This is a genomic window from Imperialibacter sp. EC-SDR9 (assembly GCF_902498805.1).
Taxonomy (GTDB): Bacteria; Bacteroidota; Bacteroidia; order Cytophagales; family Cyclobacteriaceae; genus Imperialibacter.
In genome coordinates, this window is the sequence record NZ_LR701602.1 from 1 (window position 1) to 57,671 (window position 57,671).

At 45.7% G+C, this 57,671-nt stretch carries 52 protein-coding genes, 1 pseudogene and 1 riboswitch (1 of these 54 running past the window's edge); of the genes and pseudogenes, 34 read left to right on the top strand and 19 right to left on the bottom strand.

Features of this window, described 5'->3' with window-relative positions; genetic code table 11:
• Positions 1-139 precede the first annotated feature (139 nt).
• Positions 140-388 (top strand): annotated as a pseudogene (locus tag GC130_RS21500) (gliding motility-associated C-terminal domain-containing protein); the annotation flags it as partial.
• A 12-nt stretch (positions 389-400) separates the two neighbouring features.
• Here GC130_RS21500 and GC130_RS21505 read toward each other — a convergent pair.
• Positions 401-955, bottom strand: a complete 555-nt coding sequence (locus tag GC130_RS21505; RefSeq protein ID WP_152000425.1) for a DUF4287 domain-containing protein — start codon at positions 953-955, stop codon at positions 401-403.
• 318 nt (positions 956-1,273) lie between these two features.
• On the opposite strand from GC130_RS21505, the gene GC130_RS21510 reads away from it, so the two are divergent.
• The 21 genes from GC130_RS21510 (at position 1,274) to GC130_RS21610 (ending at position 23,317) form a co-directional block, all read left to right on the top strand.
• Positions 1,274-1,603: a hypothetical protein gene (locus GC130_RS21510; RefSeq protein ID WP_152000426.1), complete on the top strand. Its 330-nt coding sequence runs from the start codon at positions 1,274-1,276 to the stop codon at positions 1,601-1,603.
• A 101-nt stretch (positions 1,604-1,704) separates the two neighbouring features.
• On the top strand, positions 1,705-2,193 hold the full coding sequence (locus tag GC130_RS21515) for a hypothetical protein (RefSeq protein WP_152000427.1): 489 nt from the start codon (positions 1,705-1,707) through the stop codon (positions 2,191-2,193).
• A gap of 276 nt (positions 2,194-2,469) precedes the next feature.
• Positions 2,470-3,171 carry a (d)CMP kinase gene (gene cmk / locus GC130_RS21520; RefSeq protein ID WP_152000428.1) on the top strand — a complete coding sequence of 234 codons (702 nt, stop codon included), beginning with the start codon at positions 2,470-2,472 and terminating at the stop codon, positions 3,169-3,171.
• Positions 3,172-3,230: 59 nt separating this feature from the next.
• Positions 3,231-4,130 (top strand): 4-hydroxy-3-methylbut-2-enyl diphosphate reductase, encoded by a 900-nt coding sequence (locus tag GC130_RS21525; protein ID WP_152000482.1) that lies wholly within the window; start codon positions 3,231-3,233, stop codon positions 4,128-4,130.
• A gap of 136 nt (positions 4,131-4,266) precedes the next feature.
• A complete protein-coding gene (locus GC130_RS21530; RefSeq protein ID WP_152000429.1) occupies positions 4,267-5,625 on the top strand; it encodes a Na(+)-translocating NADH-quinone reductase subunit A in 1,359 nt (452 codons plus the stop codon).
• A gap of 8 nt (positions 5,626-5,633) precedes the next feature.
• Positions 5,634-6,830: an NADH:ubiquinone reductase (Na(+)-transporting) subunit B gene (locus GC130_RS21535; protein ID WP_152000430.1), complete on the top strand. Its 1,197-nt coding sequence runs from the start codon at positions 5,634-5,636 to the stop codon at positions 6,828-6,830.
• 28 nt (positions 6,831-6,858) lie between these two features.
• Complete coding sequence (gene nqrC, locus GC130_RS21540; RefSeq protein ID WP_236582982.1) at positions 6,859-7,578, top strand: NADH:ubiquinone reductase (Na(+)-transporting) subunit C; 720 nt, start codon at positions 6,859-6,861, stop codon at positions 7,576-7,578.
• 36 nt (positions 7,579-7,614) lie between these two features.
• Positions 7,615-8,277 carry an NADH:ubiquinone reductase (Na(+)-transporting) subunit D gene (locus GC130_RS21545; protein ID WP_152000432.1) on the top strand — a complete coding sequence of 221 codons (663 nt, stop codon included), beginning with the start codon at positions 7,615-7,617 and terminating at the stop codon, positions 8,275-8,277.
• A 4-nt stretch (positions 8,278-8,281) separates the two neighbouring features.
• Complete coding sequence (gene nqrE, locus GC130_RS21550; protein WP_152000433.1) at positions 8,282-8,893, top strand: NADH:ubiquinone reductase (Na(+)-transporting) subunit E; 612 nt, start codon at positions 8,282-8,284, stop codon at positions 8,891-8,893.
• A 76-nt stretch (positions 8,894-8,969) separates the two neighbouring features.
• Entirely contained in the window at positions 8,970-9,554 is a 585-nt protein-coding gene (locus tag GC130_RS21555) for a DUF502 domain-containing protein (RefSeq protein ID WP_152000434.1), read from the top strand.
• 227 nt (positions 9,555-9,781) lie between these two features.
• Complete coding sequence (locus GC130_RS21560) at positions 9,782-10,447, top strand: GNAT family N-acetyltransferase (RefSeq protein WP_152000435.1); 666 nt, start codon at positions 9,782-9,784, stop codon at positions 10,445-10,447.
• Between the two features lie 35 nt (positions 10,448-10,482).
• Positions 10,483-11,676 carry an argininosuccinate synthase gene (gene argG / locus GC130_RS21565; RefSeq protein WP_152000436.1) on the top strand — a complete coding sequence of 398 codons (1,194 nt, stop codon included), beginning with the start codon at positions 10,483-10,485 and terminating at the stop codon, positions 11,674-11,676.
• Positions 11,663-12,649 carry an N-acetyl-gamma-glutamyl-phosphate reductase gene (gene argC, locus GC130_RS21570; RefSeq protein WP_152000437.1) on the top strand — a complete coding sequence of 329 codons (987 nt, stop codon included), beginning with the start codon at positions 11,663-11,665 and terminating at the stop codon, positions 12,647-12,649. Before argG ends, argC begins: the two co-directional genes overlap by 14 nt.
• A gap of 71 nt (positions 12,650-12,720) precedes the next feature.
• Positions 12,721-13,671 (top strand): N-acetylornithine carbamoyltransferase, encoded by a 951-nt coding sequence (locus GC130_RS21575; RefSeq protein ID WP_152000438.1) that lies wholly within the window; start codon positions 12,721-12,723, stop codon positions 13,669-13,671.
• 449 nt (positions 13,672-14,120) lie between these two features.
• The gene (locus tag GC130_RS21580; protein ID WP_226940569.1) at positions 14,121-17,273 is read left to right on the top strand and encodes a SusC/RagA family TonB-linked outer membrane protein; all 3,153 of its coding nucleotides are present in this window, start codon (positions 14,121-14,123) and stop codon (positions 17,271-17,273) included.
• 11 nt (positions 17,274-17,284) lie between these two features.
• A complete protein-coding gene (locus tag GC130_RS21585) occupies positions 17,285-18,748 on the top strand; it encodes a SusD/RagB family nutrient-binding outer membrane lipoprotein (protein WP_152000439.1) in 1,464 nt (487 codons plus the stop codon).
• Between the two features lie 44 nt (positions 18,749-18,792).
• Complete coding sequence (locus GC130_RS21590; RefSeq protein ID WP_152000440.1) at positions 18,793-19,155, top strand: hypothetical protein; 363 nt, start codon at positions 18,793-18,795, stop codon at positions 19,153-19,155.
• Positions 19,156-19,302: 147 nt separating this feature from the next.
• Positions 19,303-20,085 carry an acetylglutamate kinase gene (argB, locus tag GC130_RS21595; protein WP_152000441.1) on the top strand — a complete coding sequence of 261 codons (783 nt, stop codon included), beginning with the start codon at positions 19,303-19,305 and terminating at the stop codon, positions 20,083-20,085.
• A 5-nt stretch (positions 20,086-20,090) separates the two neighbouring features.
• Entirely contained in the window at positions 20,091-21,170 is a 1,080-nt protein-coding gene (locus GC130_RS21600; protein ID WP_152000442.1) for a M20 family metallo-hydrolase, read from the top strand.
• A 21-nt stretch (positions 21,171-21,191) separates the two neighbouring features.
• The gene (gene argH, locus GC130_RS21605; RefSeq protein WP_152000443.1) at positions 21,192-22,529 is read left to right on the top strand and encodes an argininosuccinate lyase; all 1,338 of its coding nucleotides are present in this window, start codon (positions 21,192-21,194) and stop codon (positions 22,527-22,529) included.
• A gap of 86 nt (positions 22,530-22,615) precedes the next feature.
• Positions 22,616-23,317, top strand: coding sequence for a head GIN domain-containing protein (locus GC130_RS21610; RefSeq protein WP_152000444.1), 702 nt, complete (start codon positions 22,616-22,618; stop codon positions 23,315-23,317).
• A gap of 18 nt (positions 23,318-23,335) precedes the next feature.
• Here the strand turns inward: GC130_RS21610 and GC130_RS21615 are convergent, their stop codons facing one another.
• The 7 genes from GC130_RS21615 to GC130_RS21645 form a co-directional block, all read right to left on the bottom strand.
• Positions 23,336-23,905, bottom strand: coding sequence for a YdeI family protein (locus GC130_RS21615; RefSeq protein ID WP_152000445.1), 570 nt, complete (start codon positions 23,903-23,905; stop codon positions 23,336-23,338).
• 94 nt (positions 23,906-23,999) lie between these two features.
• Positions 24,000-24,407 (bottom strand): DUF6855 family protein, encoded by a 408-nt coding sequence (locus GC130_RS21620; RefSeq protein WP_152000446.1) that lies wholly within the window; start codon positions 24,405-24,407, stop codon positions 24,000-24,002.
• 6 nt (positions 24,408-24,413) lie between these two features.
• Positions 24,414-24,914 carry an SRPBCC domain-containing protein gene (locus tag GC130_RS21625; protein WP_201568393.1) on the bottom strand — a complete coding sequence of 167 codons (501 nt, stop codon included), beginning with the start codon at positions 24,912-24,914 and terminating at the stop codon, positions 24,414-24,416.
• Positions 24,915-24,997: 83 nt separating this feature from the next.
• Positions 24,998-25,798 (bottom strand): RNA polymerase sigma factor, encoded by an 801-nt coding sequence (locus GC130_RS21630; protein ID WP_152000447.1) that lies wholly within the window; start codon positions 25,796-25,798, stop codon positions 24,998-25,000.
• A 195-nt stretch (positions 25,799-25,993) separates the two neighbouring features.
• Entirely contained in the window at positions 25,994-26,446 is a 453-nt protein-coding gene (locus tag GC130_RS21635) for a cold-shock protein (RefSeq protein WP_152000448.1), read from the bottom strand.
• Positions 26,447-26,659: 213 nt separating this feature from the next.
• Positions 26,660-29,251 (bottom strand): ABC transporter permease, encoded by a 2,592-nt coding sequence (locus tag GC130_RS21640; protein WP_152000449.1) that lies wholly within the window; start codon positions 29,249-29,251, stop codon positions 26,660-26,662.
• Positions 29,244-29,576: a PadR family transcriptional regulator gene (locus tag GC130_RS21645; RefSeq protein WP_152000450.1), complete on the bottom strand. Its 333-nt coding sequence runs from the start codon at positions 29,574-29,576 to the stop codon at positions 29,244-29,246. The genes GC130_RS21640 and GC130_RS21645 overlap by 8 nt, the downstream gene beginning before the upstream one ends.
• 164 nt (positions 29,577-29,740) lie before the next feature.
• On the opposite strand from GC130_RS21645, the gene GC130_RS21650 reads away from it, so the two are divergent.
• Positions 29,741-31,072: an amidohydrolase family protein gene (locus GC130_RS21650; protein WP_152000451.1), complete on the top strand. Its 1,332-nt coding sequence runs from the start codon at positions 29,741-29,743 to the stop codon at positions 31,070-31,072.
• Between the two features lie 2 nt (positions 31,073-31,074).
• Here the strand turns inward: GC130_RS21650 and GC130_RS21655 are convergent, their stop codons facing one another.
• Positions 31,075-31,467 carry a response regulator gene (locus tag GC130_RS21655; RefSeq protein WP_152000452.1) on the bottom strand — a complete coding sequence of 131 codons (393 nt, stop codon included), beginning with the start codon at positions 31,465-31,467 and terminating at the stop codon, positions 31,075-31,077.
• An 11-nt stretch (positions 31,468-31,478) separates the two neighbouring features.
• Positions 31,479-32,585 carry an ATP-binding protein gene (locus tag GC130_RS21660; protein WP_152000453.1) on the bottom strand — a complete coding sequence of 369 codons (1,107 nt, stop codon included), beginning with the start codon at positions 32,583-32,585 and terminating at the stop codon, positions 31,479-31,481.
• Between the two features lie 332 nt (positions 32,586-32,917).
• On the opposite strand from GC130_RS21660, the gene GC130_RS21665 reads away from it, so the two are divergent.
• The 4 genes from GC130_RS21665 to GC130_RS21680 all read left to right on the top strand — a co-directional run bounded on the left by GC130_RS21665 (position 32,918) and on the right by GC130_RS21680 (position 37,789).
• Positions 32,918-33,973 carry a sugar phosphate isomerase/epimerase gene (locus GC130_RS21665; protein ID WP_152000454.1) on the top strand — a complete coding sequence of 352 codons (1,056 nt, stop codon included), beginning with the start codon at positions 32,918-32,920 and terminating at the stop codon, positions 33,971-33,973.
• A gap of 153 nt (positions 33,974-34,126) precedes the next feature.
• Positions 34,127-35,026, top strand: coding sequence for a sugar phosphate isomerase/epimerase (locus GC130_RS21670; RefSeq protein ID WP_152000455.1), 900 nt, complete (start codon positions 34,127-34,129; stop codon positions 35,024-35,026).
• Positions 35,023-37,407: a TonB-dependent receptor gene (locus tag GC130_RS21675; protein WP_193217944.1), complete on the top strand. Its 2,385-nt coding sequence runs from the start codon at positions 35,023-35,025 to the stop codon at positions 37,405-37,407. The genes GC130_RS21670 and GC130_RS21675 overlap by 4 nt, the downstream gene beginning before the upstream one ends.
• 1 nt (position 37,408) lies before the next feature.
• Entirely contained in the window at positions 37,409-37,789 is a 381-nt protein-coding gene (locus GC130_RS21680; RefSeq protein WP_152000457.1) for a transmembrane 220 family protein, read from the top strand.
• 10 nt (positions 37,790-37,799) lie between these two features.
• Here GC130_RS21680 and GC130_RS21685 read toward each other — a convergent pair whose 3' ends face one another.
• The 4 genes from GC130_RS21685 to GC130_RS21700 all read right to left on the bottom strand — a co-directional run bounded on the left by GC130_RS21685 (position 37,800) and on the right by GC130_RS21700 (position 42,275).
• On the bottom strand, positions 37,800-38,708 hold the full coding sequence (locus GC130_RS21685; RefSeq protein WP_152000458.1) for a phosphatase: 909 nt from the start codon (positions 38,706-38,708) through the stop codon (positions 37,800-37,802).
• A 42-nt stretch (positions 38,709-38,750) separates the two neighbouring features.
• Positions 38,751-39,353: a response regulator transcription factor gene (locus tag GC130_RS21690; protein WP_193217945.1), complete on the bottom strand. Its 603-nt coding sequence runs from the start codon at positions 39,351-39,353 to the stop codon at positions 38,751-38,753.
• Complete coding sequence (locus GC130_RS21695) at positions 39,304-39,993, bottom strand: hypothetical protein (protein ID WP_152000460.1); 690 nt, start codon at positions 39,991-39,993, stop codon at positions 39,304-39,306. The genes GC130_RS21690 and GC130_RS21695 overlap by 50 nt, the downstream gene beginning before the upstream one ends.
• A gap of 65 nt (positions 39,994-40,058) precedes the next feature.
• Positions 40,059-42,275 (bottom strand): tetratricopeptide repeat protein, encoded by a 2,217-nt coding sequence (locus tag GC130_RS21700; protein ID WP_152000461.1) that lies wholly within the window; start codon positions 42,273-42,275, stop codon positions 40,059-40,061.
• A 70-nt stretch (positions 42,276-42,345) separates the two neighbouring features.
• A riboswitch (SAM riboswitch) is annotated at positions 42,346-42,477 on the top strand.
• A 103-nt stretch (positions 42,478-42,580) separates the two neighbouring features.
• On the opposite strand from GC130_RS21700, the gene GC130_RS21705 reads away from it, so the two are divergent.
• From GC130_RS21705 to GC130_RS21720, 4 genes are all read left to right on the top strand, one after another.
• Positions 42,581-43,591, top strand: a complete 1,011-nt coding sequence (locus tag GC130_RS21705; RefSeq protein ID WP_152000462.1) for a homocysteine S-methyltransferase family protein — start codon at positions 42,581-42,583, stop codon at positions 43,589-43,591.
• Positions 43,592-43,680: 89 nt separating this feature from the next.
• Positions 43,681-46,383, top strand: a complete 2,703-nt coding sequence (gene metH, locus GC130_RS21710; protein WP_226940570.1) for a methionine synthase — start codon at positions 43,681-43,683, stop codon at positions 46,381-46,383.
• Between the two features lie 45 nt (positions 46,384-46,428).
• A complete protein-coding gene (gene metF, locus GC130_RS21715; RefSeq protein WP_152000464.1) occupies positions 46,429-47,379 on the top strand; it encodes a methylenetetrahydrofolate reductase [NAD(P)H] in 951 nt (316 codons plus the stop codon).
• A gap of 82 nt (positions 47,380-47,461) precedes the next feature.
• Positions 47,462-48,313 (top strand): hydroxymethylglutaryl-CoA lyase, encoded by an 852-nt coding sequence (locus tag GC130_RS21720; protein ID WP_152000465.1) that lies wholly within the window; start codon positions 47,462-47,464, stop codon positions 48,311-48,313.
• Positions 48,314-48,315: 2 nt separating this feature from the next.
• On the opposite strand, the gene GC130_RS29290 is transcribed toward GC130_RS21720, so the two are convergent.
• The 5 genes from GC130_RS29290 to GC130_RS21745 form a co-directional block, all read right to left on the bottom strand.
• On the bottom strand, positions 48,316-49,383 hold the full coding sequence (locus tag GC130_RS29290; protein WP_152000466.1) for a DnaJ domain-containing protein: 1,068 nt from the start codon (positions 49,381-49,383) through the stop codon (positions 48,316-48,318).
• 1 nt (position 49,384) lies between these two features.
• On the bottom strand, positions 49,385-50,488 hold the full coding sequence (gene dprA, locus GC130_RS21730; protein ID WP_152000467.1) for a DNA-processing protein DprA: 1,104 nt from the start codon (positions 50,486-50,488) through the stop codon (positions 49,385-49,387).
• Positions 50,485-50,832 (bottom strand): MerR family transcriptional regulator, encoded by a 348-nt coding sequence (locus GC130_RS21735; RefSeq protein ID WP_152000468.1) that lies wholly within the window; start codon positions 50,830-50,832, stop codon positions 50,485-50,487. Before GC130_RS21735 ends, dprA begins: the two co-directional genes overlap by 4 nt.
• A 1-nt stretch (position 50,833) precedes the next feature.
• Positions 50,834-52,030, bottom strand: coding sequence for a CapA family protein (locus tag GC130_RS21740; RefSeq protein WP_152000469.1), 1,197 nt, complete (start codon positions 52,028-52,030; stop codon positions 50,834-50,836).
• 139 nt (positions 52,031-52,169) lie between these two features.
• A complete protein-coding gene (locus tag GC130_RS21745; protein WP_152000470.1) occupies positions 52,170-53,147 on the bottom strand; it encodes a M23 family metallopeptidase in 978 nt (325 codons plus the stop codon).
• Positions 53,148-53,380: 233 nt separating this feature from the next.
• Here GC130_RS21745 and alaS point away from each other — a divergent pair, with 233 nt between their 5' ends.
• The 3 genes in view from alaS to GC130_RS21760 are tightly spaced (at most 28 nt apart) and all read left to right on the top strand, a layout consistent with a single transcriptional unit that may run on beyond the window.
• A complete protein-coding gene (gene alaS, locus GC130_RS21750) occupies positions 53,381-56,023 on the top strand; it encodes an alanine--tRNA ligase (protein ID WP_152000471.1) in 2,643 nt (880 codons plus the stop codon).
• Between the two features lie 14 nt (positions 56,024-56,037).
• Complete coding sequence (gene gatB, locus GC130_RS21755; RefSeq protein ID WP_152000472.1) at positions 56,038-57,492, top strand: Asp-tRNA(Asn)/Glu-tRNA(Gln) amidotransferase subunit GatB; 1,455 nt, start codon at positions 56,038-56,040, stop codon at positions 57,490-57,492.
• A 28-nt stretch (positions 57,493-57,520) separates the two neighbouring features.
• Positions 57,521-57,671, top strand: partial view of a peroxiredoxin gene (locus GC130_RS21760; RefSeq protein ID WP_152000473.1) — the 5' portion only. 959 nt of this gene lie beyond the right edge of the window; 151 of the gene's 1,110 nt are visible here — the first part of the coding sequence; it begins with the start codon at positions 57,521-57,523; the stop codon falls past the right edge of the window.

Genomic DNA, 57,671 nt, shown 5'->3' on the forward strand with positions numbered 1-57,671 from the left:
TGTCAGATAGAACCATGTGCTTTGCTTGTATATCTTTGAATGTCAGATACTTAAATATAAACAAGCGCACTGGTTTTATCTATTTTTCCTCCCCAATATTTCAACGTTTTATTAATCGAACTCAGGTTACAATGTTTTTACACCCAATAACGACGGACTCAATGAATGCTTTATCATTAATGGCGTGGAACTTTACGCACAAAGTTTGTTGACTGTTGTGGATCGATCCGGTCATGAAGTTTTCAGCAAGATTGGCTATAAAAACGATTGGGATGGCACCCGAAACGGACAACCTCTGCCAACTGGTGTTTACTACTATGTGCTCGAACTGAATGAACCAAGAGTCGCTTTGGAAAGGGTTAATGGTGATGTCAGCATTATGCGATAGCGCAGGTGTTCTTCAGCCAGCTTGCTCGTAGGCTTCTTTCAACCATCCTATAGTTTCAGCGGAGATTTCTCCGGCAGACTCAAGTTTGATTTTGTGCGAACACATGGAATTAGCCGAGGTGATTTTTTCTAAAACGCTACCAGATTCTGCTCCTTTCAAGTTGATCCCAATTTCGAAGCGGGTTTTAGTAGCGGGTGTGAGCATAGCAAACTGCTTTTTGCGCCGCAGGCTCACGTAGGCCTTTTTCGGCGCTATTTCCACATCGGCGCCAAATTTCTTTATTTCCACCATCAGCTGATCGTAAATGGGCTTTAAAGCCTCTTTACCTTTATATTGTTCTGTAACCAGGTCGGCGAGGTTGGCTACTGAGCCCGCATCGGATCCTTTCGCCTTGTGAGCCACCAAATTGGCGTACCCGTGTGTGAGGCCGTACGTTTCCTTCAAAAGCTTGATTATTTCACCATGTTTCGAAAGTTCGCTGCTTTTTACTAGTGCTATCCATTCATCCAGCGACTTTCCGGAGTTTTTCTCCAGGTTGTCGATCATAGTTTGCGCTGCCTGATCCATTGATCTTTCCGGTTTGATACACTTCGAATATAAGAAGGCTGAATAAAAGATGGTAAACCCGACAACCGAAGCCGCAAAAATGCCACCTCAAACCTAATATTTGGTAGTTTGACCTTTTCAAAGTCATCAACTGCGAGTGTCAAGACCGACCTTAAGCCATACAAGATAGCCGTTTGTCAATCTTTCAGGGGGCTCTTATAATTTTCCTGGGTCGCTCTATTTGTGCTGTATTAAATTACGTATCTTCGGCTTGACGAAATATTCTTTGGCGTTCACAACACAATACCGTTGATCTTCGTTAACGTATACAATTCGACAATGAAGTTGACAAGGACACTATTTGTTGTTACGCTTTGCTTCTGGGGGCTGTTGTCCGTCAGTGGCTTGTCGTTGCCTCAGCACGGAGGCACCAGAGGCGACAATACCGACCATCTTAAAAGCCATATTCTCCATTCTTTCGATCTGCAAAGTGTACTGGCTGGAGAAGAAGTTGAAGATGATATCAGATCCAAAAATCATCTCTCTCACGCAGTTGGTCTCGTTGGAAGCTTTGTTAGAGTTGGCGAATCAGAGTCGCTCAAAAATCAGAAAAGTCCACCTCCCGCAAATGCCTTAAAGGTATTTTCTCTTTACCACCAATTCTTTTAAAATAACTTTTTGAAGCCGGCTCCGGTTTGACCCCGTTCCCCAACATTGGTGCCCGGGAAGATAGTTTTTTTACATCCGATCATTCTCAAAAAGTTATTAAAATGAAGACAATAGAAATATTGGTCGCTTTGGCCATTTTGCTCCCAATCGTGCTGTTCTATGTAAAGAAAAAGCTTAGCTCAAAAAGAACCCCGCCTGATTATTTAAAAAAGATAAGCCAGGAAAACGAGTTGGACATCACAGATTTCGAGGATTTGCCAGGGAAATTTTTGGTGATGGACACGCTCCACAGAAAACTCCTTTTCAGCAGGTATGCCAGCTCCAAAGCGCAGTCGTTGGTGATTGACCTCAGCCGGATACTTAGTTGCCGGATGGAAAAGGAAGTGATTGTTACCTCCGGCCATGCCCACATCGAAAAAATAGGCCTGGTGTTCAAGCACAAGTTTCACAAAGGTGAAGAAGATATTCACATTCCTCTTTATGATAGCCATAAGGATGGAATGGACGAGGCTTTTCACTACTATGAAATAGCCAAAGGGTGGGTGAAAAGAGTAGAGCAAGGTCTTGACAGGCAAGTGCAAGTCAATTGAGTGATAGGTTAACGTACACCCTTTCGGACATTTCGAAAGGGTGTATTTCTAGCTAGCTTTTTATCGTTAGCTGATCTATGATTACCTTTAAATCATGAAAAATTTCCACCGCTCAATACCAGGACTTGCGGCTATATTATTGATTTTTGCATCAGCAGTTCTTTTTGAAGGTTGCAGGGCTTCCCAGTTTAAAACGCAGAAAGCCCGCACAATTAAAAAAGGAAAACCCATACCTTGCCCGCTCAAGGACTGCTAATATTCAATAACTGATATTTGATGCAAAAAATAGTAATTGCTATCGATGGTTACTCGGGTTGCGGAAAAAGCACAACAGCACGAGCCGTTGCTGGTCTTTTGGGTTACATCTACATAGATACAGGTGCCATGTACAGATCGGTTACTTTGTATTTTATTGACAACCATGTTTCGCTTACTGACCCCAGGGCAGTTTCGAAGGCACTTGAACAAATTGATATAACATTTCATTACAATGCTACCAAGAAGGTAAATGAGGTGTATTTGAATGGGTTGAACGTGGAAAAAGAAATACGGGGAATGGACGTATCACAAAAGGTAAGCGATGTAAGTGCCATTAAGGAAGTAAGGCATGCTTTGGTAGCCCAGCAAAGAAAAATGGGCAAGAGCAAAGGGGTAGTGATGGATGGCAGGGATATTGGTACGGTGGTATTTCCTGATGCAGACCTTAAAATATTTATGACAGCCGACCTGTATGTGCGTGCTGAGAGGCGTCAGAAGGAGTTATTGGGCAAAGGCCAGCTTGTGGAGTTGGAGGAAGTGATTGAAAACCTGCGATCCCGAGACGAAATAGACACCTCCAGAAAAGAGAGTCCCTTAAAGAAGGCAGCAAATGCTATTGAAATTGACACCACACATATTACCTTTGAGGAACAAATAGAGCTCATTACCAACCTGGCCACGAGCAAATTAATTTCCGGAGTTGATCGAAACAAGAACTAAAAGCTTGTTTCAAAATTTTGAAATCGATCAACGAAGCAAGTAGGGCAGGAAAAAGCGTTATGAACATTACTATCGACAAAAATTCTGGGTATTGTTTCGGAGTTGAATTTGCCATTAAAATGGCAGAGGATGAAATGGAAGACAATGGCCAGTTATATTGCCTGGGCGACATCGTTCACAACGACATGGAAGTCAGGCGGCTTTACCAGAAAGGGCTCCGGATTATCAGTCGGGACGACCTAAAAAACCTCCGCAATACAAGGGTACTAATAAGAGCACATGGCGAGCCGCCAGAAACTTATCAATTGGCTCTTGAAAACAATATAGAACTGATTGATGCCTCTTGTCCCGTTGTGCTTAAACTCCAGAACAGAGTGAAACACGCCTACGACAGTATGAAAAAGGTAGAGGGCCAGATTGTCATTTATGGCAAAGAAGGTCATGCCGAAGTAATAGGGCTTGCCGGACAAACAAAGGAGGAGGCCGTCATTGTTATGACAGACGAGGACCTGGATAAGCTCGACTATTCGAGGCCAATCACCCTCTTTAGTCAAACTACCAAGTCAACGAAGGGCTTCTATCATATCAAAGCGCTCATAGAAGAGCGCATTCGTGAAAACAAGGGTGAGTTGCGGATTCAGGACTTCGATGCCAACGATAGCATTTGCCGTCAGGTGTCTAACAGAGAGCCTCAAATGAGGAAGTTTTCGGAGGATCAGGATGTGGTGCTGTTTGTTGCCGGAAAAAAGAGTTCAAATGGACGGGCATTGTACGAAGTATGCCTTTCTATCAATCCAAGAAGTTATTTCATTGAGAGCGAAGAGGAGCTGGATTTGAACTGGCTTGCCGACGCTGAAAATATAGGTATTTGTGGGGCTACGTCCACTCCCATGTGGTTAATGGAGAGGGTAGCAGAATTCATTAGGGAAAAAAGTCCTAGTGAACCAACAATTGCTTAAATGTGCTGTTTATGTAAGTGAAAATGAGGGTGGTAAAAAACCTTCGAACGAATAATTTCACTTACCTTTTAGTTGAGTTAAATTTTATTAATTTTGCCACGTTTTAAAGGATTTCGGTCTATTTTACCTATTGAAAATGTCTAAATTCGTAAAGCTCAAAAAAGGGTTTAATATCAATCTCGCAGGCAAGGCCGAGGAAAAAATTGGTGAAATTCAACAACCTGAGACTTTCGCAGTCAAACCAACCGACTTTCAGAGAATTACTCGCCCCAAACTACTGGTCGAAGAAGGAGCCAGTGTGAAGGCTGGTACACCCCTGTTTTTCGACAGACTTCAGGAAAACGTAATGTACACTTCGCCTGTTAGCGGGGAGGTAGTTGAAATTAAGCGGGGTGAGAAAAGAAAGCTTCTTGAGATCAAGATCCTTGCAGACAAGAAAATAACACACGAGCAGTTTACCAAGTTCACGGTATCCGAAATGAGCTCTCTTACAAAGGAAACAGCTACGGAGCTCCTGACTAAGAGTGGTGTATGGCCAAATATTATTCAGCGCCCCTTCGGAAGTATAGCCGACCCAACTGCCACACCGAAGGCGATATTTATTTCAGCATTTGATACCAACCCCCTTTCTCCTAACTATGGTATCTTATTTAAGGGGCAGGATCAATTCTTTCAGGCTGGTATAGATGTTCTTAAGAAATTCACGCCAGGCGTTGTACATGTTAATACCAATGCCGACGCTGAAGTGCTCCCCATGTTTGCGCATGTGAAAGGTGCCGAAGTCAATAAGTTTTCCGGGCCGAACCCTGCTGGCAATGTAGGCGTTCAAATCCACCACCTTGATCCAATTAATAAAGGAGACCTTGTTTGGACTGTTTCGCCTTTTGGTGTTATCCAGATAGGGAAGTTGTTCCTTGAAGGTATATACGATGCTTCTAAAGTGATAGCAGTTTGTGGTTCTGAGGTGAGCAATCCACAGTACTACAGCACATACTCCGGAGCCAATGTAGGCAGGTTCCTAGAAGGTAATCTTAAATCGGATCACGTTAGGGTGATTTCAGGGAATGTGCTTTCAGGCGAAGCTGTTGGTAAAGATGGTTTCCTTGGGTATTATGCAAACCAGGTAACAGTTATCCCGGAAGGAGATAAGGAGGAATTTTTGGGTTGGATACTGCCAACTTTCAATAAGCTGAGCTTTCAAAGAGCATTTGGTCTGTTTGCCAATACAAAAAGAGAGTTTGTATTAGATACAAATACACATGGTGAGCAACGTTCATTCGTTCAGTCTGGCAACCTCGAAAAGGTGCTCCCAATGGATATTTATGTTACCTACCTCATGAAAGCTATTTTGGCTGAGGATTATGACGACATGGAAGCTTTGGGTATTTACGAGGTTATCGAAGAAGACTTGGCACTTTGCGAATTCGTCGATGTTTCGAAAAACGATATCCAGAAAATACTAAGACAAGGACTTGACTTAATTCAATATAGCTAATCGTATTTATGAAGTTCTTACAAGATTTCTTCGATAAACTAAAGCCTTTTGTAGAGAAAGGTGGGAAGTATGAAAAGTATCATACGCTTTATGAAGGCCACAGAACTATTGTGTTTGCCCCGGATTTAACTACCGGAAAGAAAGGTTCCCAGGTAAAAGATGCGGTGGATCTGAAGCGCATGATGTTTACCGTTATCATCGCTATGATTCCGTGCTTGCTGTTTGGCATGTGGAATGTTGGTCATCAGCATTTTCTGGCAACAGGGGTTGAAGCTGAACTAATTGATAAAATATTGATTGGAGCATTGAAAGTGGTTCCTATCATCATTGTTTCTTATGCCGTAGGCCTCGGTGTTGAATTTGTTTTCTGTGTGATCAGGCAGCATCCTGTAAGTGAAGGGTTCCTGGTAACGGGCTTGCTGATACCGCTTGTGATGCCAGCCACCATTCCTCTTTGGCAGGTGGCATTGGCTACTGTGTTTGCGGTAGTTATAGGAAAGGAAGCCTTTGGGGGCACAGGGATGAACATACTTAACGTAGCGCTTGTAGCCAGGGCGTTCCTTTATTTCGCCTATCCAACTGCTATTAGCGGCGAGGTTTGGACATATCTTGGTGACGCTGCGCCAGTAGCAGCCTACTCGGGTGCCACACCTTTGGCAATTGCAGCCAGCACTGTGGGTAACCCTGGGGCTACCCCGGTTGTGGATTTGCTCAACGACTCATGGTCAGCAGGTATTTATGATTTCTGGAATATGTTCCTGGGTATAATGCCAGGCTCAATAGGTGAAACGTCTACTTTGATGTGCCTGATCGGTGCGGCCATTTTGGTTCTGACCGGAGTAGGTAGCTGGAAGATAATTGTGGCGGTTTTTGCTGGTGCTTACTCAATGGGACTTATCTTCAATCTCGTTGGTCTTAATGAGTTTATGTTGATGCCGGCACAGTACCACTGGGTAATTGGAGGCCTGGCTTTTGGTGCCGTATTCATGGCTACGGATCCTGTTACAGCTTCTCAAACTGAAACTGGCAAATGGATTTATGGATTCCTGATAGGATTATTGACAGTGTTGATCCGTGTGTTTAACCCGGCATATCCGGAGGGAATCATGTTGGCGATACTTCTTATGAATGTATTTGCTCCACTTATCGATTATTACGTAGTACAAGCAAACAAAAAACGGAGGCTACAACGTGCGACAGTCTAACGCTTATGTTCTTTTATTTTCGGGAGTGATGACCATCATACTTGGTGGCGCTTTATCACTTGCCTCGGTTGGCCTTAAGCCAGCCCAAACCAAACAGATTGAGCTTGATACCAAGAAGAAAATCCTGGGTGCGGTGATGGATATTTCTAACCTCAAGACAGGAGAGGAAGTATTGGCACTGTATGACAAGCGATTTAAGTCTGTGGTTGTAGATATCAACGGTAATCCGGTTGAGAAGGACGCTAAAGGCAATCCTTTGATCGCTGAAAAGATCGATATTCAGAAGAACCACAAAGTGGACAAGGAAGTGAGAAACTATCCTGTCTTCATGTTTCTTGATGAAAACGATCCATCAAAGGTGGCTGCTTACGTTTTCCCTATGTTTGGCAGCGGTCTTTGGGACTGGATTTCGGGTTATATGGCTCTGGATGGCGATCTGAATACAATCAAAGGAGTAGCATTTGACCATAAGTCGGAAACACCGGGCCTTGGCGCCAGAATTACTACGCCGGAGATTCAGGGACGCTACGTTGGAAAGGAAATATTTGAAAATGGTGATTTGGTATCTGTTACTATGGTGAAGGGAGAAAGTGGCAAGCCACAGGATGCTCACCATGTAGATGGAATGTCGGGTGCAACACTTACTGGAAAAGGGGTGAATGCAATGCTCGAAAATTACCTTTCGTCTTACACTGCATTTATTAAAAAGCAAAAGTCAGCTAGCGGGCAATCTGCAATGGCTTTTTGATTAGAAGAGATTAATAAACACTAAAATCAGTTTGCGATGAGCACTGAAACGCTAGAAAAACCAGTAGTTAAAGAAGCGGAACCTTTATTCTCGAAAAGACGGAAGAAGTTTGTTACCGATCCGCTGAACGACGATAACCCGGTTACTGTTCAGGTGTTGGGTATTTGCTCGGCATTGGCAGTAACGGTGAAAATGCAGCCTACCCTTGTGATGGCGATTGCCGTTACACTGGTAATTGTTTTTTCTAACCTTCTTATTTCGCTTATGCGTACCCTTATCCCCAACAGGGTGCGTATCATCGTGCAACTAGCAGTAGTGGCAACGCTTGTGACATTGGTAAGTGAGGTGCTAAAAGCCTATGCTTTCGATATGTATAAGGTTTTGGGAGCTTACGTTGGATTGATCATCACCAATTGCATAGTAATGGGTCGCCTTGAGGCCTTTGCCCTGGCTAACAAGCCTTATGATTCAATGCTTGACGGTTTGGGTAGTGGCTTGGGTTATTCATGGATTATCCTTGCGGTGGCTTTCTTTAGAGAGCTTTTTGGATCGGCTTCTATATTTGACTTCAAAGTATTTGCCGCCATGGGACTTGACTTTCCGACCAACGGATTGATGGTTGACCCAATCGGAGCATTTATGATACTTGGGTTGATCATTTGGGTACAGAGAACTAAAAACGGTTACGTAGAACACTAAGAACATGGAAGCATTAAACATATTCATTAAGAGTGCATTTATCGATAATATGATATTTGCCTATTTTCTTGGCATGTGTTCATTCCTGGCCGTTTCCAAAAAAGTGAGCACGGCAATTGGTTTGGGTGCTGCAGTAATTTTCGTTTTGGGTATTACCGTGCCGATCAACTGGGTAATGCAGACTTTCATACTGAACGAAGGGGCGCTTAGCTGGCTTGGGGCTAGTTTCGAAACGATAGACCTAAGCTTCCTTACCTTTATCATGTTTATTGCCATCATTGCGGCCATCGTGCAGCTGGTGGAAATGATCATTGAAAAGGCTTCTCCGGCACTTTATGGCTCTCTGGGTATATTCCTTCCCCTGATCGCTGTAAACTGTGCCATTTTAGGTGCTTCTCTTTTCATGATTCAGAGAGACTACACCATCGTGGAGGCAACAGCCTACGGTCTTGGTTCAGGGGTGGGTTGGATGCTCGCCATTGTAGCGCTGGCCGCAGTTCGGGAAAAGCTGAAATATTCTCATGTGCCAGATGGACTTAAAGGCCTTGGCCTTACTATGCTGATTACTGGATTGATGGGAATAGCATTTAAGTCATTTATAGGCATAGCTATTTGATTGCAGCAAAAACAATAACAAAACTTCGATATCAAAGAGGGCTTTGCATTAACTTGCAAAGCCTTTTTTATTGCATATGAGTAGAGTAGTAAGTTATTTCTTAAAGGGATTGGTGTTTGTGGTGCCCCTGGCGCTCACTGTGTATGTGAGTGTGGGAGTAGTGCGATGGCTTGATGGGTTGATTCCAATCGACATTCCAGGCTTGGGTATCCTGGCGATCCTGGCGGGCACGCTCATGATCGGTTACCTGGCTACCTATTTTATCACCAAACCCTTTTTTGAGTATTTTGAAAAGATTCTGAAAAGACTGCCGCTGGTCAATATGATCTATTCGTCGTTTAACGACCTGATGACAGCTTTTGTAGGCGATAAGAGGAAGTTTGATAAAGCTGTAGTGGTCAATATGGATGCACACGGCATACTTCAAAGGATTGGTTTTATAACTAATGAGGATCTCAAAGCAATCAACTTGCCAGGGAAGGTGGCTGTGTATTTTCCCATATCTTACAGCATTGCAGGCGACTTGTATATTGTGGACAGGGCGAATATCACACCACTTGATATTCCTGCTATGGAGATCATGACATTTCTTGTGTCAGGAGGAATGACTGACTCTTTCGGGAAATACAAGAAGAAATTTCGGGATGCCACCAAAAAATGAAACAATTGCTTGTATTGATTCGTTGAGCGACATACATTTGTCCCCATAATTACAAAACAGTTGTTTACAATACTTACATATTGTCCCTCAGTAAACAATTTTAGGCCAAGCACTCCGAGGCCATAGGCCTTGCTATACCCCAGTGGTACCTACGTGGTATCCTCTTCTCCCCCCAGTCTGTTTTTTTCTTTTTTCACAAAACTATTAACCGTAGGGTTTTTTGTCCAATGACACAATTTTCTGTCAGGGTAGCTACAGCTGCCGACGTTCCGTTTGTTGAAACAATCTGCCAGCAGATCGAGGAAAGCGCTCTAAAAAGAGGTACGGGTATCGCCAAACGTTCTCCCGAGTACATAGCTAAAAAGATGTTGGAAAATAAAGCAATTGTGGCCTTTACCAAGAGTGGAGACTGGGCTGGCTTTTGCTATATCGAAACCTGGAGCCATGGCAAGTTTGCTGCCAACTCCGGCCTCATCGTTCATCCGGATTTCCGCAAGGAGGGACTCGCCAAAAGAATCAAAGAAAAGGCGTTCGATCATTCACGTAAAATGTTCCCGAATGCGAAGCTGTTTGGCTTAACCACCAGCTTGCCAGTGATGAAGATCAACTCCGATCTTGGCTACGAGCCAGTAGTCTATTCAGAGCTTACCGAAGACGAAGATTTTTGGAAGGGCTGTGCGAGCTGCGTGAATTACAGCATTCTGATGAGTAAGAACAGAACCAACTGTATTTGCACCGCTATGCTTTTCGACCCAAAAGAACAGTCTGAGAAAAGGTGGAATTTCATTAAGAAGTCAAAGGTTTATGAGCGGTTGGTAAGGCTCAAGCGGGCAGCTTTTCTTAAATTCACGGGCAAGAAAGCTGCTGAGCAGGTGAGCTTGCAGAGAGCTTAGAAAATCATCGGGTAGCATCGTACAAAATATTACTAATGAAGAAGAAAGTCTTATTGGCCTATAGTGGAGGGCTTGATACCTCCTATTGTTTGATCTATTTGCAGTCGTTGGGTTACGAGGTGCACACTGCTCTGGCTGACACAGGTGGGTTTACCAAAGAGGAATTGGATGTGCTGGCAACAAAGGCCAACAAACTTGGTGCGGCCAGCCACCAGGTGCTCAATATTGTGGAGGAGTACTATCAGGAGGGTATCAGGTTTCTGCTGTATGGCAACGTACTGAAAAACCAGGCTTACCCACTGTCTGTGAGTGCTGAGCGTGTTTTCCAGGCCAGGGCCATTGCCAGGCTGGCTAATCAGCTGAATGTGGATGCGATTGCCCATGGTTCTACCGGTGCCGGCAACGACCAGGTTCGCTTCGACCTTGTTTTTCAGGCGCTTTGCCCAGGCAAAGAGATAATAGCACCCATTAGAGAGAAAAAGCTTAGTAGGGAGGAAGAAATCCAATTCCTGAAAAACCACAAGGTAGAGATGAACTTTGATAAGGCCCTTTACTCAGTAAATCAGGGGCTTTGGGGTACGTCGGTAGGAGGAAAGGAAACGCTTGGCTCTAACGGCTTTTTGCCCGAGGAAGCTTTCCCCAGTAAGGTTACTGAGTCGGCGTCAAAGTCCATTGTCATTGAATTTGAGAAAGGACAGCCAGTTGGATTGGATGGAAAGAAAATGAAGTCCGTGGAAGTTATTAAGGCGCTCAATGCGCTGGGCGGCAGTTATGGCATAGGAAGAGATATCCACGTGGGCGATACAATACTGGGCATCAAGGGAAGAGTTGGTTTTGAAGCGCCGGCACCTGCCCTTCTCATCAAAGCCCATCAGGGACTTGAAAAGCATGTGCTGAGTAAATTTCAGCTTCAGATCAAGGAGCAGCAGTCGCTGTGGTACGGGCAGTTGATGCATGAAGGGCTTTGGCTGGATCCGGCTTGCCGCAATTTGGAGGCCTTTCTGGAAAGCTCTCAGGCAAGGGTGACGGGTAAGGTCTTCGTGGTGCTGGCTCCCTATCGCTTTCAGGTGTATGGTATCGAGTCGAAGTTTGACTTGATGAACAATCTGTTTGGTAAGTACGGAGAAATGAACAGCCTTTGGTCGGCAGACGATGCGAAGGGCTTCGCCAAGATATTTGGAGTGCAACAAATGATCATTCAAAAAGTAGGGGAGCATGCCGGAGAGTAAAGAATTGAAGATAACTGTAGGCATATGGGGTGCGGCGGGCTATACTGCCGGGGAGCTTGTTCGGATACTCCTTAATCATCCCAAAGTGGCGCTGAGCCATTTGGTGAGTGAAAGTCAGGCTGGGTCACCTATTACCAGTACTCACACCGATTTACTTGGAGAGACCGATCTGGTGTTTGCTGAGAAGTTTGATACCTGGCCTGATGTCATTTTCTTGTGCAAGGGCCACGGCGCTTCGGTAGGTTTTCTAAAAGAGCAGGCCATCCCCGAGTCAACCAAGGTGATAGACCTCAGTCATGACTTCCGGTTATCGTCCAATCCTTTGGGTTTTGTGTATGGGCTTCCCGAACTCAATGCCGATAAGGTGAAGAAAGCAAGACTGATTGCCAATCCAGGCTGTTTTGCTACAGCAATGGAGTTGGCGTTGCTGCCGGCTGCTTCTGCTGGTTTGCTGAAAAGTGAAATACATATTTCCGGCATCACAGGGTCTACAGGAGCAGGCCAGTCGCTTAGCCCGACCAGCCATTTCACATGGAGAGAAGGTAACATGTCTGCCTACAAAGTGATGGAGCACCAGCACCTGGCTGAAGTGGCTGAAACACTTTCTTTCGCTTCGCTGGCAGAGGTTCCACCCATCAATTTTATTCCTTACCGGGGCAACTACACCAGAGGGATTATCACCACGGCTTATTTCGACTATGCTGGTGATGAGGCAAAACTTGTAAAGCAGTACACTGATTTTTACAAGAAAACGCCCTTCACACATGTCTCCTCTGTGAATCCCGATTTGAAGATGGTAGTAAACACCAACAAGTGTGTGGTTTACCCAAAAAAGGTGGGCAACAAAGCGGTGGTTATTTCTATTATCGATAACCTCTTGAAAGGTGCGTCGGGTCAGGCGGTTCAAAACATGAATCTTGCTATGGGTTGGGAGGAGAGGACGGGCCTCCAGTTGAAGGGAGTGGCTTTCTAGCAAAATAAAAAGCCTTGCAACTTCCCAAAAGTTTGCAAACTTTCGTGACTCATAGTAAACCTACCTAAGCAATGAACAATTTCTTATCCTTAGACGACGTAAGTGACCCGATGGCTTTTGCGAGAGAAGCTATTGAATTGAAGAAGAATCCATTGGCAGACATGCACCTTGGAAGAGGAAAAATGCTGGGAATGGTTTTTTTTAACTCCAGTCTGAGGACAAGAATGAGCGTGCAAAAGGCCGCTTTTAATCTTGGTATACAAACTATGGTGCTCAACGTGGGGGGCGACTTGTGGACACTTGAGACCCAGGATGGGGCCGTTATGAACGGAAAGGCTGCTGAGCATATCAAGGAAGCTGTGCCGGTAATGGCCAATTATTGTGATATACTTGCCGTTAGGTGCTTTCCGGGGCTAGAGAACAGAGATATTGATTCTGAAGAAAAAATTTTGACCGCCTTCGCCACTAAGTCGGGAAAGCCGGTAGTTAATATGGAGTCGGCTACGCTGCACCCCCTGCAATCACTGGCTGACTTGATAACTATACTGGAGCATCAACCAAAGCCGAGGCCAAAGGTCGTGCTTTCGTGGGCGCCTCACATCAAACCACTTCCCCATTGTGTTTCCAATTCGTTTTCTCAATGGATGAATAAAGCTGATGTGGAGTTTGTGATTACCCACCCAAAAGGGCTTGAGCTTGGAACGAAATATACCAAAGGTGCGGTAATAGAGCATGACCAAAAGAAGGCATTTGAAGGGGCAGATTTTATTTATGCTAAGAATTGGTCATCATATAACGACTACGGCAAATTTATGGACGCTCCGGAATGGATCATAGATGCCGAGAAGATGGCGTGGACAAATCAAGCCAGGTTTATGCATTGTCTGCCCGTTCGACGGAATGTGGAGGTGGCCGATGATGTGTTGGATGGGCCACATAGTATCGTCGTGAAACAGGCTGCCAACCGGGAATTTGCTACGCAACGAGTTTTAAAGGAATTATTGAAAGAGTTAAAGCATTGATTTGTATTCAATGAATCATTTTTATTTTAATGAAAATGATATTTTTTTCACCTTTTAGGCGATAATTTATCAATATCAGATGTTTTAGGTCTGGCTAATTTGCAAAAGTCTAGACTCGTTGGATTTATATTTGGCATTTTTGCATTTAGTAGGTTGAAAATTTCATTTTATACCGATCCGGCGATATTTTTGATATACAACAATGCTCTATTGAAGATCAACACCCACGATCGAAAAAGTAGTTAGGTAGTATATAGTACAGTGTAATCCTCTTATCAGATTGGTGATTTAGTGAGCTTAAGCAGTGCACGCTTTTCAGTGGCTCCTGGATCAGGCTCAACACCCGAGCTTTAATACGCAGACATTTTAGCAGCACCCCTCGACCTCACGCCGCATTTGCGGTTCGTGCTTGAATTCTATTGATCTATCTGTAACGAAAACTGTAATCTATGAAAAACAATTCTACGACGTTGATGTTGGCAAGAAGTTTTCTGCTAATGTTATTCATTAAGTGCGTCTCTGTTTTCCCTGCAAGTGCCCAGGACCGAATTATCAAAGGGAAGGTGACTTCGGAGGAGGACAAGAGCGGTATTCCGGGCGTAAATATTGTGGTCAAAGGAGCGACAACTGGCACCATTTCCGACGGCGATGGCAATTACTCCCTTGGAGTACCAGCGAGCGCTGAAACCCTGGTTTTTTCTTTTATTGGCCTTGAAACCCAGGAAGTTGCCATCGGCTCGCAGTCGGTTATCGATTTAGCGATGAGCTCAGATGTAAAGCAGCTTACGGAGGTAGTTGTAACTGCCTTTGGTATGGAGCGTAACAAAGCAGCGCTGGGCTATTCCATACAAAGTGTGGGAGGGGATATTGTTAGCAAAGTACCCAACCAAAACGTTGTGAATAACCTTTCGGGCAGGGTGGCTGGCTTGCAAGTGTCGGGAAACAGCGTGCCTGGAGGTAGTCCGGAGTTTATCATTCGTGGCTTTTCGTCTGTCAGCGGCAACAACCAACCGTTAGTTGTTATTGATGGAGTGCCCATTCAACAAACATCGAATAGTACATCGACAGAAAGAACAAATAACCAAAGATTTGGAGGCGGTCTTTCGGAAATCGACCCGAACAACATTGCCGAGATCAGCTTATTGAAAGGGCCAAATGCAGCGGCACTTTATGGGGCACGAGCTGCTAATGGTGTTATTCTTGTTACGACGAAGAGCGGAAAGAACAACAAAGGTATTGGCGTTGATGCCAATTTTAGTACCACCTTCGAAAACCCTTTGGTAAAGCCAAAGTTCCAAAACACCTATGGCGGAGGCTTCGGATACAGATCATGGTACGCCGATGGGTGGAGCGGTACTGTGGATGGCTTCAAGGGCACCCGTGGTACAGATGAAAGCTGGGGTGCGCCTTTGGACGGCAGACTTGTTCGGCAGTGGTGGACGGGTACAGAAACTGCTCCACTTGTAGCGCAGCCAGACAACTGGGAACAGTGGTGGGAAACCGGCAGAACCACGGTTAGCACGGTGGCCATCTCAGGAGGAAACGACAACGGAAACTTTCGTCTTGCCATTGGTAGAACCGATCAGGATGGCATTGTCCACAATAATAATTTCTGGAGAAATAACTTCAGGCTGAATTCAACCTATAAGTTCACTGATAAACTGTCGATCACAACGATTGGCGAGTATATTAAATCAGGATCTGATAACAGGAACTTCCTGAGTAATCAAACTTTCATTTGGCACCACAGGGATGTTGACTATGATAAACTTCGCAATTATAAGGACTATGAAGATGTACATATCCAGAGAGCGGGCAATACCGAGCCGCCTAACTGGCAGCACACCTATTTCACCAATCCTTACTTCATCGAAGAGGTGCTTGTGCGGCCCAATGAAAAAGACCGGTTTCTTGGCAATGTCGCAATGAACTATGAGTTCAACGAGTGGCTGAGTTTGATGGTACGGTCGGGCACGGATGTTTGGACTGATACAAGATTGAACATCATAGCCTACGAAAGAACGAGAAATTCATTTGGCAGAGGTTCTTATAGCGAAGAGGTGCTAAGAAGGCAGGAAACTAACTCTGACTTTATATTTACGCTCAATAAAGATTTGACCCCCGACCTGAAACTGACGGCACAAGCCGGAGGTGTTTCAAGGGTCAATTATTATAAACGCAACTATTCAGAGGTTCAGCAGCTCACCATCGACAAGGTGTACAACCTTGGAAATAATGCCTCTCCCAATATCGACGCCAGTGCGGTAGAAGAATCCCAGGTAAATAGTTTGTTCGGGTCGTTTCAGATTGGATACAACAACTACCTGTTTCTTGATGTAACAGGCAGAAATGATTGGTCAAGCACCTTGCCAGCCTCTAATAATTCCTTCTTTTACCCTTCTGTGTCATTGAGTGGTGTTGTTACTGAAATGCTGGGGATAAAGAACTCAGTGCTTTCATTTGGAAAAGTAAGAGCAAGCTGGGCGCAGGTGGGCAACGATGCTGACCCTTATTTATTACAACAGGTGTTTAGTCCTACAGGCCTGTGGGATGGGGCTATCCCGAAATTTGCGGAAAGCAAGGAGATTGCTAACTCTAGCCTCAAGCCAGAAATTACCACGGGAATTGAGCTGGGTGCCGACTTACGCTTTCTTTCCGGCAGGATTGGTCTGGATCTCACCTATTATAATCAAACCACCCGGGATCAGATTCTTGGTGTAGATATCTCAAGAGCTTCCGGATATACCCGCCGAGTCTTGAATGCAGGAGAGATTCAAAACAAAGGCGTGGAGGTTCAACTCAATGGAACACTGGTACAAATTGCCAACAGCCTGAGATGGGATATAGGGGTTAACTTTTCAAAAAACAGAAACGAAGTCGTTGCTCTGGCCGATGGGCTTACCTCTCTGACTTTATGGTCTGAAAGAGGCGCTTCACTGGAGGCACGTGTCGGCGAGCCTTATGGCAACCTTTATGGTAACAAGTTTGCCAGGGCCGATGACGGGCAGTTGCTCTATAAAAATGGCTACCCTTATAACCTCGCCGGACAGCATGTGATAGGCAATATTACGCCTGATTGGCTGGCTGGAGTGTCTAATACATTCAGCTATAAAGGTGTCGCCCTCAGTGTGCTTTTCGACATGAAGAAAGGTGGGGCACTTTACGACATGGGGGTGAGCTTGCAAAGGGTGACTGGTGTGCTGGAAGAAACCGGCGTTGGTCGTGAGGAAGGTGTGATTGGTGCTGGTGTCAAAAACATGGGGACTGAGGAAAGCCCACAGTATGTCAACAACGACGTGGTGGTTCCTGCTCGTAACTTCTACGGGTACTACAGCGGTCGCCAGTATCATGAGGCTGCTGTTTTTGATGGGACTTATGTGAAGCTTAGAGAGGCATCGTTGTCCTATACCCTGCCTGCAAAATGGATGAGCAATAACTTCCTTCAGTCGGTTTCAGTGTCTGTGGTAGGCCGCAATCTTGCTATCCTTTTCAAAAACACGGTTCATGCTGATCCTGAAATTAGCAGTGCAAGCCTGGGCTATAGCTACGGTCAGCTGCCCAGCACAAGAAGCATGGGTTTCAGCGTAAATGTTAAATTCTAAATAGCCATACAATGAAGAAATATATATCAATTACACTGAGTGCTGTGGTGCTGATACTGGCTTCATGCACAGGAGATTTTGAAGAGCTAAACACAAACCCCAACCGGCCTGTAAGTGTAGGTGCGCAGTTTTTGTTGCCGCAGGCATTGCAAACTACCATCGATAACTACTGGGGAAATAAGACCAGAAACCAAAGGCTCAACTTTGATCATGCGATGTCGTGGGTAGGGTATATTTCCCGTAATATTTATGAAAATGAGGGAGACAATTACAATGTGCAACCCTCGGTAAACATATCCAACTGGGAGGTTTTCTATACAGACGGGCTTATCAATTTTCAGAAGATTGTTGAAATAGCGGGGCCCGATGGCGATAAGTACAATCCCAATTACATGGGAATTGGGATTGGTATGAAGGCGTGGATATTTTCTATGTTAACGGATGTATGGGGCGCCATTCCCTATTCCGAGGCAGCAAGAGGTACAGATGCAGAGGCAATTTTCTCTCCGTCTTATGACTCCCAGGAAACAGTGTACGCCGGCATTATTGCCGACCTTGAGGAAGCTAATAGCCTACTTGACGCTTCAGGGCCAAGTGTTTCCGGGGATATCCTTTTCAATGGAAATATCCTTATGTGGAAGAAGTTTTTTAATTCCCTTCGCTTTCGACTGTTGAACAGGCAAGCGCATATTGTGGCCGGTTCGGGGGCAATAATGCAAGCAATGCTTAATGATCCGGCCACCTATCCGATGATGGAAAGCAATGCTGAAATGGCTGCCTTGACTTATGGATCACGTCCGACCAACAACCCCTGGCATGATATACTCATCCTTCAGGGCAGAACCGACTGGAATATGAGCAGCACACTTGTTGACAAAATGGGCGAAATGGGAGACCCAAGGCTGTCAGTTTTTGCGACGCCGGGAGAGTTTGCTGAGGGTGAGATTTTGGGAACGCCCAATGGACTTCCGGGCTCAGTTGGCTCAAATTACCTGGGTTATAGTGCGATCATTAATCCAGATAATTTTGCTCAGGAAACGTCGTCGGTTATCCTGATGAGCTATGCCGAACTGCTGTTTTTGAAGGCAGAAGCCGCTTTGGAGGGGGACATCACGGGAGACCCTCAGATGTATTTTGATCAGGCTGTTCAAGCTTCATTTGACCAGTATGATACAACCATGCCGACGGGATTTGTTGCGTCTTTAGGCCCTGTTTCAAAGGAAAATATTATCACTCAAAAGTGGGTGGCACTATTTGGTCAGGGTATAGAGGCATGGACTGAGCTGAGACGCACAGGTTTTCCAGTGCTTCCTGCGGCCGATCCAAGGGCTTTGTTTCAAAACGACGGTGTGCTTCCTACAAGGTTAGTGTATCCTTCCACTGAGTATTCACTAAATGGGACAAATGTTGAAGCCGGTGCAGCACTCAATGGTGGCCCCGACGACATGAAGACAGCTCTCTGGTGGGTGGAATAATCCGACGTAAAAAAATGATGATAACTAAATCAAGCGTAGAAAAGATGAAAAAGATATATAAAGTTGCTCAAATCTTTGTGGCGGCACTTGTTTTTGCAGCCTGTGAAAAGGAGGATGAACTCATTTTGCCAAGGGTAGCGTCGCCAGTGCTGTTGGTGACCGAGGACGGAACGGACAATGTGATGGCGTATTTTTATGAGCTTGACAAGTCCGGTATTTTGAATCAGTCAGTTGGGATTGATACGATTCCGGTTGCCGGGTTGTCGATTGAAGTTTTTGCTGCCGGAGTAGCTTTGGGGAACTTTGAAACGGGAACTGACGGAGCCATTTCTATAGACTTTACAGATACTAAGCCAAATGAATACGCTGGAGAATATAAAGGAATCGCCTTTAGAATCTTCAAATAGCAAAAAAAGGAACTTGTAAACTTTAGCATCCGGGAACCCATGAGTGAAAGCTCATGGGTTTTTTTCTGTTTTATTCCTTTTACTGCATATAGAAGTATATTTTTGAAGCTGCATTAGAAAGATGATTTTGTAGAGGCCTAAAGAGTAATGAAGAATTTAACGGTAGTGAAAGTTGGTGGTGGGGTACTGGAAAATGAGGAGTCTTCCAGCCAATTTCTTAAAGCATTTGCAGCGCTGGAGGGGAATAAACTGTTAGTACATGGTGGAGGAAGGCTAGCCGATCAGTATCTTCTTAAGCTCGGTCTCAAGCCAAACATGGTGAATGGCAGACGGGTAACTGATAAAGATACGCTTGAAGTGGTGACTATGGTGTATGGTGGCCTGGTGAACAAACAGTTAGTTGCCAATCTACAGAGCCGGAAGGTAAACGCTATGGGGCTCACGGGTGCTGACGGCAACCTGATAGTGAGCGCAAAGCGCCCTTCTGATAATGGGGTTGACTGGGGCTTTGTCGGTGATCCTTTAAAGGTGAATGCCGATTTGCTGCATAGACTCATAGAGCAAGGCACCGTGCCAGTGATTGCGCCACTCACTCACGATGGGAAGGGGACATTGCTTAACACCAACGCCGATACCATGGCAACGGTGGTGTCGGTGGCTTTGGCGAGGCATTATGAAGTGACCCTCATCTTTGCCTTTGATAAGGCCGGAGTGCTCACCGATGTGGACGATGACAATTCTGTGGTTGAAAAGATAGATGAAGCGGGCTTTGCTGAAATGAAAGCCTCCGGACAAATACATTCGGGAATGATACCCAAGCTTGAAAGCGCTTTCGAGGCCCTGAATGAAGGAATAAGGAAGATACGAATTGTGGGCTTCGCTAATATTTCAAATGAAAAAGCGGGCACCACGCTCCAGCTAGAAAAATAGAATAAATGACAGTAAAAGAGTTGACCGAAGGGTCAGTCCAGCTATTGAAAGACCTCATTGCTATTCAGTCTTTTAGCCGAGAGGAAGACCGGACTGGTGATGCTATTCAGAATTTTTTTGAGGAGCATGGAGTGCCTGTACAAAGGGTACAGAATAATATCATTGTAAAGAATATGCATTTTGAGCCTGGTAAACCTGCGATCTTGCTCAACTCTCACCATGATACCGTCAAACCCAACAAGGGTTATACCAGAGATCCATTTCTAGCTCATGTGGAAGAAGGCAAACTTTTCGGACTGGGCAGCAACGATGCTGGTGGCCCCTTGGTCTCGCTTATGGCTGCTTTTTTGCATTTTTATTACAAAACCGATCTGGCTTACAATATTTATCTGGTAGCGTCGGCAGAGGAGGAGGTGTCGGGCAAGGAGGGGATAGAAATTGCCTTGCCGGTGCTGGAAAATGTGGAAGTAGGGGTAGTGGGCGAACCCACGGGCATGAATATGGCAGTGGCCGAAAAGGGACTGATGGTGTTAGACTGTGAGGCCAAAGGTGTGGCCGGTCATGCTGCAAGAGACATTGGAGAAAATGCTATTTACAAGGCGATAAAAGATATTGAATGGATCAGAGCTCAGAAGCTGCCCAAGACTTCGCAATGGCTTGGGCCCGTGAAGATGTCGGTGACCGTAATCAATGCCGGGTCGCAGCATAACGTGATCCCCGATTCCTGCAAGTTTGTGGTGGATGTGAGGGTCAACGATTGTTATACTTTGCCTGAGATAGTTGACTTTATAAAACAGGGCGTTAGTTCAGAAGTGGTTCCCAGGTCGATGAGGATGAATCCATCGACTATTCCCGTTGAGCACCCACTTGTTTTGGCCGCTAAAAACCAAAACATCCATTTATTTGGCTCTGATACCACGTCAGATCAGGCGCTCATGCCATTTAGTACCGTAAAAATGGGGCCTGGACTGTCAGAGCGTTCCCATACTGCCGACGAGTTTATCTACCTTTCGGAAATAGAAGAGGGGATAAAAATATACATTCGTCTTCTGGAAGAAGTGTTAACCAAACCAACGCCTGCTTGAACAGGTGTTTTATTGTACGAAATGAAACTTTGGGATAAGAATATAACCACGAACCAGGCGGTGCATCAGTTCACTGTCGGCAACGATCAGGTGCTGGACATGCAGCTGGCAGCTTTCGATATTTATGGCAACATGGCCCACAGCAGGATGTTGCAGTCTATTGGTATACTTACCGAAGACGAGTCGAGAGAACTGCACAAAGGGCTATTAAAACTACTGGCTGAAGTGAAAGGGGGCAATTTCTCCATTGCACCCGACACTGAAGACATCCATTCTGAAGTCGAATTTCGGCTCACTGAAATGCTCGGCGATCTTGGTAAAAAGATTCACACAGGTCGCTCCAGAAACGACCAGGTGCTGGTGGACTTGAAAATGTATGTGAGAGCTGAAATTGAGGAGATTGTCCGGCTTATTGAACAGCTGGTCAGGCTTCTGGGTGAAAAAAGCGACGCATACAAAGAAGTGCTTCTGCCGGGCTACACGCATTTCCAGGTGGCTATGCCATCTTCAGTGGGGTTGTGGCTTGGAGCTTATGCGGAGTCTCTTACGGACGATCTCGAATTATTATTGGGGGCCTACAAGCAGGCTAACAAAAATCCGCTCGGTTCTGGTGCGGGTTATGGCTCTTCTTTTCCTTTGGATAGAGACCTTACGACGGAGCTTTTGGGTTTCGATGCGCCCAATGTGAACGTGGTTTATGCACAAATGACCCGTGGCAAGCTTGAGCGTTCTACGCTCTATTCACTGGCAGGGGTGGCGCAGTCGCTTGCCAAGCTGGCTTATGACAACTGCCTGTACATGAGCCAAAACTATGGCTTTCTGTCTTACCCGGATGAACTAACAACCGGCTCCAGTATCATGCCCCACAAGAAGAACCCTGATGTGTGGGAGCTGATCCGGGCCAAATGCAACGAAGTGTCAGCAACACCAACCGTGGTTCAGCAGGTGACGGGGAACCTGCCCTCAGGTTACCACCGTGACTTTCAGGTGCTGAAAGAGTACCTGATGCCATCCATTCAAAAAGTGAAAGACTGCCTGGCGATGACGCACCTTATGGTGTCGAATGTGAAAGTCAAAACGGATCTGGTAGCCAAGCCGGAGTACGATTACCTGTTCACGGTGGAAAAGGTAAATGAATTGGTGCAAGCTGGTGTGCCGTTTCGGGAGGCCTATCGTGAGGTGGCCAAAGAAATAGGTGCCGGCACCTACAAGCCCAACCGGAACATTAAGCACACTCACCTGGGGTCAGTCGGCAGTTTAGGGAACGAAAGAATAAAGGTCATGATGGAGGAGCGGGTGGCTGCTTTCAACTTTGGTAAAGTTCATTCGGCATTGGACTCCCTTAAGAAGGGGCAGTAGTCTCTGGTGCATATGTTCATCGGCGCATTATCAGCTTAGCGGAAACCTTTCAATAGTTCATGGTACTTTAACAGAAAGTAAGTACAATGAAGTCGATAGGTTTATTTCTTCTTTTTTCTCTTCCCCTCTTTTCAGCTGGCTACGCTCAAAATGCCATGGTAAGTGAGTACCGGGATTTGAGACCGTTTAGCGCCATTTATGCCAGGGGAGGCATTGATGTGTATATCAAACAGAATGACTCTACTACCACACTTGTTGAGGGCACCTTGCAGGAGATGAAATACCTTATGACAGAGGTTGTTGAGGATGTTTTGTATATCTACTATTCAGACAAAAGGCTGAAAGATGGACGAAACCGCAAGGGCCGGGTGTATATTACTATTCCAACTATAGCCGGAATAAAGAGCAGAGGAGGCTCTGACGTGTATGGCGAAGGTATCTTTAAATTGGATGAGATAGAACTCATAGCCACCGGAGGAAGTGATATTCGAATGGCAGTAGCAGCAAAGAAGCTTGTTGCCAACTCTTCAGGTGGAGCCGATATTATTCTCAGTGGAGAAACCGATTTCTTCAAGGCTGAGGCATCTGGTGGCAGCGACATCAACGCTCATGATTTGAAGGTAAAAAGGGCGGAGCTCCAAGCCGGAGGCGGAGCCGATATTCACATATCTTTCGTAGAAGAGTTGTCAGCAGAAGTTCACGGTGGTGCTGATATTTCTTACAGAGGGACACCTGACAAAGTGTATGTGGTGCAGAAGGGCGGCGGGGATGTGAAGAGAAGGAATTGAGACTTTTTACCTTTTACCCTATCTTCTTAGTTGCTTGATCTTTATGTTGGCGGCCGAATCCTCAATCAGCGTCGTCAGTCTTTTCAGTCGTGTGACTTCCTGTTTGGCACTAATCACCCACCAAATAGCAGGTTTTTTATAAGAAGGAATCATTTTGCCGAAATTGCGCCACGCTGTTTTATTAGCTCTGAATATGCGTTCATAGTCTTTGCCAAGGGTAACCTTCTTTTCCCTAAAGGAATAAAGATCTGACATTTTATCTTCCCTCATCCTGAATATTTCAAGGCCTGCCGGGAGCATGAGTCCCAGTTTTGTGAGCTCGTCAACCTTCTCGATATTCACCGGACTCCAGATGCTTTTTGGCCTGCGGGGTGTGAAACGAATGGAGTAGCTCTCTTCGTCTATCGACCTCCTTATGCCATCTATCCAGCCAAAGCAAAGCGCCTGATCGACCGACTCGGGCCAGGTAATGCTCGGCTTGCCTGATGCTTTCTTGTAAAAACCCACCAGAAGTTCAGTTTCCTGTTGGTGGTTTTTTTCGAGCCATTTTCGAAAATCCGATGGGGTTGGGAAAAAGGTGGGTGACATTTACATACTTTATGTGGTGATGCAATTTAGCGATACCGATCAATCAAATAAAGTCATGGGAGAATGCACCCGGCATCCCGTAAGATTGTTGTTGTTACACAGCCCTCATTCTGTTGTTTCTCGGGTTGTGCTCAACTTCAGCCAATCCAAGAGCTTCCATCAAAGGCGGCAGGTACATGCCAAATCGCCCCCTCAATCCTTTTTTTAACCCATACCACCCGCCGACAGGGTTTTCAGAAGACCTGCCCCACGCTTCAACTGTGCCGTCTTTGGCAGGTTTTTGCTCATCGGCCGAGCCTAAGTCCATCCAGTCGCCGTGCTTCCTGAGCATTTCATGGAGATCTTTGATGCACCTGAAATCATAGTGCAATACAGTTTTTCCGACTGTGCACACAAGAATTGCCTTACCGTCCTTTACGTCTTTGTACATTTCGTAGTCGGAGGTCAAAGGTGGCGTCTTCAGCTTCCAGGGGCTTTCTTTGGTGCCTTGATCAGTAGTCATAGTAGGTCATTTTATGGTTGAGATAATTTCTGCTTCTTTCTTTAGATCTGCCGCATATTGTTCGAACGATTCCTTAAAGTCGGGAATGCTTTTCGCTGCCAGAGGAAACATCAGCCCGCTCAAGGTCTCCTCCATGGTGAAGTTGATACTTCCGTCGCCCGTGGGGGAGAGAAGATAAGTGCGTGTGCCTTTAAAGAATGGAGCCATTCCATCGGTCCATGTCATTTTTCTTTCAGGATCAAAGCCTTTCACCTTTAGTTTAAAAGTACGTTTTGGGTCAAGCGTCGACTTCAATTCTACCTTCCCACCTTCTTTGATTTCGCCGTGCATCGAAACAATGGTGGAATTCCATCGGGGGAAGTCGCCGGCATTGGTGAGCAAAGCCCAGATAATTTCTTTGGAAGCCAGGATATTGATACTCACACAAGTTGTCCGTTTAAAGGTGCGGGAAGTTGTTATTGCAGTTCCGTTTTGTGCATGCAATTGAAGTGCTGATGTAGCCATCATAAATAGAATTGTTTTGGTAAGATGCGTCATTCGTGTTTGTTTGCTTTTGGACGAATGAGCATGTCAAAACGATAGGCTGCATATCAGGTTTCTTTCAGATAATTATCCATAACTTTTTTATTGTGCTGTAAATGAAGGAGTTGTAACTCAGAGGCGCCAGAGTTAAATGGATAAAGATCTTGCAAAATTTTCGTTCTCATGTCGAAAAGCTCTTCTTTGCCTTTGCTTTGAGCCATACGGGCCATGTCAATCTTCATCACCTCTTCCTGTGCTTTTTGCTTCGGGTTGAAAATACCATTCAACTCTGTACACTGGTGGCAAGCCCCTTCTTTGTTAATGAGTGCGCACTTTTTATCAAAAATGGAAATCATTTTACTGCGGGCCGCATGCAGGTAGTATTTGGCCATGGCCTCCGACACCGAGAGAATCTCTGCGACTTCCTGTGCTTTAAACTGATATACTTCCTTCAGCAGCAGGGCAAGTTGTTGCTCTATAGGGAGTGACTTGCCTATACATGTAAAGCAAAAGGCAATGTGCTCTTTGATTTCGAAGTTGCCTTGCTGCGAGGTCATTCTTACCTGCATCATGTTTTGCAGAAAGTCTCTGTTTCCAAGTGCAGCCTCCCTGCAAATGTCTGTGACTGTCTCAGGCCATCGTTTTTTGGATCTCAGCTGGTCTTTGGCCAGGTTGCTGGCAATAGCGAAAAGCCACGTTTTAATACTGGATTTCCCTTCGAAAGAGGACAGCTTCTGATGCGCTTTGATATAGGTTTCCTGCACCAGGTCTTCTGTGTCCTCTTCACTGGCAGTCATTCTCAAAAGAAACGATTTCAGCTTTGGTCTTTCTTTTTCAAACTCACTGGTTAACTGCGGCTCCGTGTACATGGTGTATGGCTTGAGGATGTTTTATAAAACTATAAACAACTCAGATTCCTCAATAACTTATGGCACAGAAAGCAAAGGAATTTTCTTGTCGGGGCGGGGAGCTTTAGATGCTGCCTATGAGGACGGGCGCAATGATGGTAGAGGATCATCCTCCGTTTTGAGGAGGATGATGGGCTACCGCTAGAGGTTTATCGATTATTTCACCAACTTAACGTTGATGGCATTTGCTCCTTTTGGAGTCATTTCAGTTTCGAAAGTGACTTTATTGTCTTCTTTAATCGGCTCCATTAAGCCTTTGGCATGGACAAAAACACTTTGTTGAGATTCCAGGTCTTTGATAAATCCGTATCCTTTCGATTCATTGAAGAATGTGACGATGCCTGTTCTGGTGGGGTCTATAGGCTCGTTGGAATGTTTGGGAACTCCAATTTCTATATCGCCAGCTTTAGTGACTTTCTTTTTCTTTGGGTCGGGTGGGGTGGAAGTAAAATTGCCATCTTCATCGATATACATTAGCATATCTTCCAGGCTCTGGCCTTTAGATGAGTTGGCTTTTCTTTCTTCTTTCTTTTCTTCTTTTTCCTTCCTCTTCTTTAACTTTTTCTTTTCTTTCTCTTTCTTGTTAAACGTTTCTTGCGATTTACCCATTATAAGTATTTTGGTTTTAGTTGAAATTACCTGAAACAACCCGAGCGGCGATTTTCGGCGTTTTGCAACTCGAATGTAGATCGCAGCGAAAGAAGAAGAGCCCGGGAAAGCAATCCAGCAACCACAGATGTGTGGCTTTTGCAAAGGTAGTGATAAAAGAAATGAACCCCGCCTAATTGGCAGGGTTTATCTGTAGACTGGTTAAGATGCCGCTTACGACTCCGATTTGAGGGTCCTGGCGGGGTTGATGGCAGTCAGCCGGAATACCTGCGTTAACACGATGAAGATTGAAATGATAAGGCAGCAAACAGCAGAAATGGCCACCACCTCAACACTCAGATCGATGTGTAAAGGATAGTCAGAAAGCCAGTTGTCGGTAAACCAATATACCGCTGGCCCTGCGATGAGAACTGCCACGGCAAACAATTTGGCAAAGTCTGAAGATAGCATGTAGGTGAGCTGGAAAACCGAGGCGCCAAGAACTTTTCGAATACTTATTTCCTTGGTTCTGCTTTCAGCCAGGAAGATAATGAGACCAAATACTCCGCAGAGGGCAATGATGATAGCAACGGCCGTGAATGCACTTACGACCCGGAAGAATTGCTGCTCAGATGCGTAGGTCCTGGCGAAAGCATCGTCAACAAAGGCCATCTCGAAAGGATCGGTAGAAAATTCTTTCCAGGTAGTTTCTAGCTGTTCCATAAGCCCAGGTAAATTTCCCGTCGTTACCCTCATCAACACATTGTCGGGGCTCACCCTGTAACCCGGCCCGTAGACCATGTAGGCCACAGGAGCAATGGTACTGTGAAGCGATGTGTAATGATGATCTTCAACCACGCCGATTATTTTTCTGTTTTTGCCGCCAATCTCCACCACCTCATTGAGAGCTGATATTTTACCCATGAAATCCCTGGCTTTTTCATTGATGACTACCGACCTGCCTGAATCGGCCTCGAAGGGCAACGTAAAGGTAGCGCCTTCGGTCAGGTGAAGGCCAACGACATCGAAATAGTCTTTGTCGACCCCCACAATGTCGATGCCCCTTTCTGTGTCAGGCTCGGCTCCCTGCCAGTAAAATCCCCAGGTGTTTTGCATTCTTGCAGGCAGGGGCTCTCCTGAGGTTGCCGCCTTGTAAACACCCGGGATATTTTTGAACGATTCCTTGAGTACATCTATTCTTTGCTGCAGACCACGGTCATTCACCGCCACGTTGATCAATTGCTTCTGATCAAACCCCAGGTCGAACGTCTTCATGAATTGAAACTGAAGGTAAACAACAACACTGCCCGTTATAAGGAAAATAGTGATACAATACTGAATAGTGATCAAGACCTTTCTTGGCAGGCTGCTTGTTTTGCCTGAGCTATGCCCGCTGAGAGCAGCCACTGGCGAATACCTTGTGAGCACAAAAGCAGGGTAGAACCCGGAAAGGGCTCCAATGGTTACTATGCCAATTGCCGACCAAATCACTTCCCTCAACCCAAAAACAGAGGCCGATAGTTGTAGACTCATCCAGGTGTTGAGCATCGGAAGCGCTATTATGATCAGGGCAATGGCAAATGTCGATGCCACCAATGTATAAAAAACCGATTCAACGAGAATCTGGGCAATCAAGTCTGCACGCCCGGCGCCGATGGTTTTTCTTAACCCAATCTCTTTGGCGGTGGAGAGTGCCCTGGCCGTGGAAAGATTCACGTAGTTGAGCACAGCGATGAGTAAGATGAAAAAACCTATGGTGGAGAAAATGATGATATTGCCAATGTCTCCGGCGAGCTCATTTCCACCCATATTTTTGCTATGAAGATAGACGTCCTGCATCGGCTGAAAATCCATCCCGAGTCTCTCCACCATGTCTTTGCCAAGGTATTTCTCAATAATAGCCGGTGTCTGCTCCCTGATGCCCGAATGTGCCAAATCAGGAATGAGGGCATAGGTTCTCACCCAGCTAAACCCCCAATGAGAGGCCAGGGAGGCGTACATTTTCTCAGCAACGGCCATCGAGCCAAGTCCCGAAAACTGAATGTGTGAGTGCTGCGGGGGATCAGCCACCACGCCCGTAACCTTCATGTTCAACTCTTCATTGCTGTCATAGATCTTCACTTTTACGACTTTATTCAATGGGTTGTCCACACCAAACAGCTTTTGGCTCAGGTCTTGCGTAATCACGAGCCCGCTGGGGTCTGATAGAGCTGTTTTTGGGTCGCCATGGATCAGTTTGAACGAAAAGAGGTCAAAGAAAGTAGAATCTGTCCAGTAGAAATCCTCGACAAGTATTGGATCGATATCACCAATTTTCACCGGATCGCTTCCCATACTACAGACTTTGACTCCGGGAAACTCAGTGCTGAGCACTTTGCCAAATTGAGAGGAGAGTGCGGCCGTGGGAGGGTCGACGGGGTCGGTTCTCAACACCCGGTAGAGCTCGTCTTTTTTCTCATGAAACTGATCATAACTAGTCTCATTTTTAACGTACAGGCCTATGTAGAACACCGAAGCAATGCCAAAAAAAAGGCTGAGTAGGTTGACGGCTGTGAATACCCTGTGCCGGAGTGAGTGACGAAAGGCAACTTTGAAATGATTGATGAGCATAATGTTCGTGTTTAGTCCTTTGAGTTTTTTTATCCGATAAAGCCTGACTGACCCCAGTACGCCAAAAATGAAAAGCTGAGCTGCTTTTCGTTTGCCATATTGGGCCAGGTTTCTATCGTAGAGCTCGCATAAGTCCCCTTCGAGCTCGTCGATGAAACGAGCGGAACAGTACCAGCGCAGTAGTTTCACTGCCCACCGTGGCGGGGTATTATTCATAGTTGAGTTTTAAGTTGGGCAACAGACTCCAGAGCTTCTCTCTTTGTTCTTTCACTTCAGCTAAACTTCGCTGACCAGCCGTAGTTACTTTGTAAAGCCTCTTTTTTCTGCCGCCACGCTCTTGCGTTGCTCCACCAAAGTAGGACTCGACAAAGCCTTTTTCTTCTAATCTGTAAAGAGCGGTGTGTACGGTGCTTACTGTCACCTTGCGATCAATATTCTTTTCAATTTCATCCATCACAGTGATGCCATAAGCATCACCATTCAAAATCGCCACTGTTAATAATACGAGTTCCTCAAACTCACCCAGGTATGTTCCTTTCATATTTCAATCGTAAATGTAAACTAAATAAAATGATTAGGTTCTTAAATGTCAATGAAATAAGAGTAAAGTTTATTGACCCATTGTTCTTGCCATGTTTAGGTTTAGAAAAAATAGCTTTCATATGTAGCGGAACTTTCGCTATACTAGTTGTAAAATTCATCGTTATGAAAAGGCTTTCCGTTTGTTTGTTGCTTCTTATTTCTGCTTTCTCATTAAAAGCCCAATCCCTCAAAGCCCTTGTGGGTGGCACACTCATTGATGGTTTTGGAGGCACGCCCATACAAAACAGCGTCATCATAATAGAGGGCGAGAAGATCAAAGCCGTTGGAACGGTGGGCAGCCTCAGTATACCAGCTGGTGCCGAGGTCATCTCGACTGAAGGCATGAGCGTGTTGCCTGGCCTATGGGACATGCATGTGCATTTAATGATCAATGGACACTCGGATTATGCTTATTGGGACAAGACATACCCTCCATTATTCAAAGATGTGATCATGCCAGCCTCTGCTCACCAACTGCTGATGGCGGGTGTTACAAGTGCCAGAGACCTGGGAGGCCCGCTTGAAGAAAGCCTTGCAGTTCGGGATGCGATTAACAGCGGAAAAATTACCGGGCCCACCATGTATATGTCAGGCCCATTTTTGCAGCATGCACCCTATCCCGGAACGGAGCAGTTTCGTTGGGGGGTGAGCGGAGAGAAGGATGCGAGGGAGAAGGTGCAGAAGCTGGCCAAGGCAGGTGTGGACTGCATTAAGCTAATAGACCAGGATCAGATGACTTTTGCAGAAGTAAAGGCGATTGTGGATGAGGCGCACAAGCACAATTTGACTGTGGTAGCCCATTCGCACCGTCCGGAGGAAATAAGGATAGGCCTGAAAGCTGGGGTTGATTGCTTTGAGCACACCGGGCTCTCTTCAGCGCCTGAATATCCGGCCGACATTATGGAAGCGCTTAAAGAACGAACCGCCAATATGAGCGCCGGGCCGCTATTTTGGACGCCGACCATCGAAGGCCTTTGGAATTATGAGTACTTGCGTGACCACCCTGAAAAGCTTGACAACGACTCCTGGCACCTTGGTCTTCCCGATACGGTTATTGCTGACATCAAGGCGTCGATTGAATACCCTGGTCGGCTTCCGTACTTTCAGTTGACTCCGATTAGGAAGCCAACTTTGGAGAAAAAGTTCAGACAACTACAGGAAGCAGGAGTGGTAATGTTGGTAGGCACGGATAGCGGCATTCCTATGAAATTTCATAGCCAAAGCACCTGGAACGAGCTCGATATCTGGGTAAGGGAGTTGGGGGTTGATCCGCTGCTGGCAATCAAAGGAGCCACCTACTGGCCGTCAGTCATTATGGGGGTTGACAAGCAGGTGGGCACAGTAAGCGAAGGAAAGTACGCCGATATCATTGCCGTTAAAGGCGATGTGCTAAAGTATATCAACTTGCTTCAGGACGTTGACTTGGTAGTGAAGAAGGGGCAAAGGGTGAAGTAGCTTCAGCCAGCCAAACTCAGGTAGGTACTTATAGATTCCTCTTTCAAAGGCTTGTTGATATAACCCAATACCTCAAAGCTTTTTGCCTTCTCAAGGTCTCTGGGGTTATCGGATGACGAAAGCATCACCACCCTCATTGAGTCTTTTATTTTGAGATTTGTATTGCGTATCTCTTCCAGAAACTCGAAGCCATTCATTACAGGCATTCTTATATCTAGAAGAATCAGATTAGATTTTCTTTTTGAAAGGCCTTCATTTTTTAGGTAGTCCAATGCCTCTTTGCCATTTTTAAAGGGAATTATTTCTATTTCAGGGTCAATTTTTCTAATCAAAGAAATGCTAAGGAAGTTGCTTATTTCGTCATCGTCGACCAGGATTATTCTGTTAAAAGGCATCGTTGAAAGGTTTAAAATTTGACTGTGAAAGTTGTTCCCTTATTCTCTTCACTAGCGACACTAATATTACCACCTCTTTTTTCTACCAGCCGCTTGACCATAAAAAGTCCTATACCGCTGCCTTCGACATGGTCGTGGAACCGGGAAAAAATGGAGAACAGCTTGTCCTTGTTTTGATTGAGGTCTATTCCAAGGCCATTATCCTCCACTGAGAGATAGGTGTGATTTTCTTTAGAAAACGTTCTTAGTTGTATTTCAAGATCTCTTTCTGTCGATCGGTATTTTAATGCGTTGGTGACTAAATTGTACATAATACTTTTTAGTGTTGTGTGTGAAAAGTGAATCGAGTCGATAGCGAAATCTCGTATGATCTGCGGTTTGGCAGTTGCCACCATGTTCACGTTTTCCTCTAACACTTCCGCTAGCACCTTATCGAAAGACACCTCGCCAACATCTTGTTCTTCAGTTCGCTGTATCTTGACAACGGAGGAGATCTGATCAATCGTGTACCTGACTTTCGATACTGATTGTTCTATTTTTTGAAAAACCTCATCCGCTAGATCTTTTTTGTCTGTGCTCTTCAACATGGCTACAAGCCCCTCGATATTATTGATTGGCGACTTAAGGTCGTGGGAAGCGGCGTAGACGAAATTATCCAAATCTGAATTAATTTCTCGTAGCTTTTTATTAGACTCCTGTAGCTCGTCGGTTCTCGTCAATACAGTAGCTTCAAGCTCATCAGTCGTTTTTAACTGGAGGGCTTCTGGTAGCACTTTAACTAAACCAATTACGGCAACCCATGAGATAATTCCGGTAATAAAGAGAATAACCCCGCTGAGATGATAGGCGGGAAACCAGAACAGCGCTGCGTCAACAAAATGTGTGGCACCACATGCTAGAATAAATAAGATGAAGAGCCAGAATATTTGGACAAAGGGCAAGTTATTTTTTCTCTTTCGAATGAAATAGAACAAAATGAAGGGGATGGTAAAATAGGCGAGGCCGATAGACAGGTCGGAAAGTATATAAAACCATCCGTGAAGTGAAGTCCACTCGCCACAAACCCACCTCGGAGGCCATTTGTTTGTAGTCAATAGTCCAAAGAAATCATCTTCCATAATTTTTGTCTTTTTAAAGAATAAAATAACAGCGCAAGATTAATGAAGTACTGTTAACGGGAATACAAAGAGGTTCCTTAAGGCGCAATGATGATAAGTGATTAAATCTTTATTTTCAATTTAATCATTACCAAAAGACAAATAAATGCCGGAGTCAACTTTATTTGCTCGACATGACAGTAAAGTGCCGACGAGGAAACGAACCCTGGTAATTTTTAGCGCCACTCCTTACCTTTTTAATTTTTCGTGCACTGTAGATTCACTATATTTCGATTCACAGATTGATTCGAGTGAATCTTAAGTTTTTTCTTGAACTACAAAACCAAAAAAGCATGAATACCATTAAAGGCCCTGCCATTTTTCTGGCGCAGTTCATGGGCGATACGGCACCCTTCAACAACCTGGAAAGCATTTGCAAATGGGCAGCCAAGCTCGGCTACAAGGGCGTTCAGATTCCTACCTGGGATCCTCGCTGTATTGATCTTAAAAAATGTGCAGAGAGCAAAACTTACGCCGACGAGTTAAAAGGGAAGGTAAAAGCCTGTGGAGTTGAAATTACTGAGCTTTCAACGCATTTGCAGGGCCAGCTTGTGGCTGTGCACCCTGCTTATGATATTATGTTTGACGGGTTTGCTCCGGCTGAATACCATGGAAACCCAAAGGCAAGACAGGAATGGGCAGTGCAGCAAGTGAAGTGGGCAGCCAAGGCATCACAAAACCTGGGGATCAATGTTCACGCTACATTTTCGGGTGCTCTTGCCTGGCCTTACCTATACCCATGGCCTCAGCGTCCTGCTGGCCTGGTAGAGGCAGCTTTCAAAGAGTTGGCTAACAGATGGAAACCCATTTTGAACTACTTCGATGAGTGTGGAGTAGACGTTTGCTACGAAATTCACCCCGGAGAGGATCTTCACGACGGGGTAACGTATGAGATGTTTCTGGAAGCCACCGGCAATCACTCAAGGGCCAATTTGCTTTACGATCCCAGTCACTTTGTGTTGCAGCACCTCGACTACATCCAATACATCGATTTTTATCACGAACGTATCAAGATGTTCCATGTGAAGGACGCTGAATTTAACCCAACAGGAAAGCAGGGGGTATACAGCGGATTTCAGTCGTGGATCAATCGTGCTGGCAGGTTCCGCTCTCTGGGCGACGGCCAGGTAGATTTCAGCTCTATTTTCACCAAGCTTTCGCAGTACGGCTTCGACGGTTGGGCCGTGATGGAATGGGAGTGCTGTATCAAAAGCCCTGAGCAGGGAGCCGAAGAGGGGGCGCCTTTCATTCAGAGCCATATCATCAGAGTAACTGAAAAGGCGTTTGATGATTTTGCCTCATCTGGCATGGACGACGAGACCAATAAAAAGATACTTGGTATCAAGTAGTCTATGACGTTACTACCAGTAACCTCCATCGGTTTTTAAAGATCATTTGCAAGGGATGCTAAGACATTCCTTGCATTTTTTTGTTTATAAAGTAGCGTACAGATCTATTGGGGGCTGTGACATTAATCTGACTAAGCTGATGAATAAATAACCATGGGAGATTTTACAGAAGTCCATTCAGGTGGAAGAAGGAAATTTATTCAAACATCAGGCTTGGCGCTGGCGGGGTTGGCGTTGCTTCCCAGCTGCTCGCCATCTGGCCCGGGTAGAAGATACGGGCTACAGCTGTATACGGTAAGAGAGAAGTTGTCGGCAGATTTGGAGGGTACACTTAAGTCAGTGGCAAAAATAGGCTACAAAGACCTTGAGATTTTCGGTTATGCTGATGGTAAAATCTTTGGAGTAAATCCTTCGGAGTTGAGGAAGATGGTGGAAGACCTTGGGATGAAACTGGTGAGTGGCCATTACCTGACAGGTAATTTTAATGCTCCCTGGCAAGGCACGTTATCGAACGGGTGGGAAAAGGCAGTGGAAGATGCCAATGTTATGGGCCTTAAGTACATGGTCAACGCATTTCTGTTTCCCGAAGAGAGACAGTCAATTGATGACTATAAGAAGTTGACGGACTTGCTGAACGTTTCAGCCAAAGTGGCAAAAAATGCAGGCATCCAATTTGGCTACCATAATCATGATTTTGAATTCCTGGAACTGGAAGGCCAGCTTCCTATGTATGTTATTATGGATGGAACGGACGACGACCTGGTTGTTGCCGAGTTGGATCTTTACTGGGCAGCAAGGGTCGGCCATAGCCCGATGCATTTTTTCAAAAGATACCCAAAAAGAACGGCCTTGTGGCACGTGAAGGATATGGCTGACTCTGATGATAAAGAATTTACCGAAGTGGGTAACGGCGTGATAGACTTTAAAGCTATTTTCGAAAAGTCCATGTTGTCCGGAATGAAATACTTTTTTGTAGAGCAGGATGTGTGTCAGCGACCTCCTGTCGAAAGTATAGCAATAAGCTACAAGAACTTAATGAAGTGGGGGATTTGAAGACTTTGAACAAGACGATGAAGGGTTGGCTTGGTATTGCACTGCTGGTAATGAGTGTCAGCACGGCTGTTTCCGCAAGGCAGCTGACCCAAACAGTTAGAGGAACGGTTGTAGACAACACAACAAAAGAGCCACTGATAGGGGCTTCGGTAGCGCTTCTTCCGTTGGCAAGTGGTGTGGGCACGTCAACAAATGAGTGGGGCGAGTTTGAGATAAATGACGTGCCAGTCGGTCGGCAGTCCATACAAATTACCTACACAGGGTATAAGTCCCATATTGTAAGAGAGCTACTCGTAGTGTCGGGAAAGCAGAATGTGGTGCATGTGGCATTGGAACAGTCGCCCCTGGAATTGGAAGAGGTGAAGGTATCTGCAGCTTCGGATAACCAGGAGTTTGAACAAATGAGCAAGGTTGATATCACGGCCGAGCAGTTTCAACGCATTGCTGCCAACTACCTCGATCCGGCCAGGGTGGTAATGAGCAGTCCCTCTGTGGCGAATACCAACGACCAAAACAACGCTGTTTCTGTCCGGGGGAACTCACCCATTGCCAACACCTGGAGGTTGGAGGGCGTAGAGATTGTAAACCCCAATCACCTGGCCAATGCTGGAACAATAAGTGATCGCCCGACCCAAAATGGTGGTGGTGTGAACGTGCTGAGTACACAAATGCTCGACAAATCTTCTTTCCTGATGGGGTATATGCCGGCAGGATACGGCAATGCCATTGGTGGTATTTTTGACATGAACCTGCGGCGAGGGAATAACCAACAACGGGAGTACACCGCTCAGGCGAGTCTTATAGGTCTCGATTTCGCCGCAGAGGGGCCATTTAAAAAGGGTGGCTCGGCTTCCTACTTAGTGAATTACCGTTATTCGTTTACTGGCGTTCTTGCTTTAATGGGAGTCGACTTTGGAGGAGAAACGATCAAATTTCAAGACCTTTCGTTCAATGTGTCGCTGCCGGAAACGCCTATTGGCAAAGTAACGTTGTTTGGTGTAAACGGATGGAATAGTAATGTGTATCGGAGGCGAAAAGGGAGGGCCACTGTTGACAAAGAATTGTCGGACATCGACTATGCTTCATCTATTTATGCCTATGGTATCACGCAGGAGGCTACACTTGGAGGCAAAAACAGTTGGAGGAATGTTTTGGTGTATTCTTCAACGACAACCGAAAGAGACCAAATAACCCATGAATTGAATGACCCATCGCTCACTTTGTCTACTAAGGACAACGAACAGGTAGCAAAGCTATCTTTTGCTTCAAGCGTAATGACCAGATGGGGGGATCGTATAACCTCCAAGGCGGGCGTAAGGGGAACTACCTACCAGTGGGGTATTGACCGATTTGAATGGGATTCTTCCAATCTAACTTTTAATGGCATACCACAACCTGATTTTAACTTAGATATCAAAAGCTTGCTTCTGCAGCCATTTGTAAGTGGTAACTTTGCCATAGGCTCGAAAGTTGACCTTGATCTCGGTTTAAATTCCTCCTGGTTTGGTTACACCAAAGAGTTTTTGCTGGAACCCAGGGCTAACCTGGAAGTAAGAATGGCACCAAAGACATCCTTCTCCTTCAGAAGCGGTATTTATAGCCAGGTGCTATCACCCTATGCCTATTATACAGCCACCTCTTTTCCAGCGTCGGGACAGCCAGTCACTTTATCAGACCGGGGGAATCCAGGTCTTCGATATGTCAAATCCTGGTCGAGCGAAATCGGCTGGACTCAAAAGATAGGTAATTCTTCGACTTTAGGGGCGACTGCCTTTTACCAATCGTTATATGATCTCCCTAATTCATACGATGGCTACTATGACTATTTCAATTATATGAACTATGACGGTACTTATCCTCTTGACGTGCTTGCTTCAGGGGGAAGGGGAAGAGTATATGGAGTTAGTGTGGAGCATCGGCAGCAAATAGTGAATGGGTTTTACATTTGGTGGGGAGGCTCAATGTATCGTTCCGAGTACCAGGATTTATTTGGGAAATACAGGGCATCTAATTTTGATGGCAGGTACAGTCTAAATGCCACTTTTGGAAAGGAATGGATGGCAACGAAGAAAAATGGTATAGAAAGACTGTTTGGCGTTAATTCGAGAATGCTTTACCAGGGAAGTTTTCTACAGCAGGGGCCAGATGGAATAGGCGGAATTTTTTATGCAAACCGACTTGGTGACTATTTCAGAGTCGATATGCGGGTGCAGTGGACCAGATTCAAGAAAGGTCACACGCAAATGTTTGCTATCGATATTCAGAACTTGCTGAATGTTGACAACCCGGCATATTATTATTTTGATACAGTTCAAAACAGACAAGTGTTAAAATACCAACTAGGAATGATACCAGTATTAGTCTACAGAATAGATTTTTGATATGAAAAAGAAAGTAATTCACGGCATTCTAGCTGCCCTTTTTGTGGTATTTACCTATGTGCAGTTTAACGACCCGGATCCGGAAAGATGGGTTACGTTGTACGGCATGGTTGCGGGATTGAGCCTGTTGCATGGTTTTTGGAAGCCATTGCCGTATGTGACCGTGGCGCTGATGGGGCTATGCCTGATATGGGCGCTTACGCTTATCCCTGGCATGCTTGAATGGTTTGCTGCCGATGATAAATCGGAAATGCTGGGGCACATGATGGACGATAAGCCCTATATAGAGCAAACAAGGGAGCTGGGTGGTTTGTTAATTGCCTCAGCCGCCTTGTTCTACCTTTGGTGGAGCTCAAGGCCTAAAAAGGAAGAACAAGCCTGATTGCATCAACTCACCAGCCTGATTTCACAATGTAGGGAGCAATGCGGTGCCTGTTCTTTTCAAACAGGTAGTGCATAACGCCGTCTTTTAGTCCCACATCCGGCACTATGATGTATCGGGCGTGGGCTGCCTTCATCGCTCCCAGGTAGATTTCAGAGGCGGGAATGATCACATCGGCCCGGTCGTGATTTAGCTGAAGCTTAAAAATGCGCTCCTCCAGTGTAAGCTGCGATAGTCTTTCAACGACTTCCTGAGCCTTCTCATAACTCAGCTTCTTGCCTTTCTTAATGCCCGACAACTCAAATATTTTGGAAATGTTTCCGCCAGTGCCAAGCGCCGTGATCTTTTGTGAATGGGTCGGGATTTTCTCCTCAATCCAGGCCTTCATTTCCTTCCACACTTCTGGCGAGTCTTTTTTGTCGAGCCGCCTGACACCTCCCAGACGGAACGACCTTGATGCTACTTTTTCTCTCTGCAAATAAACGTTCAGTTCTGTACTTCCTCCGCCCACATCGATGTGTAGGAAAGGAGCATCGGTGATATGAATGTTGACTGCCCGGTTGACCAACTCTGCCTCGGTGTCTCCTTCAATAATGGTTATTTCCAGCCCTGTTTCTTGCTTTACTTTTTGCTTCAGTTCTTCACCATTGCTTGCTTCTCTCATCGCCGATGTAGCGCAGGCCATATAATCGTCCACTTCATACAGGTCGATGAAAAGCTTGAAGGCTTTCATCAACTTAATAAACTTGAGGCTGGTTTTCTCACTTATTTGCCCTTGTGAAAAAACGTCGTGACCAAGACGCAATGGAAAGCGGATGTATTCAAGTTTTTTGAAGACCACATCATTGTCATATTCGATGACGTTAGTGACCTGCATTCTAATGGCATTGGAGCCAATATCTACGGCAGCTAGTTTCACGCTGCAAAATTAGAAGAATTACTATTAGGAAGCATTGCCGGGTTAAATTATACCTTCTCTGATGGCAAATTTAACCAAGCCAACTGTGGTAGTGTTCAGCTTGCGGCGGATGTTGTTTTTATGCTTTTCGACTGTTAGAGGGGAAATAAAAAGTTGAGTGGCAATTTCTTCCGCACTATACTCCATAGCAATGAGGCGCACGATTTCAATTTCTCGTTTGCTTAGTAAAATGCCCTCTCTGTGACCAGATGGCATCTTTAATGTTTGTGCAGGAAAGTATCTTTTGCCGTCTGCAATCAGTGTCACTGCCTGCATGAAATCTTTTACGTCGGCAGTTTTCAAAATATAACCATCAGCGCCAGCCTCTATCATTCCAGCAATGTCTACCGGGTCGTCCGACATGCTTAATGCAAGCACTTTAATTGAAGGGAAGTCCTTTTTGATAGATTCAGTCGCCTTTATACCGTCGATGGCAGGCATTTTTACATCCATTAGCACCAGGTCAGGTTGCAGTTCCTCGACTGCCTTCAGCACCTCTAGCCCATTTTTGCAAGTGGCAAGTACCTCGTAGCCGCCCTTTTCGGTCAGAAGAGAACTAATACTTTCTCTGAAAATTTCGTGATCGTCGGCTATTACTATCCTCATCCTTTGTCTCATTCACTCCAATCACTAACCGTTCACCCGAGTGGGTTGTTTCGTGAGAAATGATTTCAAGTGATGAAGATTGCTGTATTTCTTCAACAACCAAAGAATAAATGGAAGATTCATTCACTCTCATGCCCGAGGTAGTCATCGAGAGTTGAAAGGGAGTTGTAGCCAGCACGAAGAGACTTGTTTGCCAGGCCTCGTTGTGACTGCTGTTACTCACCAACGAATGAACACTCGTTAAAAGTAACAGACTGTCTTTAAACGATAAATTGCATTGCCCTTTTATGATGGTTAGTTCTATACTTTTTTTATTCTTGAGATTGAACTGAGTCACATACAGCGATAGGTGGTCGATGAATTTGTCAGTGATAAGCTTGCTAAGAGTTGTTTCCATTGGAGGAAGGGTAATAGCTGGGGTTGGAAGAGAGGGGAGGTCAGGGTTATTTTCAAGAGTTGTCAATTGATAAACGTCCTCGACGAAGTTTTTTCCAGGCAGCACAACTACATGCTGCTTAAGGTTGGGCTGTGAGCTCTTTTTTAAAGATTTAAGTCTCCTTCTTAGCCGTAAGCCGCTTGTTAGCAGGTAGGTGTAGCCGCCAATAAGCAACCCGGACACAGCAACGATCACGAAATTCATACGTGTAATTTTCCGTCAATTACACGCTTTTGGCAAAAGAAATAAATACCCCAAAACGGGTAATTTTAAGTTAGTTGATTGATCACAATTGGAACCTCGATAAAATAAGTGCACCCTCGACCTTTTGACGACTCCACAGAAAGTTTAGCATGCAGTGCTTCTGCCCGATCCCTGATATTGTCGGTGCCAATACCGTTCACTACCTTGTTGGGATCAAATCCGACGCCATCATCTTCGGTGGTAATGTGAATGGTATCAGCCTCCTGATGAATTTGAATACTTAATTCACCAGCCTTTGCATGCTTCAGGCAGTTGCTAATAATTTCTTGCAGCATCCTGAACAGATGCGTTTCTGCTTCTGGGTTCAACATGTATTCATCCCGGTCACAATAGAAGCTTAGCTTTAAGTTTGTGCTTTCTTCTACCTGGCGGCTCATGTCCCTGAGCGCTTCTACTAAACCGTATTTCTGAAGAGCTCCGGCCATCAAATTGTGAGAGATCTTCCGAACCTCATCAGCCGACTTTTCTGCGAGCATCACAGCTCGATTATTGGCCGAGCTGCCTTTTGTTTCGCTTTGCAAGCTGATTTTAAGGGCCGCCAGCATGCCACCCAGCCCATCGTGAAGCTCTCTTGCCATTCGCTTCCGTTCTTCTTCCTGGCCTTTTAGCAGCGACTCTATCCTCGTTATTTCAGATTCCTTCAGCAGTTGTTTGATTTTTTGATCGAATACAAGCTTTTCTTTTTCAGCCAGAAAAAGATCTGCCTGGTGTTTCTTTCGCTGTAGATAAAAGAAGCCAGCACCCCATCCAATCATGAAAATTACGCTAATGATATAGATGATTCTCTCGGTCTCCGTTTGAGCTATTTTTTGTGCCTGGAGCTCATTGTCTTTGGCAAGCAGGGCTATTTCGTTGTCCTTCTTTTCCGATTCATATTTCTTCTCCAGTTCTTCAATCCTTTTTTTCGTTTCTTCACTTCTTAAAGTGTCTTTCAGGGCGATTAACCTGGTTTGGATGTCGAGGGCAGCTTTGTAATTTTTTCTGGCCTGGTAGTGATCGAACAATGTTTTGGCGGCCTCTTCTTCCAACACGGGACTCACCTCCCTGGCCATATTGTAGCCTTTCAATATATATTCTTCGGCTTCCGGCCGGCCAAGAAGCGACAGTATGGAGCCAGTATTGTAGTATGCCGAAGGGATGCCGTATTTGTCGTTGGCTTCCAATTTGCTTTGCAGGGCCAGTTCATGATAATGAAGCGCACTATCCAGTTTGCCTAAATCACGGTACACGTTGCCAAGGTTATTCTCCGACATTCCTATTTCCATTCGATTTCCGAGCGTTTTTCTGATGTCGAGCGACTTTTTGAAATAAAAAGCTGCGGAGTCAAAATCGTTCTGCCTGGCCTTGTTGGTGCCGATGTTGTTGTACGCCATTGCTGTGCTTTGCTTAATGCCCATGGCTTCAGATTCTTTGATAGCCTTGCGATAGGAGGCTTCCGATTTGTCAAATTGCTCGAGCCTTGAGTAAATCACTCCCATATTGATGTACGAAGACATCAGACCTCTCCGGTCGTTTAGTTCTTCTTTTATTTTCACCGATTTCAAGTGATACTCCACGGCCTCTTCATATTCGCCTTTTTGCGCCAGCACATTTCCAATATTCATAAGAGCAATTGCCTGAAGTGTGGCGGTATCGGTAACATCGAGAGCTGTTTTGTAAAAGAACAGGGCCGAATCCAGCTCTCCAAGGTTTCTTTTGGCGTTGCCGATGCCGTTTATAGCGGAGGCATATTTGCTCGTTTCTCCGGCTTGAGAAAAATAGCTGGACGCCTTTTTGTAAGCGGAAATGGCAGCAGGAAAGTCCCCACTTTGCCTGTTCAGGTTACCGAGGTTCAGGTAGGCACCTCCCAGGCCGCTGAGGTCTTTTGTTTTTTCGTAGGCGAGAATCGTTTGTTCAATAAAATAGCCCGCCGAGTCTAATTTCCCCTGACTGTTATAATATACTGAGAGGTTGTTGAGCCCCTGTGCGAGGCCTTTGTTCAATGATTCTTTTCCGGCTAAGTTGATTTGGAGTTGTGCATAAATTTTTGCCTCATCTGGTGAAAATTTGATGGTTTCTATAAAAAGGGAATTGTACAAGTCCGACTTAACTTCGGCGGAAGAGGCCTGTGATAGAGCTGCCTTTAAGGAATCAAGTGGCGTAAGGGTCTGGTTTTTAGCAGATAGTGAACTGGGTAGCGAAAATGAAATCGAAATAATTAAAATAATCAGTTGGCAGCGCATATAGTCAAAATTTAAGCTCAGTTTAAATATGCAAATATTTTTAGTTATGCCAATTGTGGTATATTTGCACCTCTTATCAAGAAAGACTGAGGGATGGGCCCTTTGAAGTCTTGGCAACCTTCCACCTCCCTGGGGAATAGGTGCCAACTCCCACTTGGAGAACGTAATGTGTAAAGCATTATTTATCCGAGACAGATAAGCGTAATCCTTCCTTTGGATACCTTTCCTGATAAGAGAATTAATGTGGCTGGTAAAGTGTTCTATGCTTTCGCTGGAATATTTCAAACCAAAACAAAAACACTTTTATGAATATAGAAGAGATCTTAAAGGAAAGAATTCTTGTGCTTGACGGTGCCATGGGTACCATGATTCAGCGCTACAACCTGGAAGAAAAAGATTTCAGGAATGAGGCACTCAAGGATCATCATATCCCCCTGAAGGGAAATAGTGATTTACTCAATATCACGAGGCCGGATGTTATCAAGGCGATCCATAAAAAATACTTCGAGGCAGGAGCGGACATAGCCGAAACTAACACCTTTACCGGTACATCGATCGCCCAGGCTGACTATGCTTTGGAGCACCTGGTATATGACATCAACTTCCAGGGGGCAAGGCTTGCCAGGGAAGCTGCCGACGAAGCAACCGCTCTTGATCCCTCAAAACCAAGGTTCGTGGCGGGGTCTATAGGGCCAACCAACAAAACCGCCTCACTGTCTCCGGATGTAAACAACCCTGGTTACCGGGCCATCGATTTCGATGGATTGAAGGATGCTTACAAAGAGCAGTTGCGTGCATTGATGGACGGCGGTGTTGATATTATTCTCGTAGAAACAATTTTCGATACGCTGAATGCCAAGGCGGCGCTTTTTGCCATCGAAGATGTGTTTGAGGAAAGAGGCGTGAGGCTTCCTATTATGGTGTCCGGCACCATTACTGACGCCAGTGGTCGCACCCTTTCAGGGCAAACTACCGAAGCATTTTTGATATCGATGGAGCATATGCCACTGATGAGTGTGGGCCTTAATTGCGCACTTGGAGCGTCTCAGCTAAGACCTTATCTGCAGATTATGTCAGAGAAGTCAAATTTCAATGTAAGTGCACACCCTAACGCCGGTTTGCCGAATGAGTTTGGCGAGTACGACCAGACGCCTGAGCAAATGGCTGCGCAAATAGAGGAGTTTTTGAAGGAGGGCATGATCAATGTTATTGGCGGTTGTTGTGGCACCACACCAGATCACATCAAACTGATTGCAGAAACGGCAGCGAAGTATAAGCCAAGGAAGGTGACCTCGCTTGAGGCTGAAAGTGTGTAACTGATACTGCTCATCAAAACTGGCCGAGCCTGGAAGTATCAGAAATGCCCGGCGAAAAATAATCAAAGACAATTAAAGTAGAATTAACTGTGGAAAACTCAAATCTTGCTATTGATCCTCTTCCCCTCAAGCTCAGTGGACTAGAGCCCCTCATTATTAATAAGGATACAAACTTTGTAAATATTGGCGAGCGTACCAACGTAACTGGTAGTAAGAAATTCGCAAGATTGATCCTGGAGGGTAACTACGAAGAGGCCGTGAGCATAGCCCTGGAGCAAGTGCAAAATGGTGCGCAAATTGTCGACATCAACATGGATGAAGGCATGCTTGATGGGGAGAAGGCCATGGTGACCTTTATCAACCTGCTGGCTGCCGAGCCGGAGATTGCCAGAGTGCCCTTCATGATCGACTCTTCTAAGTGGCACATCATCGAAGCCGGGTTAAAATGCTTGCAAGGCAAGGGTATTGTTAATTCTATTAGCCTGAAAGCCGGTGAGGAAGAGTTTCTTGAGCAGGCAAAGAAGGTGAAACGGTATGGTGCCGCCGTGGTGATAATGGCTTTTGATGAGGATGGTCAGGCCGACTCCTACGAGCGCCGCATCGAAATTTGCGAGCGGTGTTACCGCCTTTTGGTCGATAAAATTAATTTTCCGCCTGAAGATATCATTTTCGACCCCAATGTGTTTCCTGTCGCTACCGGCATGGACGAGCACAACAACAATTCCCTCGATTTTTTCAGAGCAACCAAATGGATCAAAGAGAACCTTCCTCATGCGAGAGTGAGCGGTGGTATTAGTAACGTATCCTTCTCATTCAGGGGCAATGACCCCGTAAGGGAGGCCATGCACACAGTCTTTTTGTACTACGGTATCAAACACGGTCTTGACATGGGCATTGTGAATGCAGGCCAAATAGAGGTGTACGACGAAATACAGAAAGACCTTCTGGAAAGAGTGGAGGACGTAATCCTTAATCGGCGGCCCGACGCCACGGAACGGTTGCTCGAATTTGCTGAGACCGTAAAGTCTAAAGGCAAGGTAAAGGTGGTCGACGATGCATGGCGCAAAGGGAGTGTAGAAGAAAGGCTGAGCCATGCGCTGGTCAAAGGCATTGTGGAATTTGTAATTGAGGACACGGAAGAGGCCAGAATAAAATACGAAAGTCCTTTGAAGGTGATTGAAGGCCCGTTGATGGCAGGCATGAACATAGTTGGTGACTTGTTCGGCGAAGGTAAGATGTTTCTGCCCCAGGTGGTGAAGAGTGCCCGGGTGATGAAAAAATCAGTCGCCCACCTCATTCCTTTTATGGAAGAAGAGAAAAGAAGAACTGGAAACACATCGTCCAATGCGAAAATACTTCTTGCCACGGTGAAGGGCGACGTTCATGACATCGGCAAAAACATAGTCGGTGTGGTGCTGGCTTGTAACAACTTCGATATTGTCGACCTGGGTGTGATGGTGCCAGCCGAAAAAATCCTGGAAGCTGCCGTTCGGGAAAAGGCCGATGTGATTGGCCTAAGCGGGTTGATTACACCATCACTCGACGAAATGGTGCATGTGGCCAAAGAAATGGAGAGAATGGGAATGAAGACGCCATTGCTTATTGGTGGGGCTACCACCTCCCGTATTCACACAGCAGTAAAAATTGCTCCCAACTACTCAGGGCCGGTGGTTCACGTGCTCGATGCGTCCAAAAGTGTGCCTGTAGCCAGCGAGCTCATAAATCCCGATACAAGAGAAGCCTTTGCCAGCAAAGTTCGAAACGAATATGACGAAGCAAGAACGGACCACGCCGGTCGGCAGAAAGAGAAGAACTACATTTCGATAGCTGAAGCAAGAAAGAAAAAGGCACCCGTCAATTGGGATGATTTTGTGCCGAAGAAGCCAAATGCACTGGGCGTTAGTGTATTCAAGAATTATTCTCTGGAAGAGATCAGACCCTATATCGACTGGACGCCATTTTTCTCTACGTGGATGCTGAAGGGAAAGTATCCGGCTATTTTTGACAATGAAATCGTTGGAGTTGAAGCCAGAAAACTGTTCAACGATGCTAACCTGATGCTTGACGAGATCATAGCCAAGGGCTCGCTGAAAGCCCATGGTATTGTTGGCTTGTTTCCAGCCACGGCGGTTGATCATGAAGATGTGAAGATTTTAGATGAGTCAGGAAAAGTGCTTACCACGTTCCATTTCCTTCGCCAGCAGGGCAAAAAGGCAGCAACGGTACCCAACCTGAGCCTGGCCGATTTTGTGGCACCCGCAGAGACTGGGAAGCAAGACTATATGGGAGGGTTCGCAGTTACAGCTGGGGATGGGCTCGACGTTATCGTCAAAAAGTACGAAGCCGATCAGGATGATTACAATAGTATCATGGCCAAAGCCCTTGCTGATCGGTTGGCTGAGGCTTTTGCAGAATTGCTTCATGAAAAAGTAAGGAAGGAGCTGTGGGGCTACTCGCCAGATGAAAAGCTAGACACCGACCGCCTGATCAAAGAGGACTATGCTGGCATTCGTCCGGCACCGGGCTACCCGGCCTGCCCCGACCACACGGAAAAGAGGCTTTTGTTTGACCTGCTGGATGTAGAAAAAAAGACTGGCATCATCCTTACAGAGTCTTTTGCCATGTACCCTGCGGCTGCGGTAAGCGGTTTTTACTTCTCACATCCTGACTCTAAGTATTTTGGTTTGGGTAAAGTAGAAAAGGATCAGGTAGAGGAATATGCCCAGCGCAAAGGCTTTTCTTTGGACGACATGGAAAAATGGTTAGCGCCAAATCTCAATTACAATATTTAATCAAAGACACTTCAGAGTAACCCGAAGTGCTGCAATAGCTGAAAAATGAAAGTAGTAGATCATATTAACAACGCTAAGAAAACCCTGTTCTCTTTTGAGATTTTGCCTCCGCTAAAAGGGCAGAGCATGCAGGCGATCATCGACACTATAGAACCCCTGATGGAGTTTAAGCCTCCTTTTGTAGATGTAACTTATCACAGGGAGGAGTACATGTACAAAAAGCGCCAGGATGGACTTTTGGAGAAGGTGACGATCAGAAAAAGACCCGGTACAGTCGGCATTTGTGCAGCTATTATCAATAGATTCAAGATCGACGCAGTTCCTCATATTATTTGTGGAGGTTTCAGTAAAGATGAAACAGAGGACGCACTTATTGACCTTGACTTTCTTGGGATCGATAATGTGTTGGTGCTTAGGGGTGATCCAATTAAGTCGGAGGGAGCTTTTGTAGCCGATCCCAATGGACACAAGTATGCGTCGGAACTGCTGGCGCAGGTCATCAATATGAACAATGGTCGCTATCTGCACGAAGAAACTGAAGGCAACCACACCAATTTTTGTATTGGGGTGGCGGGGTACCCTGAAAAACATTTTGAAGCACCAAACCTGTCGACGGACATTCGCCATCTGAAGCGAAAAGTAGAAATGGGAGCGCAGTATATTGTTACTCAAATGTTTTTTGACAACAACGAGTTTTTTGCTTTTGAGAAAAAGTGCAGAGAGGAGGGCATTACCGTGCCAATTATTCCTGGTCTCAAGCCGATTACCTCTGTCCGTCAAATGACTGCATTGCCGAGGTCGTTTTTCATCAACTTACCCAACGACCTGGTAAATGAGCTTGAAAAATGCAAAGACAATAAAGCCGCTAAAACTGTTGGTATTGAATGGTGTATTAATCAGTCCAAGGAACTGATGGCTGGAGGAGTGCCGGTGCTGCACTACTACACCATGAGCCGTGCTGAGTCAGTGAAGGACATTGCATCTGCTTTGTTTTAAGATAGGAGGAGAGTGCTGATATGGTTAGATTGCTGCTGAAGAGCCCTTTCTGCGAGTAAACAGAGGAAATAGCGAACAAACCATGAAGATTATTGAATGCCCTCGGGATGCGATGCAAGGCTGGAGAAGCTTTATTCCTACGCAAAGTAAAGTTGATTACATCAATCAACTGCTTAAGGTAGGCTTTGATACGATAGACTTTGGGAGTTTTGTTTCTCCCAAAGCTATCCCGCAAATGAGGGACACGGCGGAAGTGCTTTCAAAGCTTGACCTTTACGATTCCCAGACTAAGTTATTGGCTATTATTGCCAACCTGAGAGGTGCCGGGGAGGCTTGCCTGCATAAGGAAATTAGCTACCTGGGCTTTCCTCTTTCCCTCTCGGAAACCTTCCAACAGAAAAACACAAATAAGAGCATCGCTGAGGCGCTGGCTATTGTTCAGGGGATTCAAAACCTTTGTGTCAAACACAACAAAGTGTTGGTGGTCTACCTGTCTATGGGCTTTGGCAATCCTTATGGTGACCCTTACGAACCAGCTCTCGTAACTGAGTTTGTGAACAGACTCGATGCGATGGAAATTAAGATTATTTCCTTGTCAGACACTGTAGGTGTTTCTACACCCGCCAATATTATAGCCTTATTTGAAGAGGTCATTCCAGCTTTTCCTCATATTGAGTTTGGCGCTCATTTGCATTCAACAAAGGAATCGGCGTGGGAGAAAATAGAAGCTGTGTATCAGGCCGGGTGCAGACGAATGGACGGAGCTATCAATGGCTACGGCGGTTGTCCCATGGCGGACAACGATCTGGTGGGAAATATGGCTACGGAGCAAATTACTGCCTTTTGTAGTGACCACTCTATTCAAACAGGGTTAAAGGATGATCAGTTTTTGAAATGCTTAAAATTGGCTTCGGTGGTTTTTGCTAACCAATAGTTTTACGGGCAGTTTTTTAACCAGGCATCCTTCCCGCCCTTTGACCCCAGCTTTTCGGCCTCCAAAAAGTCCCTGCAGGCAAGCTCAGGGTACTCAGTTTCAAGAAGGGCCATTCCCCTGAGGTAGAAGCCGGTGCCTCTGTCTTTGCTCGAATATTTGAGAAATGAATTGAAGTCAAGAACAGCAATATCGAAGCTTTTGAGCTGATAGTGACAATAGCCCCGGCCCATAAAGCAGTCGGAATAGTCGGGGTTGATTTCAAGAGCATGGGAAAAGTGCCTGACGCCGCTTTCATAGTCTTGCTTGCCAAATGTGCTGACTTCACCCAGGTAGTAGTAGGCGCTGTCCCAATTTGGTTGTTTCGTTAAGGCGCTGTAAAAAGCGCTGTCGGCTTCATCAAACTTTGATGAATTTTTAAGGGCAATGCCTTTTTTTAGGTAGAAGAAAGCACTGTCTGCTGCCGTTTCTGAATAGCTTAAGCCCCTACTGATGTGTTCCAAAGAACCATTAAAGAACTTCAGTTTTTCGGAGGACAGAATGGTCGCCATCCTGGCGGTTTCCAGGTTCCGTACGCCAACACTTCTGTAAGCAAAGTCAAGTTGTTTTAATGCAGGGAACCACTTCTTCTCTGCGTAAAGCTCTTTTGCTTCGTTATAGTAATAAATGGACGCATACACCTGCATGGAAAGCGGAATGCAGATCACCAGCCCAATCAGAAGTACCATGAATAAGCTCACCATGATTTTTGTGCGCCGGGAGAAGACCACTGGCTCCGGCGGCTTCCGTGCCCGTGCTTTGTTCCTTTTAAAATAGGGATCACGATCTCTTGGGGAACTGGATGAGGGTGAGGGTGGTGGTTTTGGTTGGCTGAATTGCTCGTATGTAAACGTAGTACCAGCGCTGGAAAGTACCTGGTAAGCCTCCAGCACCTGCTTGAACCTCTCCTCGGCATCTGAATCCCCCGGGTTTCTGTCAGGGTGGTATTTGAGCGCCAATTTCCGGTAGGCAGCCTTTATTTGCGCTTGCGTGGCACCGTACTGAACACCTAATACCTGATAATGGTCTGCCATTTTACCTGATAAGTTTAAACTGCTTTCCAGGGAGGGACTTAACAAAACCCTCAAACTCCAAATTTAGCAATTCGGAGGCTAGTTGATGAATCGGTATTTGTGTGTTCCAGCTCAAAGTGTCCAAATGGATGCCATTGGGCTGTTTCTCCAGCGAATCCCATATTTTGGAAGCCATTTCGCTCAGGGCTGCTGGCTTGGTTGCCGTCTTCTTTTTTGTGGACGAAGCAAGATCCCAATTGAGCAGGGAAGCAAGACTTTCCGCTGATGTATAGATATGGGCTTTCTGTTGCTCAATAAGCTTATTGCAGCCCTCTGAAAAACTATTACCAAGGTTGCCGGGTATAGCGAGCACCTCCCGGTCATAGGAATTGGCAATTTCGGCGGTGATAAGCGCACCGCCACGGCTGGCAGCTTCTACCACTATCACCGCTTCGGCCAGGCCGGCAATGATCCTGTTTCGTGCCGGGAAGAACGACGCTTCAGGTTTGGTTCCGGGTGCATACTCTGTAACCAGCCCACCTTCTTCCAACATTTTGATTGCCGTATGCTTGTGCGCCGACGGGTATATAATATCAGTGCCAGAGGCCATTACGCCAAATGTAGGAAGGCCGTTGTCAAGTGCTGCCCTGTGGGCTTCTATGTCGATGCCGTAGGCCAGGCCGCTTACGATAAGTGGATTGTAGGGAATAAGCGATTGAATAATTTCACGGGTAACCTCCCTTCCATAATCGGTGGCACTTCTGGTGCCAACAATAGCCACCGCCTTTGTTGTGTCCAGTGTTCCAGCCCCCTTTTTGAAAATTATCAGGGGAGCATCGTAGATGTGTTTCAGCCGCTCAGGATAGGCTTCATCGGTAAAAAATATGGCTTCGGTATCTTGCTTTTCGCAGCGCTCCAGCACTTTCTCGGCTTCTTTTAAAAAGTCGGCCTGAATCAGGGCTTCAGCAGTTTTCTCTCCAATTCCGTTGATCTTTTTTAGCTTTCCTTTTGGTGTTTTAAAAATAGAAGAGGCTGATCCCAGATGACTGATGAGCATGCGTGCCATGCGGGGCCCAACTCCCGGAACCAATTGGAGGGCTAATTGATATAACTTTTCTTCTGTCAATCTTTCTGTTCTAACTCGCCTCTTAATTTAACGAGGAAAGACCTGACATTCTTCAATCCATCAATCATTTCCAGTGTATCCTTCGCTTTTTTTGCATTTGTTTTCAAAAAATCCCGTGCTCCCTGCAGGGTATAGCCCTTTTCTTTTACCAGATGGTAAATAAGTTTTACATTTTCGAGGTCTTCTTTGGTAAACTGCCTGTTTCCCTTTCGGTTTTTCTTAGGCTTGATGATGTCGAATTCAGTCTCCCAAAACCGAATCAGGGAGGTAGCTACATCCATCATGTCAGCTACCTCGCCGATGGTGTAGTATTTTTTCTCGATCTCTTTTTCTTTGTATGGCACGTTAATTATTGATTTTAAAAGTGATCAAACCATCATCTAAAATTTCCAATGCTGTATCAGGAAAGTCCTGTAAGGTTAGCTCTTTTATTTTACGAAGCACTTTCTGATTCTCGTCGACCAGTGGCCCTCCTGAGCCCAACTGGTGAGTGGAGAATATCTGACCCTGCAGAAAATCACCCTCTCCATTTACCCATAACTTTACAATGGGGGCGATGCCATTGGGACCCTTAAGATTAAACCGGCGATAGGTGCAAAAATTGCCCATGCTGTAGGCTATAAATTTCCCCTCGTAAAGATCCACTGCCCTGGTTACATGCGGGCCGTGACCAAAAACGATGTCGGCACCGGCGTCAATAACCAACCGGGCAAATTCATACACGTTACCCCTGTCCTCGCCCACAAACGACTCTCTTTTTCGGGTAACATGCTGAAATTCTGGCCCCTCACCACCTGCGTGGAAAGAAACAATCACTATCTGGCACGTCGTGTCAAGGTGTTGAATGATCTCCCTGGCCCTGGCGTAGTCGTGAATACTGATGGTGCCTGTGTTTGGGGCAAAGGCAGCAAAGCCTATTTTAGTTTTTTTAGCTTCAAAGATGGTATAAGGGGTTGATTGAGTGCCCGCTACGGCTATGCCCAACCCTGTGAGCACTTCGATGGAGCTTTTTCGCCCCTCCGGTCCAAAATCACCGGCGTGGTTGTTGGCCAGGCTCATTACATCGAAGCCAGCTTCTTTCAAATGAACCGCATAGTGTTCCGGCGTTTTAAAAAGATAGCAAAGCTTTGGGTTGTTGCATTCTTTTGGGGTGCCATCGTCGTCAATAAGCACTCCCTCGTAGTTGCCAAAAGTAACATCTGCCTCCTTGAGGATGTGTTCTACATCGCTCAAAAGCATACTACCATTTGCTGGTGGTAAGTATTCCTTCGAAGGGTATTCCGTCCCCAGCATAATGTCGCCCACGCCAATAACGGTCAAAGTGTCCGGCACTACTTCGAATACTTCAAGGGCTATCTCCTCACCAATTTTTTCAAGCGTGTCACCGTTTGAGGTTACATACACCGGGGCCGGTGCAGGCACAACAACCGTGTCTTTTGCAACTGGAGCAGGGGTGTTATCCACCGTTGAAGCCAGCCTGCTTGTTTTGCAGGAAAAGGCAGCTAACGACAATAGTAGTATGAACCCTGATTGCTTGAACATGGTTTGGATGGTGTGGCACAAAAATAGAGTATCAAGGTGGAAGTGGCTTTTCAATTCACATGAAATTTATCCACAATTTATTGACACAAAAAAGGCAGCCTTCCGGGAAAGCTGCCTTCATGTTCAGATTCAACTCTTTTTATCCAAGTGATTGGTTTTCAACAGAAGCAAGTCTGAGTATTTCTTCATATTCTTCAGGGGTAACTCCCTGGAAGAAGTAGTGAACAGGGTCGGTGGCCTTGCCATTAATATGCACTTCATAGTGCACATGAGGAGCAGTAGACTTTCCGGTGCTTCCAACAAAACCGATCGTCTCACCTCTTTTGACCTTCTGACCTACTTTCACGTTTTGTAAGTCCATGTGGCCGTATAAGGTTTCGTAGCCAAAGCCATGGTCTATAACCACATACTTGCCGTATCCGCCAAAGTCATATCGTACAGATTTTACTACACCGTCTCCGGTGGCATAAATGGGTGTGCCTCTCTCCGCAGAAAAGTCAACACCTGCGTGCATTTTAGACGTTTTCAGGATGGGATCAATTCTTATTCCATAACCTGAAGCAAGGCGCTTTAACTCTTTGTTGGATATTGGCTGAATAGCAGGCGTGGCAGCCCAAAGTTCTTCTTTATTCTTAGCCAGCTTCATGATTTCATCAAACGACTTGGTTTGAATATACATCTGCTTCTTCAGCTTGTCGAGTTTTTTAAACGACTCTACAATCAATTCTTCACGCTGAAGGTCAGACTCTATCATGTCCTTGTAACGGTTTGCCCCTCCAACCCCCGCTTCTCTTATCGACGACGGGATAGGCTCTGCTTCAAAAATAACACGGTAAATCTGATCGTCCCTATTTTGAAGTGAGGCGAGCATCTCCTGAGTGTCATTCATGTCCTTCTTGAGAAGCTCATAGTACATATTAAGCTCTTCATTCTCTTTCTTGAGAAGGGCTTCTTTGGGGGAGTCAAAATAGGTGTTGTAACCCAAAAGAATGCCTATAGCCAAAATGAGGGAGACAGTAAAGAAGCCTAGAAGATTAAGGAAAATATCCCAGGAGCTGACCTTCACACGCTCATATTTGCATGTTTCGGTGTCGTAGTAATATTTTATCCTAGCCATAGGTTGACAGTTAGTCTTTTATTGTAACTTTGCTTCTATATAAGCGAATCTCATCGCTTTTACGGAAAATTCTGAATTCCGTTATAATTCAGGCGCAATATAAGAATTTTTAAACATATTCTGGATATTTCCCAACCTCCGGTAAGTTTGAAAGCAGCATAAACCCCTTTAGTTATTGATAAGTAAACTGTACAATTCTAAGATGCTACAGTTTATCAGACCGTTTTATTCAAATGACAGCAGCAGAGATAAGACAGAAGTTCCTTCAATTTTTTGAAAGCAAAGGCCATAAAATAGTGCCTTCCGCCCCCATGGTAGTTCAAAACGACCCTACATTGATGTTTACCAATGCGGGTATGAATCAGTTCAAAGACTACTTTCTTGGCAATAAGGAAGCGCAGGTAAAGCGAATAGCTGACACACAGAAATGTCTGAGAGTGTCAGGAAAACACAACGATCTTGAGGAAGTGGGGCTGGATACCTACCACCACACCATGTTCGAAATGCTTGGCAACTGGTCTTTTGGGGATTATTTCAAAAAAGATGCGATCAACTGGGCATGGGAACTACTGACGGAAGTGTATAAGCTGCCCAAGGACAGGTTGTATGCGACGGTGTTTGGTGGAGATGAATCAGAAAACTTAGAGAAAGACAATGAGGCATTTGACCTATGGAATGCTCATTTGCCTGCCGATAGGGTGCTGGACGGCTCGAAGAAAGACAACTTCTGGGAAATGGGTGATACAGGCCCTTGCGGGCCTTGTTCTGAATTACACATCGACTTAAGAGATGCCGCTGAAATAGCGAAGGTGCCTGGCAGAGAGATGGTCAACATGGGCCATCCGCAGGTAGTAGAGATATGGAACCTGGTATTCATTCAGTTCAACCGGGTATCGGATGGAAGCCTCAAATCGCTGCCAGCCAAACATGTCGACACAGGGATGGGCTTCGAAAGGCTTGTGATGGCTTTGCAGGGCAAAAAGTCGAACTACGATACCGACGTCTTCCAGCCAATGATCGCTGTGCTGTCCGAAAAGGCAGGGGTGGCATATGGCGACGATGAAAAGACAGATATTGCCATGAGGGTGATTTCCGATCACATCAGGGCTATTTCGTTTGCTATTGCCGATGGACAGCTGCCTTCTAATGTAAAGGCTGGCTATGTGATAAGAAGAATTTTGAGAAGGGCAGTGCGCTACGGTTATACCTTCCTGAAGTTTAATGAGCCGTTTCTGCATACTTTGGTGCCGGTGCTTTCCGATCAGTTTGCTGGTGTGTTCCCCGAGTTGGTGGGTCAAAAGGACTTTATAGCCAAAGTAATTTTCGAGGAAGAAACATCTTTCCTGCGCACGCTTGACAAGGGACTCAAGCGAATCGAGGTGATCAAGCAGTCGCTGAAAGGAAATGAAATCAGCGGTGCTGTTGCTTTCGAATTATACGACACCTACGGATTTCCGCTTGACCTAACGGCTTTGATCGCCAGAGAAAACGGACTGACGGTGGATGAAGCTGGCTTTCAAACGGAAATGCAGCAGCAAAAAGACAGGTCGAAGAAGTCGTCCAAAGTGTCGACAGGCGATTGGGTAGAAGTAAAACAAGATGAAGAGCTTGGGTTTATTGGCTATGACAACCTGGAATCGGTTGCCCAGGTAGTAAAATACAGGGAGATAGAAGACAAAGGCAGCAAGCTGTTTCAGCTTGTGCTTGACAATACACCGTTTTATGCTGAAAGCGGCGGACAGGTGGGCGACAAGGGATTGCTTATTTCTGGCGATCAGAAAATAAAGGTGCTGGACACGAAAAAGGAGAATGACCTGATCATTCACTTTGTATCCGAACTGCCCAAAGACCCAACTTTGCCTTTGCAGGCAAAAGTTGATGGTTACAAAAGACAATTAACAGAGAACAACCACAGTGCTACCCACTTGTTGCATGCTGCACTCAGGCAGGTGCTCGGCACGCATGTGCAGCAAAAGGGCTCATTGGTGTCTCCCGATGTGCTTCGTTTCGACTTCTCTCATTTTGCCAAAATGACGGATGAAGAGATCAGAGAAGTGGAGGCCATTACCAATAAAAAAATAAGAGAAAACATAGCGCTGAATGAGCGCCGCAATGTGCCCATCGCTGAAGCCAAACAGTTAGGAGCCATGGCGTTGTTTGGTGAGAAATATGGTGAGTTTGTGCGGGTCATTACCTTTGATCCACACTATTCGGTAGAATTGTGTGGAGGCACTCACGTGCGTGCCACTGGCCAGATCGGTTTTCTCAAAATTGTCTCCGAAAGCAGTGTGGCTGCTGGTGTGCGACGGATCGAGGCGGTAACGGCCGATAAGGCAGAGTCACTGATCATTGAGCAGGACATGCTGATGAACGAGATGAAGGAATTGCTGAAGAACCCGAAAGACCTGGCAAAGGCTGTGGCACAGCTGCTTGAAGAGAAGCAAACTTTGACAAAGGAGCTGGAGGGGTATCGCCTAAAAGCATCGCAGGGTGTGAAGCAGGACTTGCTTAAGGAAGTGAAGGCCATTGATGGCATCAGCCTGCTGGTGGCAGAGGTGACATTGCCAGATGCCGACAGTTTGAAAAAACTAGCTTATGAGCTCAGAAATGAGTTGAGCTCGCTGGCCATGGTGCTGGCAGCGAATATTGACGGCAAGCCTCAGGTAGCTGTGATGTTCGACGATTCGCTCGTGGAAAAATTTGGATTAAATGCCGGGCTCATCGTACGTGACCTGGCCAGAGAAATACAGGGTGGTGGAGGCGGACAACCGTTTTTCGCTACTGCAGGAGGAAAAGACATTAACGGATTGCCCAAAGTGGTGGAAAAAGCAAATGATTTACTGGCAAAAGCGCTTAATTTGAGCTCTCTTGCTTAACCGAAGTGCATCTAATGAGTGATTTGAAGGACAAGAATAGCTTTGAGGCCGTTATTGGACTGGAAGTGCATGTGCAACTGCAGACTAAAAGCAAGGTGTTTTCACCGGATGCCAATAAGTTTGGTTCAGAACCCAATCAGCACATCCATGTGATTAGCCTGGGGCATCCGGGCAGCATGCCGAAGTTGAACAAAAAGGCACTGGAGTACGCCATTGAAATGGGGCTGGCGTGTCACAGCGAAATAGGTCGCTATAATTTCTTTGACAGAAAGAACTACTTCTACCCCGACCTTCCGAAGGGCTATCAGGTGACGCAGGACAAAACACCGATTTGCAAAGGAGGCTACGTCGAAATTGGTTTCGATACCAACACCCCGAAAAAGATCATGCTCCATAAGATTCACATGGAGGAAGATGCAGGAAAATTGATGCACGTCGATGGTAAGGATATTTCGGCAGTGGACTACAACCGGGCTGGTGTGCCCTTGATAGAGATAGTGACTGACCCCATGATTACCTCATCGCAGGATGCCGGTGCTTTTCTTACAGAGATAAGAAAAATGGTGCGTTTTCTGGGCATTTCCGACGGTCATATGGAGGAAGGCTCTTTGCGTTGCGATGCCAACGTGTCGATTCGTAAAAAAGGAGTGACCACGCTGGGCAACAAAGTAGAAGTAAAAAACCTCAACAGCATAAGGTATGTGCAGAAGGCGATTGAGGTAGAAATAGAAAGGCAAACAAATCTCACACTGCAGGGTAAAAAGATCATTTCGGAAACCAGGCTGTTTGATCCTGAGAAGAACCAGACCTACGGCATGCGGATGAAAGAGGAGCTCAACGATTACCGCTACTTCCCCGAGCCTGACCTGGCTCCATTTGTTGTGGACGACACCATGCTTGACGACATCCGCAAAAAGATGGCAAAGCTTCCCCGTCAGTACTACGACGACTTTACTCAAAAATACGGTTTGCCTGCTTACGATGCACTGGTGATCACCGAAAAGAGAGACTTCGCTCATCTCTTTGAAGAAACGGTGGCCCATACCACGTGCTATAAGCAAGTGAGTAACTGGCTAATGGGGCCGATTAAGAGTTACCTGAAAGAAAATGGCACATCCCTGCGCAAGCTTTCCCTCACAGGCGCTATGCTGGCCGACCTGGTCAATCTGGTGGAAAAGGGAACGGTGAGCTACACTGTGGCCTGCCAGAATATCTTTCCGGAGGTGATAAAAACGGGCAAGGCACCTCACGACATTGCGCATGACATGAACCTTGTGCAGGAGTCGGACAGTGATGTGCTGATGCCTGTGATAAAAGAAGTGCTCGCTCAAAATGCTGATAAGGTGGCCATGTACAAAAGTGGAAAAAAGGGACTGCTCGGTATGTTTATGGGGGAGGTAATGAAAAAAACCAATGGAAAGGCCGACCCAAAATTAACCAACCAACTTTTGGTTGAATCATTGGCATAGAAGTCTTGTTAGAGAAAAAAACAGAAAGATGATAAAGTATCTTGTCGTAGTATTAGCAGGAGTTTTACTTATTACCTCGTGTTCTGAGGGCACAAGTCAGGAAGGATTGAAAATTGCTGGAAAAGTAAAATTCCCACAAGAAACAGGCATCATTCAGCTTGAAATGCTGGGACTGGAAG

Bases quoted from the DNA above. Each gene is read 5' to 3' on its own strand.
- GC130_RS21635 (WP_152000448.1), bottom strand. From the start codon at position 26,446: ATGGGTAAATCGCAAGAAACGTTTAACAAGAAAGAGAAAGAAAAGAAA.
- gatB (WP_152000472.1), top strand. From the start codon at position 56,038: ATGAGTGATTTGAAGGACAAGAATAGCTTTGAGGCCGTTATTGGACTG.
- GC130_RS21560 (WP_152000435.1), top strand. From the start codon at position 9,782: ATGACACAATTTTCTGTCAGGGTAGCTACAGCTGCCGACGTTCCGTTT.
- GC130_RS21555 (WP_152000434.1), top strand. From the start codon at position 8,970: ATGAGTAGAGTAGTAAGTTATTTCTTAAAGGGATTGGTGTTTGTGGTG.
- argG (WP_152000436.1), top strand. From the start codon at position 10,483: ATGAAGAAGAAAGTCTTATTGGCCTATAGTGGAGGGCTTGATACCTCC.
- GC130_RS21515 (WP_152000427.1), top strand. From the start codon at position 1,705: ATGAAGACAATAGAAATATTGGTCGCTTTGGCCATTTTGCTCCCAATC.
- GC130_RS21680 (WP_152000457.1), top strand. From the start codon at position 37,409: ATGAAAAAGAAAGTAATTCACGGCATTCTAGCTGCCCTTTTTGTGGTA.
- argH (WP_152000443.1), top strand. From the start codon at position 21,192: ATGAAACTTTGGGATAAGAATATAACCACGAACCAGGCGGTGCATCAG.
- GC130_RS21670 (WP_152000455.1), top strand. From the start codon at position 34,127: ATGGGAGATTTTACAGAAGTCCATTCAGGTGGAAGAAGGAAATTTATT.
- GC130_RS21665 (WP_152000454.1), top strand. From the start codon at position 32,918: ATGAATACCATTAAAGGCCCTGCCATTTTTCTGGCGCAGTTCATGGGC.
- GC130_RS21645 (WP_152000450.1), bottom strand. From the start codon at position 29,576: ATGAAAGGAACATACCTGGGTGAGTTTGAGGAACTCGTATTATTAACA.
- GC130_RS21530 (WP_152000429.1), top strand. From the start codon at position 4,267: ATGTCTAAATTCGTAAAGCTCAAAAAAGGGTTTAATATCAATCTCGCA.
- GC130_RS21655 (WP_152000452.1), bottom strand. From the start codon at position 31,467: ATGCCTTTTAACAGAATAATCCTGGTCGACGATGACGAAATAAGCAAC.
- GC130_RS21625 (WP_201568393.1), bottom strand. From the start codon at position 24,914: ATGATGGCTACATCAGCACTTCAATTGCATGCACAAAACGGAACTGCA.
- GC130_RS21575 (WP_152000438.1), top strand. From the start codon at position 12,721: ATGAACAATTTCTTATCCTTAGACGACGTAAGTGACCCGATGGCTTTT.
- GC130_RS21695 (WP_152000460.1), bottom strand. From the start codon at position 39,993: ATGAATTTCGTGATCGTTGCTGTGTCCGGGTTGCTTATTGGCGGCTAC.
- GC130_RS21720 (WP_152000465.1), top strand. From the start codon at position 47,462: ATGAAGATTATTGAATGCCCTCGGGATGCGATGCAAGGCTGGAGAAGC.
- GC130_RS21705 (WP_152000462.1), top strand. From the start codon at position 42,581: ATGAATATAGAAGAGATCTTAAAGGAAAGAATTCTTGTGCTTGACGGT.
- argC (WP_152000437.1), top strand. From the start codon at position 11,663: ATGCCGGAGAGTAAAGAATTGAAGATAACTGTAGGCATATGGGGTGCG.
- GC130_RS21745 (WP_152000470.1), bottom strand. From the start codon at position 53,147: ATGGCTAGGATAAAATATTACTACGACACCGAAACATGCAAATATGAG.
- GC130_RS21615 (WP_152000445.1), bottom strand. From the start codon at position 23,905: ATGTCACCCACCTTTTTCCCAACCCCATCGGATTTTCGAAAATGGCTC.
- GC130_RS21660 (WP_152000453.1), bottom strand. From the start codon at position 32,585: ATGGAAGATGATTTCTTTGGACTATTGACTACAAACAAATGGCCTCCG.
- GC130_RS21510 (WP_152000426.1), top strand. From the start codon at position 1,274: ATGAAGTTGACAAGGACACTATTTGTTGTTACGCTTTGCTTCTGGGGG.
- GC130_RS21600 (WP_152000442.1), top strand. From the start codon at position 20,091: ATGACAGTAAAAGAGTTGACCGAAGGGTCAGTCCAGCTATTGAAAGAC.
- GC130_RS21740 (WP_152000469.1), bottom strand. From the start codon at position 52,030: ATGTTCAAGCAATCAGGGTTCATACTACTATTGTCGTTAGCTGCCTTT.
- GC130_RS21640 (WP_152000449.1), bottom strand. From the start codon at position 29,251: ATGAATAATACCCCGCCACGGTGGGCAGTGAAACTACTGCGCTGGTAC.
- GC130_RS21690 (WP_193217945.1), bottom strand. From the start codon at position 39,353: ATGAGGATAGTAATAGCCGACGATCACGAAATTTTCAGAGAAAGTATT.
- GC130_RS21580 (WP_226940569.1), top strand. From the start codon at position 14,121: ATGAAAAACAATTCTACGACGTTGATGTTGGCAAGAAGTTTTCTGCTA.
- GC130_RS21700 (WP_152000461.1), bottom strand. From the start codon at position 42,275: ATGCGCTGCCAACTGATTATTTTAATTATTTCGATTTCATTTTCGCTA.
- alaS (WP_152000471.1), top strand. From the start codon at position 53,381: ATGACAGCAGCAGAGATAAGACAGAAGTTCCTTCAATTTTTTGAAAGC.
- metF (WP_152000464.1), top strand. From the start codon at position 46,429: ATGAAAGTAGTAGATCATATTAACAACGCTAAGAAAACCCTGTTCTCT.
- GC130_RS21505 (WP_152000425.1), bottom strand. From the start codon at position 955: ATGGATCAGGCAGCGCAAACTATGATCGACAACCTGGAGAAAAACTCC.
- argB (WP_152000441.1), top strand. From the start codon at position 19,303: ATGAAGAATTTAACGGTAGTGAAAGTTGGTGGTGGGGTACTGGAAAAT.
- GC130_RS21630 (WP_152000447.1), bottom strand. From the start codon at position 25,798: ATGTACACGGAGCCGCAGTTAACCAGTGAGTTTGAAAAAGAAAGACCA.
- GC130_RS21545 (WP_152000432.1), top strand. From the start codon at position 7,615: ATGAGCACTGAAACGCTAGAAAAACCAGTAGTTAAAGAAGCGGAACCT.
- GC130_RS21525 (WP_152000482.1), top strand. From the start codon at position 3,231: ATGAACATTACTATCGACAAAAATTCTGGGTATTGTTTCGGAGTTGAA.
- GC130_RS21610 (WP_152000444.1), top strand. From the start codon at position 22,616: ATGAAGTCGATAGGTTTATTTCTTCTTTTTTCTCTTCCCCTCTTTTCA.
- GC130_RS21650 (WP_152000451.1), top strand. From the start codon at position 29,741: ATGAAAAGGCTTTCCGTTTGTTTGTTGCTTCTTATTTCTGCTTTCTCA.
- GC130_RS21620 (WP_152000446.1), bottom strand. From the start codon at position 24,407: ATGACTACTGATCAAGGCACCAAAGAAAGCCCCTGGAAGCTGAAGACG.
- nqrC (WP_236582982.1), top strand. From the start codon at position 6,859: ATGACCATCATACTTGGTGGCGCTTTATCACTTGCCTCGGTTGGCCTT.
- GC130_RS21535 (WP_152000430.1), top strand. From the start codon at position 5,634: ATGAAGTTCTTACAAGATTTCTTCGATAAACTAAAGCCTTTTGTAGAG.
- GC130_RS29290 (WP_152000466.1), bottom strand. From the start codon at position 49,383: ATGGCAGACCATTATCAGGTATTAGGTGTTCAGTACGGTGCCACGCAA.
- GC130_RS21585 (WP_152000439.1), top strand. From the start codon at position 17,285: ATGAAGAAATATATATCAATTACACTGAGTGCTGTGGTGCTGATACTG.
- GC130_RS21590 (WP_152000440.1), top strand. From the start codon at position 18,793: ATGAAAAAGATATATAAAGTTGCTCAAATCTTTGTGGCGGCACTTGTT.
- nqrE (WP_152000433.1), top strand. From the start codon at position 8,282: ATGGAAGCATTAAACATATTCATTAAGAGTGCATTTATCGATAATATG.
- cmk (WP_152000428.1), top strand. From the start codon at position 2,470: ATGCAAAAAATAGTAATTGCTATCGATGGTTACTCGGGTTGCGGAAAA.